At 51.0% G+C, this 48,495-nt stretch carries 37 protein-coding genes (1 of these 37 running past the window's edge); 12 read left to right on the top strand and 25 right to left on the bottom strand.

The genetic code is table 11. The features are described 5' to 3' along the window. Positions 1-2 precede the first annotated feature (2 nt). From ACO0LC_RS08105 to ACO0LC_RS08095, 3 genes are all read left to right on the top strand, one after another. A complete protein-coding gene (locus ACO0LC_RS08105; protein WP_423002131.1) occupies positions 3-662 on the top strand; it encodes a MotA/TolQ/ExbB proton channel family protein in 660 nt (219 codons plus the stop codon). A 192-nt stretch (positions 663-854) separates the two neighbouring features. Next, positions 855-1,289, top strand: coding sequence for an ExbD/TolR family protein (locus ACO0LC_RS08100; protein WP_423002130.1), 435 nt, complete (start codon positions 855-857; stop codon positions 1,287-1,289). Between the two features lie 236 nt (positions 1,290-1,525). Beyond that, positions 1,526-1,954, top strand: coding sequence for an ExbD/TolR family protein (locus ACO0LC_RS08095; RefSeq protein WP_423002129.1), 429 nt, complete (start codon positions 1,526-1,528; stop codon positions 1,952-1,954). Between the two features lie 95 nt (positions 1,955-2,049). Here the strand turns inward: ACO0LC_RS08095 and ACO0LC_RS08090 are convergent, their stop codons facing one another. The 4 genes from ACO0LC_RS08090 to ACO0LC_RS08075 form a co-directional block, all read right to left on the bottom strand. After that, complete coding sequence (locus tag ACO0LC_RS08090) at positions 2,050-2,439, bottom strand: VOC family protein (RefSeq protein WP_423002147.1); 390 nt, start codon at positions 2,437-2,439, stop codon at positions 2,050-2,052. 17 nt (positions 2,440-2,456) lie between these two features. After that, positions 2,457-3,293, bottom strand: a complete 837-nt coding sequence (locus ACO0LC_RS08085; RefSeq protein WP_423002128.1) for a branched-chain amino acid aminotransferase — start codon at positions 3,291-3,293, stop codon at positions 2,457-2,459. Positions 3,294-3,397: 104 nt separating this feature from the next. Continuing rightward, complete coding sequence (locus ACO0LC_RS08080) at positions 3,398-4,252, bottom strand: DUF6348 family protein (protein ID WP_423002127.1); 855 nt, start codon at positions 4,250-4,252, stop codon at positions 3,398-3,400. 85 nt (positions 4,253-4,337) lie between these two features. Further along, on the bottom strand, positions 4,338-5,231 hold the full coding sequence (locus ACO0LC_RS08075) for a LysR substrate-binding domain-containing protein (protein WP_423002126.1): 894 nt from the start codon (positions 5,229-5,231) through the stop codon (positions 4,338-4,340). Between the two features lie 110 nt (positions 5,232-5,341). Between ACO0LC_RS08075 and ACO0LC_RS08070 the strand changes: the two genes are divergently transcribed. The 4 genes from ACO0LC_RS08070 to ACO0LC_RS08055 all read left to right on the top strand — a co-directional run bounded on the left by ACO0LC_RS08070 (position 5,342) and on the right by ACO0LC_RS08055 (position 7,508). Continuing rightward, positions 5,342-6,118 (top strand): sulfite exporter TauE/SafE family protein, encoded by a 777-nt coding sequence (locus tag ACO0LC_RS08070; RefSeq protein ID WP_423002125.1) that lies wholly within the window; start codon positions 5,342-5,344, stop codon positions 6,116-6,118. Next, positions 6,115-6,393 carry a GNAT family N-acetyltransferase gene (locus ACO0LC_RS08065; protein ID WP_423002124.1) on the top strand — a complete coding sequence of 93 codons (279 nt, stop codon included), beginning with the start codon at positions 6,115-6,117 and terminating at the stop codon, positions 6,391-6,393. The genes ACO0LC_RS08070 and ACO0LC_RS08065 overlap by 4 nt, the downstream gene beginning before the upstream one ends. 91 nt (positions 6,394-6,484) lie before the next feature. Next, complete coding sequence (locus ACO0LC_RS08060) at positions 6,485-7,060, top strand: putative 2OG-Fe(II) oxygenase (RefSeq protein WP_423002123.1); 576 nt, start codon at positions 6,485-6,487, stop codon at positions 7,058-7,060. Between the two features lie 64 nt (positions 7,061-7,124). Further along, entirely contained in the window at positions 7,125-7,508 is a 384-nt protein-coding gene (locus tag ACO0LC_RS08055; RefSeq protein ID WP_423002122.1) for a hypothetical protein, read from the top strand. Between the two features lie 24 nt (positions 7,509-7,532). Here ACO0LC_RS08055 and ACO0LC_RS08050 read toward each other — a convergent pair whose 3' ends face one another. The 11 genes from ACO0LC_RS08050 to ACO0LC_RS08000 all read right to left on the bottom strand — a co-directional run bounded on the left by ACO0LC_RS08050 (position 7,533) and on the right by ACO0LC_RS08000 (position 25,368). Then, positions 7,533-8,597, bottom strand: a complete 1,065-nt coding sequence (locus ACO0LC_RS08050; protein WP_423002121.1) for an alpha/beta hydrolase family protein — start codon at positions 8,595-8,597, stop codon at positions 7,533-7,535. A gap of 116 nt (positions 8,598-8,713) precedes the next feature. Then, positions 8,714-9,820, bottom strand: a complete 1,107-nt coding sequence (locus ACO0LC_RS08045; protein ID WP_423002120.1) for a helix-turn-helix domain-containing protein — start codon at positions 9,818-9,820, stop codon at positions 8,714-8,716. A gap of 84 nt (positions 9,821-9,904) precedes the next feature. Then, positions 9,905-11,794 (bottom strand): glucokinase, encoded by a 1,890-nt coding sequence (locus ACO0LC_RS08040; RefSeq protein ID WP_423002119.1) that lies wholly within the window; start codon positions 11,792-11,794, stop codon positions 9,905-9,907. 114 nt (positions 11,795-11,908) lie between these two features. Beyond that, positions 11,909-14,317 carry a TIM-barrel domain-containing protein gene (locus ACO0LC_RS08035; protein WP_423002118.1) on the bottom strand — a complete coding sequence of 803 codons (2,409 nt, stop codon included), beginning with the start codon at positions 14,315-14,317 and terminating at the stop codon, positions 11,909-11,911. Between the two features lie 26 nt (positions 14,318-14,343). After that, positions 14,344-16,020, bottom strand: a complete 1,677-nt coding sequence (locus ACO0LC_RS08030; RefSeq protein ID WP_423002117.1) for an alpha-amylase family glycosyl hydrolase — start codon at positions 16,018-16,020, stop codon at positions 14,344-14,346. Positions 16,021-16,045: 25 nt separating this feature from the next. Beyond that, entirely contained in the window at positions 16,046-17,419 is a 1,374-nt protein-coding gene (locus tag ACO0LC_RS08025) for an MFS transporter (protein WP_423002116.1), read from the bottom strand. Positions 17,420-17,772: 353 nt separating this feature from the next. Further along, the gene (locus ACO0LC_RS08020; protein WP_423002115.1) at positions 17,773-18,984 is read right to left on the bottom strand and encodes a cation:proton antiporter; all 1,212 of its coding nucleotides are present in this window, start codon (positions 18,982-18,984) and stop codon (positions 17,773-17,775) included. Positions 18,985-19,068: 84 nt separating this feature from the next. Next, positions 19,069-20,577, bottom strand: coding sequence for a tryptophan halogenase family protein (locus ACO0LC_RS08015; protein ID WP_423002114.1), 1,509 nt, complete (start codon positions 20,575-20,577; stop codon positions 19,069-19,071). Between the two features lie 139 nt (positions 20,578-20,716). Beyond that, positions 20,717-23,515, bottom strand: a complete 2,799-nt coding sequence (locus tag ACO0LC_RS08010) for a TonB-dependent receptor (protein WP_423002113.1) — start codon at positions 23,513-23,515, stop codon at positions 20,717-20,719. 507 nt (positions 23,516-24,022) lie between these two features. Then, positions 24,023-24,889, bottom strand: coding sequence for a PhzF family phenazine biosynthesis protein (locus ACO0LC_RS08005; protein ID WP_423002112.1), 867 nt, complete (start codon positions 24,887-24,889; stop codon positions 24,023-24,025). An 86-nt stretch (positions 24,890-24,975) separates the two neighbouring features. After that, positions 24,976-25,368 (bottom strand): hypothetical protein, encoded by a 393-nt coding sequence (locus ACO0LC_RS08000; RefSeq protein ID WP_423002111.1) that lies wholly within the window; start codon positions 25,366-25,368, stop codon positions 24,976-24,978. A gap of 198 nt (positions 25,369-25,566) precedes the next feature. On the opposite strand from ACO0LC_RS08000, the gene ACO0LC_RS07995 reads away from it, so the two are divergent. The 3 genes from ACO0LC_RS07995 to ACO0LC_RS07985 all read left to right on the top strand — a co-directional run bounded on the left by ACO0LC_RS07995 (position 25,567) and on the right by ACO0LC_RS07985 (position 32,207). Then, positions 25,567-27,672: a TonB-dependent receptor plug domain-containing protein gene (locus tag ACO0LC_RS07995; protein ID WP_423002110.1), complete on the top strand. Its 2,106-nt coding sequence runs from the start codon at positions 25,567-25,569 to the stop codon at positions 27,670-27,672. A gap of 108 nt (positions 27,673-27,780) precedes the next feature. Continuing rightward, complete coding sequence (locus tag ACO0LC_RS07990; RefSeq protein WP_423002109.1) at positions 27,781-29,880, top strand: TonB-dependent receptor plug domain-containing protein; 2,100 nt, start codon at positions 27,781-27,783, stop codon at positions 29,878-29,880. A 227-nt stretch (positions 29,881-30,107) separates the two neighbouring features. After that, positions 30,108-32,207 (top strand): TonB-dependent receptor plug domain-containing protein, encoded by a 2,100-nt coding sequence (locus tag ACO0LC_RS07985; RefSeq protein WP_423002108.1) that lies wholly within the window; start codon positions 30,108-30,110, stop codon positions 32,205-32,207. 23 nt (positions 32,208-32,230) lie between these two features. On the opposite strand, the gene ACO0LC_RS07980 is transcribed toward ACO0LC_RS07985, so the two are convergent. Further along, the gene (locus ACO0LC_RS07980; RefSeq protein WP_423002107.1) at positions 32,231-32,851 is read right to left on the bottom strand and encodes a LysE family translocator; all 621 of its coding nucleotides are present in this window, start codon (positions 32,849-32,851) and stop codon (positions 32,231-32,233) included. 158 nt (positions 32,852-33,009) lie between these two features. On the opposite strand from ACO0LC_RS07980, the gene ACO0LC_RS07975 reads away from it, so the two are divergent. Together ACO0LC_RS07975 and ACO0LC_RS07970 are read left to right on the top strand one after the other, a co-directional pair. Further along, a complete protein-coding gene (locus ACO0LC_RS07975) occupies positions 33,010-33,867 on the top strand; it encodes a helix-turn-helix domain-containing protein (RefSeq protein ID WP_423002106.1) in 858 nt (285 codons plus the stop codon). Between the two features lie 92 nt (positions 33,868-33,959). Next, on the top strand, positions 33,960-34,817 hold the full coding sequence (locus tag ACO0LC_RS07970) for a metal-dependent hydrolase (protein WP_423002105.1): 858 nt from the start codon (positions 33,960-33,962) through the stop codon (positions 34,815-34,817). Positions 34,818-34,908: 91 nt separating this feature from the next. On the opposite strand, the gene ACO0LC_RS07965 is transcribed toward ACO0LC_RS07970, so the two are convergent. From ACO0LC_RS07965 to ACO0LC_RS07925, 9 genes are all read right to left on the bottom strand, one after another. Beyond that, complete coding sequence (locus ACO0LC_RS07965; RefSeq protein ID WP_423002104.1) at positions 34,909-36,234, bottom strand: TolC family outer membrane protein; 1,326 nt, start codon at positions 36,232-36,234, stop codon at positions 34,909-34,911. Between the two features lie 23 nt (positions 36,235-36,257). Further along, positions 36,258-36,581, bottom strand: a complete 324-nt coding sequence (locus ACO0LC_RS07960) for a rhodanese-like domain-containing protein (protein WP_423002103.1) — start codon at positions 36,579-36,581, stop codon at positions 36,258-36,260. 27 nt (positions 36,582-36,608) lie between these two features. Beyond that, positions 36,609-37,259 (bottom strand): protein-L-isoaspartate O-methyltransferase family protein, encoded by a 651-nt coding sequence (locus ACO0LC_RS07955; RefSeq protein WP_423002102.1) that lies wholly within the window; start codon positions 37,257-37,259, stop codon positions 36,609-36,611. Positions 37,260-37,299: 40 nt separating this feature from the next. After that, positions 37,300-40,500 (bottom strand): efflux RND transporter permease subunit, encoded by a 3,201-nt coding sequence (locus tag ACO0LC_RS07950; protein ID WP_423002101.1) that lies wholly within the window; start codon positions 40,498-40,500, stop codon positions 37,300-37,302. Positions 40,501-40,502: 2 nt separating this feature from the next. Beyond that, a complete protein-coding gene (locus ACO0LC_RS07945; RefSeq protein WP_423002100.1) occupies positions 40,503-41,684 on the bottom strand; it encodes an efflux RND transporter periplasmic adaptor subunit in 1,182 nt (393 codons plus the stop codon). A 142-nt stretch (positions 41,685-41,826) separates the two neighbouring features. Further along, positions 41,827-42,459: a TetR/AcrR family transcriptional regulator gene (locus ACO0LC_RS07940; RefSeq protein WP_423002099.1), complete on the bottom strand. Its 633-nt coding sequence runs from the start codon at positions 42,457-42,459 to the stop codon at positions 41,827-41,829. 473 nt (positions 42,460-42,932) lie between these two features. Continuing rightward, positions 42,933-44,387, bottom strand: coding sequence for an efflux transporter outer membrane subunit (locus ACO0LC_RS07935; protein WP_423002098.1), 1,455 nt, complete (start codon positions 44,385-44,387; stop codon positions 42,933-42,935). A gap of 8 nt (positions 44,388-44,395) precedes the next feature. Continuing rightward, the gene (locus ACO0LC_RS07930; protein WP_423002097.1) at positions 44,396-47,509 is read right to left on the bottom strand and encodes a multidrug efflux RND transporter permease subunit; all 3,114 of its coding nucleotides are present in this window, start codon (positions 47,507-47,509) and stop codon (positions 44,396-44,398) included. Positions 47,510-47,513: 4 nt separating this feature from the next. Next, positions 47,514-48,495 carry the end of an MdtB/MuxB family multidrug efflux RND transporter permease subunit gene (locus ACO0LC_RS07925; protein ID WP_423002146.1) on the bottom strand. It continues 2,123 nt past the right edge of the window, so only the last 982 of its 3,105 coding nucleotides appear in the window; its start codon lies off the right edge, out of view; the stop codon is at positions 47,514-47,516.

Below are 48,495 nucleotides of genomic sequence, written 5' to 3'. Positions count from 1 at the left end.
GTCTGGACGCCCTCTGGAAAACAGGTGACTTCGTTGCCAAAGGCACACTCATCATCATGGTCATCATGTCCATGGGTAGCTGGTACATCCTCATCACCAAAATTATCGACCAGGTCAAACTGTCTGGACAGGCTTCTGATGCACGCTCCAAATTCTGGAAAGCGGCTTCCGTACAAGCTGGTGCAGCTTCCCTGAAAGAAGGCAGCCCATTCCGCTTCATCGCTGACTCTGGCATCAAAGCCACAGAACACCATGAAGGCGCTCTGCTGGAACAAATCGACTTGAATACCTGGGTATCCATGTCCATCCAGCGTGCTGTTGACAAAGTACAAAGCCGCCTGCAAGACGGTCTGGCCTTCCTGGCCACTGTTGGTTCCACAGCACCGTTCGTTGGTTTGTTCGGTACAGTATGGGGTATCTACCATGCGCTGACAGCCATCGGTATGTCCGGTCAGGCATCGATCGACAAAGTAGCGGGCCCAGTGGGTGAAGCGCTGATCATGACTGCGATTGGTCTGGCTGTGGCTGTTCCTGCTGTTCTGGGTTACAACTTCCTGGTCCGCCGCAACAAGAGCGCCATGGAAGACGTACGTGCTTTCTCCGCTGACCTGCACTCTGTTGTCCTGTCCGGCAATATGGGCAAAACAGCTGCCAAGAAGTAATTAGCAATAACTGATTAAAACCCGAAGATCCTTAACCACCGAGGCACAGAGACACAGAGGAAAACACAGAGAAAATCTGGGATGACCTTGCAAGTAATTGCAAACAAGCTTTCTCCTGCCTTTCTCTGTGTCTCAGTGCCTCTGTGTTGAGTGGTCTAAAGGGTCTTCGTGAAATCTGAAAGAGAACACATTATGGCAATGGCAATTGGCAATGATGGTGATGGCGAAGACGAAGTCAATAGCACCATCAACACCACCCCGCTGGTAGACGTCATGCTGGTCTTGCTGATCATCTTCCTCATCACCACCCCGGTGATTACGGATACGGTCAAGCTCAAGCTGCCGGCAGAACACAATCAGATTTACAAAACCAAACCAGAAAACATCACCCTGTCGATCAACAAGGATGGTGATTTGTACTGGAACGGCAGCATGAAACCGCTGGGCGGTCAGGATGCCCTGTTTGACAAGCTTGCGTTAGAAGCAGTCAAGATCCCGCAACCGGAATTGCATATCCGTGGCGATCAGAATGCCCGTTACGAGTTTGTTGGCAAAACCATCCTGACGGCACAACGTGCCGGTATCGCCAAGGTTGGCTTCGTGATTGAACCGCCACCGCGGAACTAAGACTGTAGGGTGCGCTGTGCGCACCTCAAAGCAAGACCTCTCAACACAGAGGCACAGAGACATAGAGAAGGGCAAGAGGAAAAGTTGATCGCAGATCGTCTCACCTGATCCTCATCTGGCCATTACGCGCAGCATGTATTAAAAAGGTTTTCTCTGTGGTTTTCCTCTGTGACTCCGTGTCTCTGTGGTGAAGATTTTTGGTTTTGCAGGTAAATAATTCGTGAAGGAAGCAATTTATGGGTATGCAAATGGGTTCCGGCGGTGGTTCAGCCGATCCGGAAGTGATGATAGAAATGAACATGACGCCTTTGATTGACGTCATGCTGGTGTTGATCATCATGTTGATCATCACCATTCCAATTCAGAATCATGCTGTGAATCTGAACTTGCCAACAGGTCCATCGCCACCACCACCGACACCACCTGTGGTAGTCGATATTGATGTGGACTTTGATGGTACCGTGGCCTGGAATGGCACGACCGTCAACAGCGCTGAACTCGAAGCCAAGCTGACCGAAGCCGCTTCACAGAAAGATCAGCCTGAAGTGCATCTGCGTCCTGTCGCTGTTGTACCTTACAAATCTGTGGCAGCCGTCATGGCAGCGGCGCAGCGCCTTGGTGTCACCAAGATTGGCATGGTCGGTAATGAGCAGTTCTTGAAATAGAGCAGATCATTTCATCATGAATAAAAAAGCCGGGAAAGCATGCTTTCCCGGCTTTTTTATTACGTGATAGTTCTAAATCAGTGACATCGCATCAATCAAGTCATCGCCTCATACAATTCCAGTGGCAAACCATCAGGGTCAGCAAAAAAGACAAAGCGTCGCCGCGTCAATTCATCCATCCTGACATCTTCCACTGCCAGCCCCTGGGCTTCCAGCACCGCTTTGCAGGCTGACACGTCATCAACTTCAAATGCCAGATGGCGCAAGCCCTGGGCTTCGGGTCGAGATACCCGTGATGGCGCGTCAGGGAATGAAAACAATTCAATTTGCGAACCATCCGGCAGGGCCAGATCCAGCTTGTAGGAAGATCGTTCTGCCCTATAGGTTTCAGCAATGACGCGCAAACCCAAAAGCCGGATGTAGAAATCCTTGGACACCTGATAATCAGAGCAAATGATTGCTACATGAAGAATCCGCTTCAGCATCATCCTGGTATTCAGGCTCAGGTGTTTTGCATGAATTGCAAATACAAATCACGTGCACGCGTCGCTACTACGCCTATAGGCAATTCGCGGCTTTCATATCTGGTGCAAGGTGTGACCTTGGCAAAATTGCCTGTATTGAAAATTTCTTTGGCTGCCAGCAATTCTTCTGGTTTCACAGTGCGCTCAGACACTTGCTTGCCATCTTCCTTAAGCAAACCAATCACGCGTGCACGCGTAATGCCGGACAAGAAACTGCCATTTGCCACGGGTGTGACGATCTCATCATCTGCCGTCACAAAGAAGAGATTGGCAGTGGCGAATTCAGCCACATTGCCATGCACATCGCAGACCACACCATTGTCAAAACCACGTTCTTTAGCTTCACGCAAAGCCCTGGTAGAATTTGGATACAAACAGGATGCCTTGGCATCTGTCGGTGCCATGGAAGGGTCAGGACGACGCAGGCTGGACAGGCAGGCAGAGAAACCGATAAATGCTGGCATGGGCGCATCAAACAAAGTCAGCGCAAAGCCTGTCGTTGATGGTTCAGGGATCAGCAAACCGTCAGTACCAAACACCAGCGGGCGTATATACAGTTCAGCGTCAGCCGGGAACAGGGCTATGCCTTCGCGGCACAATGCTTCCAGTTCATCGACATTGTAAGGACATTGCAAACCCAGGCGCTGGGCCGACTGTATGACGCGGGCCAGATGCAGGCGCAGGTCCGGTGTCAGGCCACGTATGGAACGTGCACCATCGAATACCGAGGAACCCAGCCAGACTGCATTATCCATGGCGCCAAACAGTGGCGTATTACCTTCACTCCATTGTCCCTTGAAGTAGCTACGATACATAATATTCCTCACTCATTGATAGTACATTGATAGTAAATTGGCGATGCGTCGCGAATGATCATTTCTAATGTATCACATTCAACATTGCAGCAAGCAAAGCTGCATCAAAACTCAGTCGGTCTGGTCTGCGCCAGTTGCACCAGTTGCTCCTGGTTGACGCTGTGCTTGCTGGTCCGGACCACCACATATTGTTTACGAAATTCCAGTCCGCGCTGCGGCCATTTTTCTGCATATTGCTTCAGGTATTCAACTGCAGGGATAAAATCTTCGCCATTGACACGACAATCAGCGGCCAGCTTGTCTTCATTATCGCGCGATGCAAACAGGCGTATGCCTATGAAGTCACTGGTCTGCAACAGATCATGAAAAGCCGGCATGCTTTCTGTAAACAAACAGCAAGGGCAAAATGGATGATCTTCTTTTTTCCTGGGTGCAGGCTGACTGACCAGATGGGCGACTGGCCCAAGTATCACCTGACGAAAACTAGTGCTTTCCGCGGCTTCAGCACTGGTGTTCATTTCTATGACTGTGCAATTCAAAGGCTGCTCGCGGACAGCATCCTGCAAAACCAGTAAATCCATCTTCACCCAGGTACGCAAACCCTCGAGTACCGCTTCTGATTCAGTCGCGCCCATGGCATGCTGGTACTCACTCAAACCTTGCGGGAAGTACTCTGCATGGCTGACATAGATGCGCGTGCAGGTGCGAAATTTATCTTCAGCAAGCGTGACCGTTTCCACCCGTTCAACTGCCAGTAACAAACCATCTTCCAGGGCCAGGTAGTTGTCTTGCCATTTCAGTTTGATTGCTTCTGCCGTCAAGACCTCAAACAAGGCCAGCGTTAAAGCTGCATCTATATTCAGATTGGCAAACACTGGTGTCGCAAGTGTCGTGGGGCTGGATGCAAATTTAGCTTTGAGACTTTTAAAAGCATTGCCTAGTGAGGTAGTAACGGACATGGAAACTGAATGTGGAGATGAGAACAGACCTGCATTGTAACAAGAAGACCGGGAGAGCAAGCTATTTGTAGTGTGTGCAAAAGTTTCAAGCCTTGATGGCATTGATGAGTTCACGCGCATAAGTTGGTAATTCATCATATTGCCGTACACAGATCAGCAAATTTCTGACTGCCCAGGTATCTGTCAGATACAACCTGTGTATCTTCATCAATTGCTCATAACGCAAGGCCGCAGTTTCAGGAATGATGGCAATGCCAGCGCCGCTTTCCACCATGCGACAAATGCCATCAAAGCTGCGCAAACGCAGTCGGTAATGCAAGCGTTGCCCTAGTCTTAGCGCATGTTCATTCAGGTATTGCTGCAGGGCGCTGTCACCCGCCAGTCCGACGAAATCATAGGTCAGGGTATCGGCAAATGCCAGATTGCCATTGATGGCGACCATGGCCAGCAAAGGATGCTGGGTAGCGGTCACCAGCACCAGTTGATCCTGGCGAAAGGAAAAAGTTTGCAGGTCTGCACTGTCTACCGTATCAGCAATGATGCCGATATCAGCCTGCTCGGCGATGATGGCTTGCACGATATCATTACTCAGCCTTTCTTCCACTTCTATATTGATGTGCGGATGTTCCTGCATATAAATGGCCAAAGCCTGGGGCAGGAATTCAGTCAGGGCCGAGGTATTGCACAACATCCGTATATGACCCTTGAGACCTTTGGCATAGTCACCAAGGTCGCCGCGCATTCTTTCCATTTGCTGCATTAGCATGCGGGCATGATGCAGCAAGGTGCGGCCAGCATCTGTCACTTCCACACCGCGTCTTTGCCGCAACAGCAAGGGCACACCGAGTAAATCTTCCATGCCGCGCAGACGAGCACTGGCCGACGCCAGCGCCAGGTGAGAACGGTCAGCTCCGGCAGTGATACTGCCCGCCTCCACTACGTGGACAAACAACTGCAAATCGACCAGATCAAAGCGCATGAAAAGATTGTTTATTGGAATTAGTTCCAGATTTAGACTACGTAAAATACGAAGCCTGTCTGAGTATATTCCACATTTTCAGTTTTTGCTGGTAATGGCAAACTGTCTATATGGAAACGCTGACTACCCTATTTACTCCTCATGGCAACAGCACTCAGTGGCTAGCGATAACCTTCATCTTTCTACTCGCAGGAATGGTAAAAGGTATTATAGGTCTGGGCTTGCCTACCGTGGCTATCGCTTTACTGAGCCTGTCGATGACGACCATGCAAGCCGCAGCCCTGTTGTTTTTACCTTCGCTTTTAACGAATATCTGGCAACTCGCCAGCGGTACCAGACTGCTGCCCTTATTACGCCGACTGACTCCTATGCTACTGGGTATCTGCCTCGGCACTTTTGTCTCCGGGCTCTTATTCAGCAAGCTCGATCCGGTCTGGTCAGGTGCAGGCCTGGGCGTGGCCTTGCTGCTATATGGCGTCATGGGCTTGGCCTCGGTACATTGGCAAGTGTCGACTCAGGCCGAGCGCAGGCTCGCCCCTGTCATCGGGATTGCGACAGGCATAGTCACCGCCTCTACCGGCGTATTTGTCTTGCCCTCAGTTCCTTACCTGCAAGCCCTGAATCTCGACAAGGACAAACTGGTACAGGCCATGGGCTTGTCTTTCACGGCATCCACACTGGCCTTGGGCATCAATCTGTACGGCAGCGGTACTTTGCAAGGGAATATTGCCGGTGATTCCATACTGGCCCTGCTACCTGCCTTGGCTGGCATGCAATTGGGACAAGTCATACGCGACAAAATGCAGCCGGCGTTGTTCAGACGTTATTTTTTCATCAGCCTGCTGGCTTTGGGCGTTCACTATCTATGGGGAGCAATCAAGTCATGACTAATATCAATTCCTGCGACGCCGTGCAAGCCGCGCTACGCATCTGCAAACAAGATGAACAGACGAATTGCCAGCATGTCTTGCTCTCAGCCTTTCTCGACCAACAGCATGTAGGGGCACTGGATTGCAGCATCCTTGGTGGAAAAATCTGTATTGAAGTTTTATACGTCAAACCCAGCTATCGCGAGCTTGGCATAGCCAAGGCCATGCTTGCGCAATTACATGTCGAATATCCTGAGTTGGAAATAATTTGCAAGCAAGGCATGGTGCATTAAGTTTCTTTGGAAAATAAATGTTTCAAGCCCACGCCAACAAAGAAATCATCTAAGATCATGCACATCACTTTTTTTGTTGGCGGCGCACGTAATGAATATCGAAGTCCTCTTCCCCACCCTGGTTGGCATATCCAGGGCAAGCGACGACACTATTGATGTCATCAATGAAGAAGTCTTGCGCCGCAAGGAAGACTTGAATCGCCTGCTCAGCCGCTCATGGGGTGACAATGTACTGAGTTCTTTCGACCAAGAAAAAAACATCTTCGCCCGCGCTGAATTACATCATTTAAGAAAATTCATAGAAGACAGCGTGCTGCAGTTTGTCCATATGACCAGGCGCGACCAGGATTGGAAAATCAATCACCAGTACACACAAAGCTGGATCAATATCACCAAGAAATTTGGTTACCAGGAAAGGCATAATCACGAAAGAAATGTAGAAGGTGTATCCATCAGCGGCGCCTATTACTTTAACACCAATCAACATGATGGTGAACTTGCCATCTTCCCTTGTGATATGCAATACAAACAGTTTGAAAACTATGTCATCGCACCTGAAGTTGGCAAGTTGGTCTTGTTCAGATCAGATGTATTCCATAGAGTGGGGCCTAACTTGACAGATACTGACAGGGTATCTTTTAGTTTCAATTATTTACTCAATAAATAAGTATTCACTACGAACACAAATTCTCATGCTCTCACGAATAATTTTCATCTTAACTTCAGCAATCATGATCAATCTCTCAAACGCGGCCAATGCCCCTGAGCATAATTCAGCTGCACAGGCAAAGGTAGTCTCACGTCTGTATGAGCTGACTGTCATCTATCAAGACAGATGCGCCCGCGCTGCCCCTGCCGCCGCCCAGGAATACAAGACTGAACTTCAGCGTTTCAAATCCGCTTATCCCAAATTGCAGTTGCTGCTGACTGCGTCCCCGCATTATGCGACGGCAGTCAGCAATTATAAAAATGAAGTCGCATCTGAAAGCAATGACGAAAAACAAGCTTCAACTTCAGATGAATGCCGGTATATGAGCCTGCTGCTGCGATCCATGACAGATACACCGGAGGGTGTGCAAGCAGTGAAAGAATATGTGGATACATTGTCGAAATAAGCCTGCCATCCAGAATGCTAAACGTCAATGCAATAAATGCTTTTCAAAGAAAGCCGTAATTTTCTTGTCCACTCCTGCCATCTGGGAACGATCAAAATTGACAGGGTCATTCAGCATATCGCCCTCCAGGCCGCTGAGGTTCGGTGGCAAGGGTGACAATAAGGCTCCATGACCAGCTTCAGGCAGATGTGCGACCAGCTCGCAAGTACGGCAGGCTGCCAGTACTTTATCACTATGAAAACGCGGTATCAGCCAATGATCTTGCCCTGCCGTCACCAGGCCCAGTGGCATAGGTGGATTTTGCAGGGATGCCATATCAAAATCAGCAGCAGTGGGTACGCCAGCCACCACGGCGGCCACGCGAGGATCATGATGCTCGCGCATGGTGGTATCGCTGAAGCGATGGCGGATGACCATTAAAGCCAGCCATTTTTTCAAGCCATCAAACATGTTTCCCTTCAAGCGGGTAATCAAGCCCACACAGGATTGAAAATCATCCACCAGGTCTTCTTCACAATGCTGCTTGTACGTAGCCGGTGACCAGCGTCCACCCGCCATGCTGAGTGCGGTATGGCCACCCGCCGACATGCCATATATGCCTACCTTATCCAATGTCAGCAAAGGAGAAAAACGTGGATCACGGCCAACTGCATCTATCGCCCGTGATACTTCGGCAGGACGCAAAGTCCAGCTATCTGGCCCAGGATCGCTATCATCCTTGTAGTTGTCGGCATGGTGTTCAGGTATGGCAACGATAAACCCGGCTTCCACCATGCTACGTGCCAGGTCAGCATGTACCCAGGGCGAACCGCCAGAACCGTGAGAAATGATGATCAGATGAGCATTGCCACGTACCGGCTCAGCCTGAACTGCCAGCTTGAAATGGAAGGGACCGCGGTGCATGGCTTGCTCCGGTGCATTACTGGGGTAATACAGGGTAATCGTGCCATCATTTGCAGTCGGTGCAATTTCTTCAAAACCAACGGATGCTCTTGCCATACCGCTTGTAAAAAATAGCAGGCCCAGCAGCAAATAGCCGGACCAGTTCAGTAATTGTTTAATACGATGCGTATACATGGCTTTCATCATTCAGGCTCCTGTCAGTGTAGTGCCGGAGCTGCTACCCCGGCTGAAACTGACTATGCTAAAAAAATCGAATGATGTCTTGCCACAAGCTGCAAATTGCAGATTTCGGCTAGCCGATTTCAGGAATCGGCCATATTTTGTTTACGGTACTCGGTGGGCGTGAGCCCTGTCGCGGCCTTGAAGGCGCGATTGAAGGGGCCTATGGACTGAAAACCGGAAGTCAGCGCAATGCTAAGGACAGGCGAATCCCTTTGGGCAGGATCAGACAAGGCAGCGCGCGCTTCATCCAGACGGAAGGCATTGATATAGGCATTGAAGTTGCGATAGCCAAGTTGCTGGTTGATCAGCTTGCGCAGACGGTATTCAGGAATTTGCATTTTGTGAGCCAGGCTGGCCAGCGTCAGGTCTTCGCTGCGGTATAAATGCTCACCCTGCATGAGTTTTTGCAATGCCGTTACCAGTTTATCTTCCACAAGCTCTGCCCCAGTGGCCACAACAGGTACGGGATTAGTTGGTGAAATGGCGTGCTTTTGCAGCGTCGCTACAGGAAGCGGAAATAAATCCAGGTGTCCCAGCTTTAACATCCGGAAAGTCACGATGGCGATAATCAATAACAAAACAAGCACATCGGCCATGGCAGTACCGCCTATGAGCCTACCCTGCGGTGAACTCAGGCGGGCAATCAGCAACAAGACGGTATAGATGCTCCCGGCAATCACGATGAAAGCACGCAGGCGCCGGCGTTGTTCAACCAGGTCAGTACGCCAGTTTCTGGCGGCTGCCAGTGCGGCCAGAATAGCAAATATAAGCGGTATGGCACGCTGCACGCCCATCGTCAGCGGCGCAATGATGGAGGCACTACCCGCTATCACTGCACAATTCAGCGCACTCAAGGCAGCAACAGCAAACCAGGCCAGCACCTGCCAGGGCTGCAACAGATAATCATCATCAAACAAGGCCTGCACAAACACTAAAAACAATACGGCATTTGCCACAGAAATGGCAACCAGGGGTGCTTGCCATAAACGTGGCACCATGGCTTCTATCCAGGGGGTGGCACTGAGCACCTGCACCGCCAGTCCCAGGCAAAGCGCGATACCAGCACGCACCACCAGTAATTGTGAGCGGTCACGAGCCAAGATGGCAGACAACAGCAAAAGCAGGGCCAGTAGCGTGCCACGCAAGCCCGCATCGAGCAAGACCAAGGGATCAAAAAAAGCTGACATGCCTGTCCATCCAAAGATGAAAGGCAAAACAATAACAGCAGGCAGACTGCTCAGGCAAGCTGCATTGACTAGATTAAGACGTAATCAACTATCCAGATGCGAAATCAGTAAATTGCTGAAACGCGATAATTCCTTGCGCTTGATGTCATCGCCCTGCCCCTCGGTTTCAGGTGCATCGACAGACAAGCCTACCGCAATGATATCGATGAGCAATAATTGCAGGATACGAGAAATCATGGAAAGGAAGGTCGCATTGTCTTCGGTATGATTGACTGCCAGGCAAACCGTGGCCTTCTTCGCCAGTGGAGATTGATTGGGTGTAATTGCGATCACATCTGCCCCGGCCAGGCGGGCAGCATCCACCGCCTTCAGCAATTCTGGCAATTTACCGGAATTGGAGACGACGATGACTACATCACCAGGGTTCAGCAATTCTGCTGCCATGGAGAATAAATGCGCATCGCCATACGAGGCAGTAGGAATACGGAAGCGGAAGAATTTATGCTGACCATCCAGTGCCACTGCACGTGAATTACCCATGGCATAAAATTCGACCTTGTTCGCCTTGCGCAACAGGGCGATTGCCTGATCGAGCGAGCGTACATCCAGCTGGTCACGGAAATTCAAAATCGCCGAGACAGTGTTATCAATCACCTTGGCACTCAGGTCATGCGTGCTGTCACTCATGCGTACCTGACTATGCCGCACGGGGATAGTGCCGGTCAGGCTGCTGGCAAACTTGAGTTTGAAATCAGCCAGGCCCAGGAAGCCCAACGAACGGCAAAAGCGGATGACGGTAGGCTGGCTGACATCGGCCAGGCGGGCTATCTCTGCAATGGCCTCATTCAATACCGTGCGCGGGTTTTCCAGTACCAGGGCAGCGACCCGGCGCTCTGCCGGTGTCAGCTCAGCCTGGATTTGCTGTATGCGGTCCATGAGTGAACTGTCACCACTGCGACCACGCAAGTGCTCAGACAAAATCGCGGACACACCATAAAACGCCGGATTGGGCGTGGTAATCACAAAGGTAGGGATTTGTGCCAGATAACTGCTGAAGCGTCCCTTGGCTTCAAAGCGTGTGCGGAAGGCTGAAGTGGCGAAATAATCGCCCATCAACGGCACGATGCCACCGCCAATATAGATACCACCAAAAGCACCCAGGGTCACCGCCAGGTTGGCACTGAAACTGCCCAGCATGCCGCAAAAGCATTCCAGGGTTTCCAGGCAAAGCGCATCGACCTCAGTATCATTATCAGCGAGGGCACCACGCATGATGTCTTGCGCTGGCAAGGCTGGGACTTTTTTATTATTCCTGTCTGCCAGGGCGCGATAAATCAATTCCATGCCGGGGCCGGAAATCAGGCGCTCGGTAGAAACATGCGGCCATTCTTTCCAGGCGAATTGCAGGATGGCGTATTCACGTTCATCCACTGGCGCAAAATTGACGTGACCGCCTTCACTGCCCAGGGTAACGAAACCATCAGAGGTCGGGATCAGACCGGACACACCCAAACCGGTGCCAGGTCCCAGCACACCAATCACAGACTTTGCCACAGGCGTGCCGCCACCAACCTGCATCAGGTCCTTGGCTTGCAGACCCGGCAGTGACATGGCCAGGGCGGTAAAGTCATTGACGATCAGCAGCGTGTACAAACCAAATTCACGACGCACATCTTCTATGGAAAATGCCCAGTCACGATTGGTCATCCTGACCTGATCACCGTCGATAGGGTTGGCAAGTGCAAACGCAGCATGATGGACTTTACTGCCAGGTACTGAAGACAAATAGGCGCGCAACAAGGCGATGATGTCGGTGTATTCATCACACTTCAATACCTTGACGGATTCAAACACACCTGGCGAAGACTCAAGTGTAAAGCGCGCATGGGTTGCGCCTATATCTGCCAACAAACGCGGACCGCCAGAAAAACCGGCCGCGTTACCATGTTCTACAAGTGCGTGTTCTGTCGTCATGCTGTTTTCATATATACGGTTTGCTGCCTATTTTCTTACAGAGAATACAATCTTGCAATTTACCACAAACATCTGCAATTTCATGGTCAATATCCCTGTACGGGCATGACAATATCATTTACCCAACTTTATTGATAGCTCTGCCCTACTGTTTTTCAGCCATTGAATATTGATATTCAGCTGCTTATTGGCTTCATCCCAGTTGAATGGTGTCGCTTTGCCTTGCAAGCTTACTGATACTGGTTTGCTGGCGATATTGTGTATATGCAGGGCAATGTCCCTGTCCACAGCCTTCGCAAGTGAGCCAAGCTCAGCCTGCAGACTGATTTTCAATTGCGCAGCATGCGCATGGCTATTGAAATGCATGAGGGTATAAGCCCCCTTCTCATAGGCATTTGCAGCCTCGCCATCATCGTCATACAGCTTGCCAGCCGACTTGTTGACCGCAGCATCATGGTAGTAATGCAGTTCCAGTTTTTTTGCTGAATAGTCGTGGGTATTCTGCACCAGCGGGCTCATGGGAATAAAGGCACCGGCACGCACAAATACCGGAATATGATCTTGCTCCACGCTTATCGTGTCAGTCGCACCACCTTGATGCTGCTGACCAGTATAAAAATCAAACCAGGTGCTGCCAGCAGGGAAATACACGCTGGCTTCTCTTTCCCCTGCTTTCATGACAGGATGCACCAGGAAATTATCACCCCATAGATAAGTGTCAGCCACAGTTTGCAGCTTCTGGTTCTGTGGTTCAGCATAAAACAGTGGGCGCATGAAAGGCAGGCCGTGCTGGTTATTCTCAAATGCCAACGTGTAGTTATAAGGCAGCATGCGGTAACGCAATTCTATCGCTGTCTTGGCCAGGGCTTTGGTCTTAACCTCGCGCAAGACCGGTTCAGATGCTACCTCTTCCTGCGCATGCGGACGAAATACGGGCTGGAACACACCATACTGCAACCATCGCGTGTACAACTCATCATCCAGATTGGCACCGGCAAAACCGCCAAGGTCAGAATGCATATAGGCCATGCCCTGCATGCCCATCTGCAAAGCTATCTCAGGCTGGGCACGCAAGCCCCCCCAGGTGCGATTGACATCACCTGACCACGGTATCATACCCAGTCTTTGCGAACCTGAATAACCAGAGCGCATGAGGATGAAAGGTCGCTGATTGGGGTAGTCTTTCTTGTAGCCATCAGCAATCAGTCTGGCCCATTGATGACCATAGATGTTATGCAATTCATCAGCACTGCCAGTCTTGTGCTGCAAGGCAGGTGGATGGACTTCCGGCTCACCGAGATCACCCCACCAACCAGCCACACCCATATTTTTCAAGTCTTTATAGATACTCCAGAACCAGTCTTGCGCTGGGGGATTGAAGATATCGATGAGGCCGGTATTTCCAAAATAAAAATCATAGGTAAAAGGCTTGCCCTGCTTGTCAGTTGCCAGAATATTTTTATCAACAGCCTCTTGCCATTTTTTTGAAGTCGTTAGAATGAAAGGCTCGGTAATCAAGATAGTCTTGATACCTTGCTGGGCAAAGTCGGTAATCATGCCCTTGGGATTGGGAAAGCTGTCTTGATCAAATTCCAGATTACCCATGGTGCCCTTGATGTCTTTGCCAAACCAGTAAAGATCAAAGATGATGGCATCGACGGGGATTTTTTCTGCGCGGAATTTATCCAGTATGCTGCGCGCTTCTGCTTCATTATGATAACCAAAGCGGCTGGCGAAATTACCAAAAGTCCAGCGCGGTGGCAAAGGCTGGCGTCCGGTCAGGCTGGTGTAGTTACTGACGATGTCTGCCCAACTGTCACCAGCGATGACCTGGTAAGTTTTGCGTCCGCTGATGGTTTCATACGCGAGCACATTGTTTCTCTTGCTGTCCAGATCAAGCTGGCCTATCGCAGCATTATCAAAATGCAGACCATACATCTTTGATGAAAATACCAGCGGCATGGAAAAATTCATTTGTTCTGAACGTTCTTCATAGCCATAGTGTGCTTTGTTATACAAAGGCAGGCGATTGCCACGGCGGTTCATACCCAGCGCGCGGGCGCCGCCACCATACAAGGCTTCATCTGCATCCAGATTAAAGTCCAGCACTTCTGCATCTTTGGTTTTGCTAAAGCCATTTTTTTCTGACAACAAGGGCTTGCCCTTGTAGGCATAGGCAATTTGCAGCGGTGATTTGCTGATACTGACACTGATGTCGCCTGCAACATACTGTATGTTGTTTGCCGTTTCTCTGAAGCTGGTCTTGACGCGGGCAGGCGACAAGACGACTGCATGCGAAGCTGGATTGAATTTCTCAGCAGCAGGAATAAAACTGGTTTCCATGATCTTGTCGCTATACGGCTTCAGGATATAGTAACCATCATTGACCTTGATTTCCAGATGATCGACCTGTTTGCTGACCGACACGATAGTGCGTGCAGAATTTTGTGCATGTACGGTAGTCGCCAGTGACAAGACTGCAACAGCAAAGATATTCAGTTTGACTATGGATGTTTTTTTCATGTGTCTCTAATTATTTTTTGTGCTTACTAAGGCGCAATCAATATCGTGCTCAAGCCACTATTGAATTGCACCTTGCCATCGACGACTGTGGCAGTCTTGCCAGAGTAATAGTCGCGCAGTTTTTGTCCATCGGCAAACACGCCTGCGACGCTAATGGCAGGATTGCTGTTAGCGGGAATATCCAGTGCAATCACCAGCTTATCGCTGATACCGTTCTTGTCATAAGTGCGCTTGAAGGTATAAGGTTGGTCCGCCAGTTTTTCATGCTCGCCAGCGCCTACGGCAGGATGGGCGCGCCGGAACAAACCCAGGCGACTCCAGTGCTGGCGCACATCAGCAATGCGGTAGCCATCACGGCTGACATTCTTTGCCAGCTCATCCCAGTTCATGAAGGAGCGCAGGGTCGCATCGCCTTGTGCACCTGCTACATTCAGTGAGCGCGCGGTTTCATCGCCATAATAAATTTGTGCAGCACCGGGGCTCAGCAAGAGTTTATTGGCCGATTCAAATGGTTTTTGGCGTAAGAGATCAAAGGGCCCACCATCATCGTGCGAACTGATGTAATTGAGCACAGAGTATCCGGCCAAAGGCCCATGCAAACGCGCGGCATAATCACTGAACAAGGCTTCATAAGTCTTGTTGGCATCTGACTTGAAACCAAAATTGATGAGGCTGTCAAAACCATTCTGGTAAAAATTGACCGTCTGACCGTCACCCATGTCAAAGTCCTGGCCGTGGGCAAGGGCATAGTTATACACTTCACCAGTCATGAAGAAAGCCTGCTTGCCCAGTTTCTTTTGAGGGTTAGCCTGCTTCCAGTCTTCATAAGCTGCACTGGCGAGGCCATGCAATTCTTTCCAGATTTCTGGTTCTGTATGTTTGGCGGTATCAGCGCGGAAGCCATCAACACCGTATTTTTTTACCCAGTCCACATGCCATTTCATGAGGTAGTAGCGTGGTGCACGTGGCAGGCCTGTGCACTGGAAAAAATCATCCAGCTCTTTGACTTCTCTCTCGTAACGCCCCTCCGCTTTCCACTTTTCTACCAGCACTGGCGGCAAGCTGACTGTGATTTTGCTGTCTGTCCGTATATCCGGCAGGTTTTTGACCAGGGTGCAACTGACGGTGGTTTCAGTATCTTTATAAGTACAGGTGGGCGATGTCCTGACCCATTCTTCTGGCCAGACCGGGTCTTGCTCAGTCACTGGGCCCAGGTGGTTCATGACCACATCGAGCAAGACACGCATGCCGTGCGCATGGGCGGTATCAACGAACTCGCGCATGTCCGCTTCAGTGCCTAGGTTGGCATCGACACGGGTGAAGTCCTTGGCCCAGTAGCCGTGAAAGCCATAGGACTTGCCCGTTCCCTCATCCGTACCTGCATGAATTTGCTCAACCGGCGGCGTCAGCCAGATGACATCGACACCCAGGTCTTTGAAATAACCAGACTTGATCCTCGCAGTAATGCCAGCCAGGTCGCCACCAGCATAACCTCGTTGGGGCGCGGCATCATTTTTACGACCATAAGCGAGATCATTTTTATGGTTGGCGTTATGAAAGCGGTCTGTCAGTAAAAAATAGACAGTGGCGTTTTCCCATAAAAATGGCTGGGCTGTTTTTAACTTCGGTGCAGCCAGCGACATGGAACTACAGGACGCAGCCAGCAATGCTGCCAGCCCCAGTCTGATTGCTTTTGCTTGCATGAGAGGGTTCCGTCGAATGCAAAGATTAAACTGCTGCAGCATTAGCTGCGGTCTTATCCACGCTTGATGCGACCGACGCTCCCTCTGCGGCTTCATCCTTGACGAGCAAGGTCAGTAGGCCAGCCAGTATCATGCAAGCCCCACCCAGCATCAGCACCTTGACGGACTGGTTATCAAAGAAGTGCTTCAAGATCGCACCGAGCACGACACCGGCAATGATCTGCGGTATCACCACGAAGAAGTTGAACAGGCCCATGTAATAACCCATGCGGTTCGCTGGCAAAGCCCCTGCCAGGATTGCGTAAGGCATGGTCAGTACACTGGCCCATGCTATGCCCACGCCCACCATGGGCAAGAGCAGGATTTGCTTGGATGAGATCAGGAAGATACTCATCAGGCTGACACCACCTATGACCAGACAGAGCATGTGAACAAATTTGCGACTGGTCATCTTTGCCAGCACAGGCAATAAGAAAGCAGCGAGTGCAGATACGCCACCATACACCGCGAACATGATGCCCACCCAGTTACCGCCTTCCTGGAAAGCTGCTGATTGCGCATCGCTGCTATGGAAGACAGTTTGTGCTATCGAAGGCGTGGTGTAGACCCACATGGCAAATAAGGCGACCCACGTAAAAAATTGCACCAACGCCAGTTGCACCATGGTCTTGGGCATCCTGACAAAGCCACCGAGGATCTCGCTGACTGCCTTGCCTATGCCCTGGTTGTTTTTACGCTCCTGTTTGAATTTTTCCAGATCTGCCGGAGGGATTTCCTTGCTGGCGAAAACTGTCCACATGACGGACAAGGCAAATATGGCACCGCCAAAATAAAAGGAGTAACGCACGGTATCAGGTATCGCGCCATTCACTGGCACATTGCTGACGCCCAGGTAATCCGTGAATATCGTCGGCAACAGAGAGGCAATCACACCACCGCAACCGATGAAGAAAGTCTGCATGGCAAAGCCCGCAGTTTGTTGCGAGACATCAAGCTTGTCACCGACAAAGGCGCGGAAAGGTTCCATGGAAATATTGATGGCACTGTCCATCATCCACAACACCGCTATCGCCATCCACAAGGCGCTGGAATTTGGCATGAGGAACATGGCGATGGATGCCAGTATCGCACCGATAAAAAAGAAAGGACGACGACGGCCCCAAAATGGGTGCCAGGTATTGTCGCTCAAATAGCCAATGACAGGTTGCACCAGCAAGCCAGTAATGGGTGCAGCCAGCCAGAACAGAGCCAGATCATCCGGGTTCGCCCCCAGGGTAGAAAAAATGCGGCTGGTATTGGTATTTTGCAGTGCAAAACCAAACTGTATGCCAAAGAAACCGAAACTCATATTCCACAACTGCCAGAACGACAGACGCGGTTTGTATGCAGATACTTGCATGGTGTTTTGTCCCCAAATTTTATTATGAACTACTGTTGCAGTACGGCTTGCTGGCTGAAAACGACTTCCCAACAAAGTCACCATATTAAGCACATCTGCATTTTGAAATACTACCACAGCAAAATGTAACCAAACTACATAAATTTTTAAGGATAACTACAAACAATGGTCACGCATGGTGAAAATGAAAAATTCGCACAAAACCTTAAGCTGAAAATAGCAATCTGTAGCAATACTACCCATCATTTTCTATTTTTTTCAAACTTATTCTGACACACACCATCAAAAGAAAATGCCCGCCACTTTCACAAAAGCAACGGGCATTTCGCCTGAAAAACCAAAATTCAAAAAGCCTATTTACTCCTGAAAATCAGCTCCTTCATTTTTTGCAATTTCGGATACACCACAGGCACGGTCAGCATGGTGCTGGCAATCGCCATCAGCAACAAGGCAGTAAAGGTTTCACTGGTGATGATGCTTTTATCGAGCAAAATATTGACGAAGATAATCATGATCAAAGCCTTGGTTTGCAATAACCAGCCTATGATGGATGCCTCGCCTTTTTCCCATTTCAATATTTTTCCTGCGACCTGTATGCCTATCAACTTACCCGACACAGAGGCCACCAGCAGCACGGCTGCTGCAATGAATACCGCAGTACCGCCCACGGCCCAGTTGGTGCGCAAACCCGTGCTCAGGAAAAACACTGGCATGATGGCCAGCAAGACATGGTGACGCATGAGATCCATTTTTTCCTGATTAAACCAGTGGGCATCCATGACAGCACCTGCCAGGAAAGCACCTACCATATAGTGCAGGCCCGCCCAGTCCGCAGCAAAACTGCAAGCCGCCAGCCAGATCAGGCCTACATACCAGCGGTCACGCTCTTCCAGCCAGACCATGAGTTTGCGGAACAAGACAGTGGCAATGGCAAACACCACTAAAAAACCAACTTGCCGCCCCATGCGCGTCCAGTCCAGCAAGATCACCGCCAGCACGCCCCAGATGGCAATATCATCAAGACTGGCATAACGCAGTATGCGCTGGCCTATGGGTTGGCGCAGGATATCAAGTTTTTCCATCAACAGGATAAGAATAGGCAAGGCGGTGACTGCGCAGGACATGCCCACACCGAGTACGAATTGCCAGCTCATGGCCTTAGGCCCCATCCAGCCATCCATACTCAGCAAACCCAGACCAGCTACGCAACCAAACAGTAATGGCATGCCCAATGCCAGGCCCGCTGTGATGGTACTTTCGCGCCTATATTCCCAGGCCTTCTTCAAGTCCAGTTCTATTCCGGCAATCATGACAAAAATCATGACGGCCCACCAGGCGATGCCATTCAATGACTGTATCACCTGGGGATTAAAGACAAATTTGTAGTAGTCAGGATAAATCGCGCCCAACACACCAGGCCCCAGCAAAATACCAGTGATAATCTGGACTACTACCAGTGGCGCGTAATAGTCGGTTTTCCCTACCCGCCAAATCAGATAAGGCAGAGTAAAAATCACGAACATCGCGATCAGGAAAATCTCGGTAGTGCTCATACCAGTATGCATAATTTATATTTTTTGAGTTTATTTTTCTATGCGCCACTACTAGTGGAACGTAACAGTGGCACCTCCCCCCCAAACAGTACTGACTCAGCTTCTGGCCTTGCAATGCTGGGCTATATAGGCAGCATGTCCTGGCATGATGGCCACGCATTTCTGCACTACCTCACGCACACTATCGAGATATTCCATAGTGTCCGCTTCGGTCTGCAAATTTACCAGAGGATGGCGGTTTTCAGGAATTAAATTTTGCCCTTCAAAAACCTGTAGCCAGCCAACCTCGGCAAACAATTCATTATCAACGCGCAGCAGGCGCCCGCTGGCGCAGAACAGGTCAATCTTGTGCTGCAAACTGTCCGGCACGGGCATGGCTGCGCAGGCTTTCCAGAAAGCTGAATCATCGCGCTGATTGAGTTTGTAATGCAGGATCACAAAGTCACGGATACGCTCATATTCAAAGCGCGACTGGCGATTGTATTCAGCGATATCAACAGCATTAAAACTCTGGTCAGGGAAGAAGTCGATCAGGCGTGCAATGGCTGATTGTATGAGGTGGATACTGGTGGATTCCAATGGCTCGAGAAAGCCGCTGGACAAGCCTATCGCTACCACATTCTTGTTCCAGGTTTTATTGCGCATGCCAGTCTTGAATTTGATTATGCGTGGATCAGCCAGTGGCTTGCCATCAAGATTGGACAACAACACGGAAGCCGCTTCGTCATCGCTGACATACTGGCTGCAATACACATGGCCATTGCCTATGCGATGCTGCAGCGGGATGCGCCACTGCCAGCCAGCGCGGTGTGCGGTGGCGCGGGTATAGGGCAAGAGCTCCGGCGCAGATTCACAAGGCACGGCCTGCGCCCTGTCGCAGGGCAACCAGTGCGACCAGTCTTCATAACCGGTGTGCAAGGTCTGCTCTATCAGCAAGCCACGGAAGCCGGAACAGTCGATGAATAAATCACCTTCTATACGTTCACCATTTTCCAGAATGATGGCATCGACAAAGCCGTCAGCCTCACGTTGACTGACTGAGACTATCTTACCTTCGGTACGCTCTACACCGCGGGTTTCAGCAATCTTGCGCAGGTAACGCGCATACAGGCTGGCATCAAAATGATAGGCATGGCCAATCTGGTTCAGCGGTGAATTTGGTACATCGTGGCGAGCCGGCATGAATTTATTTGCCTTACCCATCATGCGGGTGATTGAATAGGCAGCCAGCTCATCAGCCTTGCCCAGCTTGCGCATTTTTTGCCAGTACTGGTCAAAGCGCACGCTGCCAAGGTCCTGGCCTATGCTGCCAAAGCCATGCATGTAACGATCGCCCTGCTTGCCCCAGTTGACAAATTCTATCGCTAGCTTGAACGTACCCTGGGTCTCGCGCAGGAATTCATTTTCATCGATGCCGACAACCTGGTTGAATCTTTGTATCATCGGTATGGTCGCTTCGCCGACACCGACAATACCAATTTCATCCGACTCGACTACCCGTATTTGATATTGCCCCTGCAAGACAGTCGCCAGCGCAGTTGCCGTCATCCAGCCTGCCGTACCACCACCAACAATCACCACGTTTTTTATAGTTGTATTCTGCATTTTGTCTCCACCAAAAAAACAACCCCCCGTGAGCTCGCGCTGACAGGGGTTGCCTACAATCCAGCTCAAAACCTGTTTACGATCTGTAGCGAGTAAGCATAATCAGGACTCGCACGCGCTTAAGATCGCAAATAGGTTCTTAGAACTTGTAGTTCAGGCCGAACAGATAAGTCCTGCCATACACGGTCTTGTCAGTAATCTTGCTTGGATCAGTATCATATTGCTGGAAAGGTGCATTATTCCAGTTATTTGCTTGCGCCAGCAACGATAAACCTTTCAGGTAGCCAGTCTGGAATTCATACGATACCTGGAAATCAACGATAGTTTCACCTTTAATGAAAGTCAATTGCTGATTATCCTGGAAATCACTGATTTGACCCAGGAAGTCAGAGCGCTTGCGTCCTGCTATCGCTATCTGGAAGCCATTCTTTTCATAGTACAAACGCAGATTGCTGACACGCTTGGACAAACCTGGCAAGGGGATGTTTTCGGCGCTGATATTTGACGTACCAAAACCAAAAGCTGGCAGGGTAATCTGGCTTGATGTATCAGAGTGATTCACCATGACACCGAAGCCATCCAGCACAGGAGTAATCATGGAGAATGGAATATTCAGGGCAACTTCAAAGCCATGGATATTACCGCCCTGACCGTTTTGTGGCGTCGTCAGCAAACCGACCGTAGAACCTTGATATGGACCAGTCAGAGGCAAAGGTGTGGTTGCACTGACAAAAGGTTTAAAGTCAAAAGTACGTGGTGCACGGTAAATATAAGTATCGAGCTGCTTATAGAAACCGGCAACACTGAAATAACCCTTCTTGCCGAAATATTTTTCATAGGACAAATCGAAAGCCTTGGCACTGAAAGGCTTGAGCTCGGCATTGCCGCCGCTGCCAGTGAGAATAGGGAAGGCGCCGCCGGTCTTGACGCCAAATTCCTGGCTGGCACGCAGATCATCCATATTGGCACGTGACAAAACTTTTGCCAGACCCACACGTAAGAACTGCTCTTTACCCAGATCAAAAGAGACATTCAGGCTAGGCAAGAAATCAGAATATGACTTGCCACCAGAGGTAGTCTTGAATGGGCAAGTGTCAACTGTAATGCCCGTGCACTTGGCCAGATCAACCTGGTTACCGGTCGAGCGCTGGCTGGTGTGAATGAACTGTCCACCAAAATTTCCACGATAGTTCAAGCCCATTACCTGACCATCCAGGTCGCCCATGGCATAGGCAGTGGTGACTTTTTCACTTACAGACCAATCTTTTGCCAATACAGATGCGTCAACCCAGCGCGCCAGGTCATAAATCGTACCCAAAGAACCATCGGGATCAAACGATACAACTGGCAAACCGACCGTACCTGCCGTTGCGACAGCACTGCCAGGCACAGCTGCAGATGCATATCCGCTGGTACCCTTGACAACCAGGCGTCCCTCCTGGCCCGTGCGGTCCTTGTCGCGGTCAGTATAATTAAGGCCAAACTGCGCCGCGACAACAGGACCAAAACTCAGGTCACGTTTAGCACTCAGACGTATGCTGTTGACCTTGTCATTAATATCTGGCAGAGCCACATATCCCGCTTGCGGCGTATTCGGACCGCCACCCCAGCCATCCACGTCAGTCAGCCTGGCGACATTGCGGTCGGAATAGTTCAGGCTGGTAGAGTACTTCACATCAGAAAAATTGCCGCCATTAAAACCGGTATAAGAAATCGAACCCAGTGCCGACGCATCACCTGGCTGACCTGCGGTGGTTTCATAGCGCTTGCTATGTTTGTCAGCTTTCGAATAAGACAGATCAGCTACCGCCGTCCACTCATCGAGTTTCATTTCACTGTTCCAGCCTATCGACGTCAGCTTGTCGTCAGCGCTTTCTTTATGATTACGGACCACGCCTTTATAGTTACTGAAAGTACCAGCTGTAGCAACACCATTGACGATGGTTGCATTGCTGAGTACGCCGTCAGGATCATAACCACCGGCTGAACCGGCAATGGCGCCTTCCAGACCTGTTTTCTTCAGACTAGTGGAACCCGCAGAATAAAATACGTCTACAGAAGATTTGAAGTTTTTATTTGGCTTGTATTGCAGCGTCAGAGAAGCGCCGTCGCGGTTACTCTTGCTGACTTCAGTGTCAGACTTAAATCCACCCGGTGCCACGACTTTGGCGCCGTTATAATCGACTGTTGGCGCAAAGCCGCCCCAGGAATCAAACTTTTGCTGGCCACCGCCATCTTCCTTGAACTTGGTCAAGCCCAGCGAGACACCAATAGTGCGATTAGCAAACTGGTCTACATAAGAGAAAGATGCACGATCGCCTGTCCCCTCTTCGGAGCCTGATTGTACGCCAGTGCGTTGTTTGCGGTAGCTGGCAGCCAGTACACGCTTGCCAAAGTCCAGTGGCTTGAGGGTATTCAAATCAATAGTCGCTGCCAGGCCCTGACCAACCAGTGCGGCGTCGGGTGTTTTATAGATCAACACCGAACCCATGAGTTCAGCCGGGAACAAATCAAATTCCGGGCTACGGGCATTACCTGTGGAAGCCTGCTCACGGCCATTCAGCAAGGAGCCATTAAAACTTGGTGACAAACCACGCACGCTGACATCTGCCGCCTTGCCGGAGGAACGGCTGCGTTGCGCAGTCACGCCAGGCAAACGGGCAATCGACTCTGCCACGCTGGCATCAGGCAATTTGCCTATGTCTTCTGCTGAAATCGCTTCGACAATGGAATTGGAATTTTTCTTGATCGAGATGGCTTCTTCTATACCCTTGCGTATGCCTGTCACGACCACGGTATTGTTTGCTGCTTCTTGCGCCGTCGCAATGTCGGTCATGCCAAAAATCAGCACTGCACATCCAGCCGCAACCGGGCTTAATTTAAAAGAAAAGCGATGCAGAGCCTGGCTCTGATGACGCTTTTGCGTAGCTTGTTTCATGTAATGTCCCCTCACACTTTTATTTGACCTGCACTCTTCGAGCTGCCAGACCACACACCCCAAACACCAGCCTGACAATCAGAACCCAACGTTCCGAAATGAATTTTGTACTAAAACTAGATTACGTGTCAAACGAAGACTACAAAAAACTACAAAGAAAATACATGCACCACATAAGACCACTATAGGCACCTGGCGCTAGTGCACCAAAATGTGTTGCACACGCCCCACAAGAGAACAAGGAAATAATGTAGTTAGACTACTTTGTGTAATTGAACTACTTACAAAAGAAGTAAGTATCGACAAAAATCAAGACGCTGCAAGGCCGTCAAAGCGCGTTGACATCACCAGGAGACTGCGTGAGTGAGAGGTTGCCATCTCGGCATGGCAATAACAGATAGGCATGGTTTGAACACACCTTATGCAAAGGGCAAATTTTTCTTTGCAGCAATGCCTATACAGGAGAGAAGGATGCAAGCACGATGCTGGCAATCAAATTTTGGTGCTTTATACGTAAAGTTCGCCTTGCGCTACCATGCAGACTTGCCCCCGTACCAGGACTGTCTCATCTACAGCGTTGCAAGTGACATGCAACTCACTGGACCTGTGCACATAAGCGCCTTGCACAAAAATCTGGGTATCACCTGCCTGCGCACGTTGATGCCTGACCAGATAAGCAGCGGCGGGCCCGACTGCGCTGCCTGTAGCAATATCCTCGACTTTGCCTTCATTATCCCAGGTACGACCTTCGCGACGCTGCACATCAAGCACATAGACAAACTTGGCGCCCACGCCTGCCAGCAAGGCCTCAAATTTTTCATGGCAAATGCGTGCCTTGTCGAGATGCTGCTGTATCGGCACAATCAGATAGGGCAAGCCAGTTGAGACTACCTGCAATGGCAGGTCCGTCACCTTGTCATGCACATGCAGATTCAGGGCCTTAAAGAAAGTCTCGCAGGCGGACGCAGTCAAGGGCTCGCCAAAGCTGGCCTTGCCCTGATTCATTTCAGCAAAAAAATGGCCTTGCTCTTGTCTGCTACTGGCAAAAACACTGCGCTCATTGAGAACGAATTCAAATTCCGCACTGGCATCCTCAGGATGGAAGCGCTGATGCAGGCTGGCGGCAGCGCCGATGATGGGATGACCGGCAAAACCGAGCTCCTCTTCCATGGTGAAGATATGCGCACGCCATTTGTTCTGGCCTTCGAGTTTTTGCAAAAAGATAGTTTCAAACTGTCGCATTTCCCTCGTCATTGCCTGCATCATGTAGGTGGACAAGGTTTGTTCCAGCACAAAGATACTCAGGCCATTGCCCGCCAGCGTTTGCCTGGCAAAGACATCCACCATGGAAAACGGAAAAATTTGTTTTTTCAATTTATGCTCCCCAGCATACGTCTGCACAAACTCAGCAATACTGTGCCCTTAGTATAGGTAAGAAATTTTAAGGACAAAGTGAAATATCATGTCGGCTTTTTCTGTTGTCTATGCCAATACCTGCCATAGACATGCAAGCTTGCCATGGGCAATAAAAACCAGAACGCAGCATTGGCAATCACGCTCGCTTGCGTAAAATTGAAGTGATAGTGGTAACCGCTTGCATCAATATAGACAGCCATATAAGGGAAACCGGCAAACCAGCCTTCGCCAGCAATATTTGGATAGGGTAGCAGCATCCAGAACATGCCCAGCCATGACGCCAGGCCCAGCAACAATCCAGCCAGCAAGCTGTAAAAAAAGAGCTTTTTCCAGTTTTTGGGGTAATTGCCAGATCGAGACCAGTACAAACTGGCAAAAAGGCTATACGCCCCAGCCAGCATCAGCAAACTGGCAGCCACAACGATGATCATCAACATAATTTATCAAACCATGAGAAAAAGACAAATATGAATGCTGATTATGATAGCACCTGCACTTTGTTTTCCTGTAATTTCATGCAGGCGTTGTAAAACAGTTTTCTTTCCGCAATTAAGTGGCACTTAGCTTGATAGTCGTGTGCGACTGGATTAAGCTGAACCAGTTAGTTTGTGTCAGTCTGCGTCTCCATAAAAATTATGCCCATCCTGCCACGTCTCTTGCTAAGCCTGACTACCCTGCTACCGCTGCTGAGCGGCGTCGCCCTTGCCGACAACGCCGAAGAAGATGAAGATCTGGCACTGGTATATGGTGACAAATCCATGGTCAGCATCGCTACTGGCAAGGCGCAGAGCCTGCGCCGGGCACCCGCCGTAGCATCCGTCATTACTGCCGAAGATATTCGCTCGCAAGGCTTTACCGACATTGATCAAGTACTGGAAACCATACCGGGCATGCATGTCAGCCGTGCCGCGATACTTTACTTCCCTGCCTATATCATGCGTGGCATAGGTGGTGGAGGTGTGACCAACCCGCATATGCTGGTATTGCAAAATGGCATACCCATGACCACCGCATATACCGGCGACAAGGGGCAGGCGCTTTGGCATGCAATTTCAGTTGAAAATATCTCTAGGATAGAGGTCATACGCGGCCCAGGTTCTGCGCTTTATGGTGCAGATGCATTTTCCGGCGTTATCAATATCATCACCAAGACTGCAGATGAAATACCTGGTACTTTTGTGGGTGCCGGGTTGGGTTCTTTCCGCACTCGTGATGCATGGGTATTACATGGCGGACTATGGGGTCCATTCAAGGTCGCAGCATATTTGCGTGCCGGGGCCACGGATGGGCAAAAAGAACTCTTGACTGCTGATGCTCAAACCAGGAATGATAAATTATTTGGCACCCATGCAAGCCTGGCACCTGGCAGCGTACATACAGGAGTCAATCCGGTCGACGCCAATCTGGATGTCAGCCTGGATAACTGGCGCTGGCGTTCCAGTCTATTGCGCCGAACTGATCTGCAAACTGGTGCAGGTGTATCTTCTGCACTGGATTTTGGAGGTGGTAGCACGACAGAAAGATTAACCTCCGACCTGTCCTGGGTAGATACTGCTTTCGCAAAAGACTGGACATTGGGCAGCACCCTGGGTTTCATGTACTACACAGAGAAAAGCAGTCTGCAACTCTTGCCGCCGGGCCTTAAATTACCTACCGGTGTTTTCCCGGATGGCATGATAGGCGGCCCTTCACGCTGGGAAAGACAATTCCGGTTATCCGCCTTTGCTGGCTATTCAGGCTGGTCCGATCATCAATTGCGCATAGGGCTGGGACATGATGATGTCTATCTGTACCGCAGTCAGACCATCAAGAATTTCTTGCTCAGCCCGGCTGGCATCCCCATACCAACCGGGCCCGTCATGGATTATAGCCAGATACAACCACATATCCTGCCTACCCGCAGACAGAATGATTACCTGTATCTGCAAGATGAATGGAATTTTGCCAAAGACTGGACCATGACAGCCGGTGTGCGTCATGACAGGTATTCAGATTTAGGTGGCACCACCAACCCGCGTCTGGCGCTGGTGTGGGATGCACGCCATGATTTGACAGCCAAGTTCTTGTATGGCCGCGCCTTCCGCGCCCCAGCCTTCAATGAGTCCAATGGTCTCAATCCCGTCGCCAATGGCAATCCCAATCTCAAGCCTGAGCGTATCGCCACCACGGAGTTGGCGCTGTCCTGGCAAGCCAATCAGGATATCTTGCTGAACCTGAATGTTTTTCGCTATAACATGCAGGACATCATCCGTGCTGTTGCCAATCCCACACCAGGCACGGGAGCCACTTTCTTCAATACCGGCAATCAAAATGGCCGTGGACTGGAAGCAGAATTGCAATGGACTTTAAATAAAGATCTCAAGTTCCTTGCCAATTATTCTTATCAGCGCTCTGTCGATGAAGCTACACAAACTGATGCGGGTTACGCACCACATCATCATGTGTATGCAAGGGCAGACTGGCAGTTCCAATCCGGCTGGGCCTTTAGCCCGCAAGTCAATTGGGTGGCAGACCGCCGCCGCGCTGCTGGCGACACTCGCCCACCGATCGCTGATTACACCAGCGTTGATATCAGCCTGCGTTCACAGCGTGAACGTGGCAAGTGGGAGTGGAGTGCAAGTATCAGAAACCTCTTCAATGCCGATATACGCGAACCCAGTATTGCGCCAGGACTGGCCATACCCAATGATTTACCCATGGCACCAAGGAGCATCTACCTGCAAGTCGTCTATAAAATGTAAGCATACAAAAAGGATAAGCGCGCAACAATATGACAGAAACCTGTGACAGTCTTTCCTGAGCGACTTATGATGAGTGCATTCAAGCAATGACTGATCCCTGGAGTAGCAATGCACTTGTCACCACACACAGCCATGCTGACTGCCCTACTATTGGCATTTTCATTAGCAGCAAATGCCCGCACGCAAAACAATGAAGAAGACGATGACCTGAAAGCCATCTATGGCGACAAACTGACAGTCAGCATCGCTACCGGTAGCCAGAAATCCCTGCGGCTGGCACCTGCAGTCACCAGTGTCATCACTGCCGCCGATATCCGTGCCATGGGTGCCACTGACCTTGATCAGGTCCTGGAAAGTGTGGCAGGCATGCATGCAGAAAAAATTGGTGCCAATGATTTTTCTGCCTATGTCATGCGCGGCATCATCAATGAGTTGAATTCACAAATCCTGGTATTGCAAAACGGTGTACCTATGACGGTACTTTTAACAGGGAACAGGTCAAGGCTATGGGCTGGCTATCCCTTGCAGCATATCTCTCGCATAGAAATCATACGCGGTCCAGGCTCAGCTTTATATGGTGCCGATGCGTATAGTGGGGTGATCAATATCATCACGAAAACTTCTGCTGAAATAAGAGGGACAGAATTCGGCATCATCACAGGTTCGCTCTCTACTCGCGATGCCTGGATACAGCATGGCGGTAAGATCGCTAGCGTGGACCTGGCCGCCTATTTGCGAATTGGTGAAACCGCAGGCAATACCGACACTATCAGTGTCGATGCGCAAAGTGGTCTGGATAGACTGTTTGGCACCCATGCCAGCCTGGCCCCTGGTCCTTTGAATAACGGTCATCATGCGATCGATGCCAACCTTGATCTGAGCTATGAGAAATGGCGTTGGCGCAATAGTTTTATCTTGCGCGATAATATAGGTACAGGCACGGGCACTTCTTCTGCTCTTGACCCCAGCGGTAAATTGAAAAGCCAGCGCCTGACATCGGACGCATCCTGGAGCGACAGCCATTTTGGCCAGGACTGGGGCCTGGGTTTCAATCTCAGCTATATGCAATACTTGCAACGCTTGCCCTCGCCCCTGGTTTTATATCCTGCCGGTGTCACTTTCCCCACCGGCAATTTCCCTGATGGCATCATAGGCTCCCCCAATACCTCAGAGCGACAAATACGTACTTCAGCCTATGCCATGTATTCTGGCTGGCATGAGCATCAATTCCGCCTGGGCCTGGGGCATGATGATCTGAATATGTACGACACTTATGAATTCAAGAATTTCCTGGTGACACCAGCTGGTCTGCCCCAACCGGCCGGTGCAGTGCAAACCTATACAGGTGCACTGGCCTTTCTGGAACCGCGTAGACGCAAGATAGACTATGTGTATATTCAGGATGAATGGCAGTTTGCACCCGACTGGAACCTGACGGCTGGCCTTAGGCATGATCGCTATTCAGATGTAGGCAGCACCACCAATCCACGTCTGGCACTGGTCTGGGATGCGGCCTATGATCTCACTGCAAAACTCATGTACGGAGAAGCGTTTAGAGCTCCCTCCTTCGCAGAGTTATACAGCATCAATAACCCGGCCCAGCGCGGCAACCCATCCATACAGCCTGAGACCATCAAAACCCTGGAAGCAGCCGTGATCTGGCAAGCTCGCAATGACTTGCAGGCAAAAATCAATATTTTCCAGTTCAGGATGAAAAACCTGATACGCACCGTTTCCAATGCCATTAAAGGTACGGGTAGTTCGTATGCCAATACCAATAGCCAGGAAGGGCATGGCATGGAAACAGAGCTAAACTGGCAAGCCAGCCGACAACTGCGTTTGAATGGTAATTATAGCTATCAGCGCAATACCGACCAGACCACCAATCTGGATGCAGGATATGCGCCGCACCATCATCTGTTTGCCCGCGTCGACTGGCAATTTGTACAGAACTGGCTGCTGAGTCCGCAATTCAATTGGGTGGCGGGACGCGAACGTACAATTGGTGACACGCGCCCACCTGTCGCCGATTACAAGACAATGGATATCAGTCTGCGCACCAATGCAGGTTCATGGGAGGTTTCTGGCAGCATACGCAACCTGATGAATGTCGATGCGCGTGAACCAAGTTTCGCCCCGGGTAGCATAGTGAACGACATCCCCTTGCCAGGCCGCAGTTTTTATTTGCAACTGGTTTACAAGATGTGAAACAGCCTCGTATGCGGAATCGATATAAAGAATTTTCATTCCACTCTTTCATTGCGTGGGATAAATGCGACATTTCCACCACACTCCTCCGCTTACAGCAAGCAAGTAAAAAAATAGCCGCGCTCAAGCCAGCATAAAGCCATGACAGTCTGTCATATCAGATTTATGATAAACCTATTGAACAGTCTGCAAACTCTCTGAACCGGCGATTTACCTGCGGAGGAAAGATGTGCTTACGGCGACGCACCAGCTGGCTAACCAGCATCTTGCTGGCATTTTCATTGTCCGCCCATGCGCAGACACCAAGCAATGAAGAGGATGAAGATCTAAAAGCAGTCTATGGCGACAAACTGACAGTCAGTATTGCCACAGGTAGCCAAAAATCGCTGCGTCTGGCACCCGCCGTCACCAGTGTGATCACTGCTGCGGATATCCGTGCCACTGGCGCCACTGATCTTGATCAGGTCTTGGAGGCAGTCGCTGGCATCCATGTGGAGAGATTTGGCTCAGCTTATTTTCCGGCCTATGTCGTGCGTGGCATCGTCAGCGACCTCAATCCGCAGATCCTGGTATTGCAAAATGGCGTACCTCTGACCGTCTTATTTCAAGGTAATAAGTCTCAGCTCTGGGGTGGTTACCCCCTGCAACATATTGCTCGCATAGAAATCATCCGTGGCCCGGGTTCGGCGCTATACGGGGCCGATGCGTATAGCGGGGTCATCAACATCATCACCAAGAATGCGGCAGAAACACCGGGTACTGAGTTCGGTGTAAGCACCGGCTCTTATGCCACACGTGATGCCTGGATACAGCATGGTGGGAAATGGGGTAATTTCGATGTGGCGGCTTATCTGCGTGTCGGCAAGACGTCAGGCAATAATGAAATCATCACCGCAGATGCGCAAACCGGGTTTGACCAAGTGTTTGGCACCCATGCCAGCCTGGCTCCCGGTCCTATTAATAGCGGCTATGATGCGATTGATGCCAATCTGGAACTGGGCTATGAAAAATGGCGCTGGCGCACGAATCTCATCGTGCGTGACAATCTCGGAGTAGGCTCGGGTATCGCTTCGGCTCTGGACCCGCTGGGCAAGATGAAGAGTCAACGCCTGACTTCGGACCTGTCCTGGAGTGATGCGCATCTGGGCGAAGATTGGGGCGCAGGCTTTAATTTCAGTGCCATGCAATATTTGCAGCGCATACCGGTTCCTTTAAGACTTTTTCCGGCGGGCGTCACCTTCCCCGCAGGCAGCTTCCCCATAGGCATGATAGGTGCACCAGATACCTCCGAGCGGCAATTCCGCATGTCGGCCTATCTCTTGTATTCAGGCTGGCGCGAACATCACGTACGCATAGGTGTAGGGCACGATGATTTGAATTTGTATGACACTCTGGAGTATAAAAACTTTTTGATTACCAGCAGCGGCTTGCCGCAACCTGCAGGAGATGTCAAGGCTTACACCGGTCCTCTGGCTTTTCTGGAGCCCCATCGGCGCAAAATTGATTATCTGATCTTGCAGGATGAATGGCAGCTAGCACCAGACTGGAGTCTGACTGCGGGCATACGCCATGATCGCTATTCCGATGTTGGCAGCACCACCAATCCACGTCTGGCGCTGGTATGGGAAGCAGCCTATAACCTGACTGCCAAACTCTTGTATGGTGAAGCTTTCCGCGCCCCCTCATTTGTGGAATTGTATAGCATCAACAATCCCACCCAGCGCGGTAACCCCAGTATCCAGCCTGAAACCATCAAAACCCTGGAAGCAGCCCTGATCTGGCAAATTCGCCCTGAAGCCCAGGCCAAGTTCAATCTGTTTGCTTTCAGGATGAAAAACCTGATACGCACTGTTCCTGATGCCATATCTGGCTCAGGGAGTGCCTACGCCAATACCAGTGGCCAGGATGGCCGCGGCATAGAAACCGAGCTGAACTGGCAAGCCAGCCGCCAGCTCAAATTGAGTAGTAATTACAGCTATCAGCACAACATCGACAAAGCCACCAATGAAGATGCCGGATATGCGCCACATCATCATCTATTTGCCCGTGCTGACTGGCAATTTAACCAGAACTGGCTGGCCAGCTCGCAATTCAACTGGGTAGCCGGGCGCAAACGCACTGTCGGCGACCTGCGGCCTGCCATTGCCGATTACAAAACCCTGGACATCAGCCTGCGCACTAGCGCCGGACGCTGGGAAATTGCAGGCAGCATACGTAACTTGATGAATGTCGATGCACGCGAACCCAGTTTCGCACCGGGTGCTATTCCTGATGACATACCAATGCCACGCCGAAACTTCTATCTGCAGGTCATTTACAAGATGTAAGCCAAACAGCTACATAAGCCCGCTTAGCTGCGGCGTGAAACCAGCAAGCCCAGGCCCGCAGCTGCCAGCAAACCTGAGCAACTACGGTTGAACAGGCGCTTGCCGCGTGGCTGGGCAAACAAGCGGCGCATATGCACACCCATATAGGCGTACAAGACGATGGCTATCCATTCCAGCAGCAAGAACGCAAGGCCCAGAATAGTGAATTGCCCGGCAGTTGGCTCAGCTGGATCGATAAACTGCGGCAGGAAAGCCGTGAATATCAGTATCGCCTTGGGATTGCCGATCGCGACCAGGAACTCCTGCCTGGCCAGCGCCAGCAAGTTCAAAGCGGGTGTCGTCACTTCTGTGGTTTGTGTAGTATCGCTGCGCCACAATTGCCAGGCCAGGTAAAACAGATATGCCGCACCACCTAGCTTGATGACTGTGAACAGCAACTCTGAAGTATGCAAGACCACCGCCAAACCTGCCGACGCCAGCATCAGCATGAGAGCAAATGCCAACAGGCGGCCAGCACCTGCCAGACATGAAATACGTAAGCCGTAACGGGTGGCATTACTTAACGAAAGAAGGTTATTCGGGCCTGGTGCCATATTCAGGGCAAAACAGGCAGGGACAAAGAGTAACAGTGTAGTGAAATTCATGGCTAGGTAACGGCGAAAAGTGATGAAAAATTCTATATCAACACGAGGAATTCCAAAATTGGAAATCCAGGGGCCATACATTACAGGAAATCGCAAGCACCGGCTGAATTCTGGTTAAAATAGCTCCTCAGTTCAGAACCTAGTCGTCCCAAAACCAATTGCATACTCCTATTAATTATCAGGTATTTCCGTCTCACCCCAAATTATCTCCATTGCTCATGCACATCATGACCGTGGAACTGGATGATTGCGAAGTGTTTTTGCCAGCGACTTTGTGCCCTGCCATCATGCTGTTTGCGCACGGTGGTGGCAAGGTCATACAAGATGATCAAAGCGAACTGCAGGCAGAGCGCTTCTTTTTGCGCGGCCCCATGATGGAACCCGTGCATGTACGCTATCAGCCCAAGACTTTGTCACTGGCGGTGTGCTTTCGACCAGGTATGCTGCAACAGGCTATGGGTATCAATGTTGCTGAAATTGCTGGCAATGCACTAGCTTTCCATGAACTGGTCAATGCGGAACGTGTCCAGACATTCTTGCGGGAACTGGATGGACTCAATGACAAGGCGACCATCGTGGCTTTGTTTCAGGATTTTTTACTTGAGGTACTCGATCATCGACCACGGAGCACTATAGGGGCAGCATTCCTGGCAGCACACAAAAAAATCTTCTTCCCGCTGCTGGAACTGTCTGACTTTTTTGGCATAGGACAGAGGCAACTAGAAAGACGTGTCAGGGAAAATTTTGGGGTGACCTTACGTGATGTCAGGCGCATAGTAAGATTTGGCTTTTCCCTGCCTCATATCATTAAACCAAATGTCACCTGGGGTGACCTGACGCAAATCGCCCACGATACTGGCTACTACGATCAAGCCCACATGCACCGCGAATACGTGGAACTGGCAGGCATCCCGCCCGCCCAGCTCAGGCAAAAAATCAGTGCCCGTGATCCTGCTTACTGGATTTATCTGATCCCTGATGAAGACTTTAATAAACTCTTTTTATTGGTCGATTGACGAGTCGGTACAAATTTGACGGCTTGATACAATTATAGCTAAGGCTAATTATTTAGACTGTTTTTCATTGCCTAATGAGAGACCTGATGAATATGAGCCAGCAAAAAAACAGCCCAGACAGTCCACGAAAGCCACTGCAAGTACGTCAGTTAAAGATAGATTTATCCCGGGGGTTTTCACGCCACTGGCTGGGTGGCGATGCCTTCCGCACACATTTGTTCAATGCGCAGTCCTTCAGTTTTCCGCTCGGAGAACAATATTTCATAGATAGCGTCAAGGCTGCTCTGCCCTTGATCAAGGATGAACAATTGAAAGAAGAAATCAGGGGATTTATCGGTCAGGAAGCAAGTCATCGTCATATTCATGCTCAATATAATCAGCAACTGCATGCCCAGGGCCTGAGTTACCTCCTGGAGGGCTATATGGCCTGGCGCATACGCACCACAGCCAGGTTCAGCGTTGAGAGCAATCTCGCCATCACCATAGCCTATGAGCATTTCACCGCCATTTTTGCCGACGCTACTTTGAGTGAACCAAGCTGGATAGGGGATGCAGAAGAACCACTGAAAACCTTGTGGACCTGGCACTCGATAGAAGAAACTGAACACAAATCCGTGGCCTATGACACTTATCATGCGATAGGTGGTGGCTATATACGGCGTATAGCCTGGTTTCTGTATGTGACCATGCTGTTTAGCTTTGATACTGCGGTGCAGACCATGCATTGCCTGTACAAGGATGGTCAGTTATTCAAACCAAGAACCTGGTGGCAGGCACTCAAATATTGTCTGCGCCCGCGTGGTTTGCTATGGTTTTCGCTACCGCATTACCTCGCCTATTTCAAGCCTGGTTTCCAGCCCTGGGACCGTGAAAACCTTCACCTGACAGATCAGTGGCTGGCTGAGCAAGAGACTATGTACCGCGAAATCGGTAAACCAGCCAAAACCTGAAAAGCATGTGTCCAAAGAAAAAGCTCGCTTTTCTATAGCGAGCTTTTTCTTTGGTGATGAAACACAAAAAAATGCAGCCCTTAACAACAGCTTAGTGCTGCAGCAAGGTATTTACTTCTCCCAGATCGTCTTCTTTCAAAGTGCCAGCAGCTGATTTCAAACGCAAGCCATTCAGGATGGTGTCATAGCGCGCTTTCGCCAGAGTCTGGCGTGTGGTGTACAACTGTTGCTGCGCATTCAGCACGTCTATATTGATACGCACACCAACCTGGTAGCCTAACTTATTGGAATCAAGTGCTGACTGGCTGGAAATTTCTGCTGCTTCATAGGCTTTCACTTGTGCCAGACCCGAACTTACGCCAACAAATGCCTGACGCGCGCCTTGGGCTGCGGTACGGCGGGCATTTTCATAATCACTGCGTGACTTATCTTCCAGTGCGATTGCTTCCTTGACATGGCTGTCAACGGAAAAACCGGAGAAGATAGGAATGGACCATTGCACGCCTATGGTGGTTGGCTTGAGGACACCCGCACCATTAGGATTAGTAGCACCAGCATTGGAAGTACGACCAGTGCTGGCAACCAGATCGACGGTTGGATAATGTCCGGCACGATTTCTTTGTATTTCACGCTTGGCGATTTCAACAGCGACTTGCGAAGCCACCACACTAAAGTTTTGCTTTTCAGCTGAAGACACCCAATCGTCAATCACCGCTGGCTGTGGTTCATTGAGTTTGACACCGACTTTCAGGGTAGCCAGTTCACCCGCATCCTTGGCAATAATTTGCTGCAAGGCTGCACGCTTGACTTGCAAATCACTCTGACCGGCAAATTCCTGCGCTGTCACCAGATCATAACGTGCCTGTGCTTCGTGAGTGTCAGTGATGGTCGATGTACCTACTTCAAAATTGCGCTTGGCAGAAGCCAGTTGCTCAGAAATGGCACTTTTTTGCGCACGCAAGGTTTCCAGCGTATCTTGTGCAGCCAGCACATCAAAATAAGCCTGGGCAACGCGCAGGATCAGATCCTGCCTGGCTTGCTCAAACTGCGCTTCACTGACCAGCAAAGATAATTTGCTCTGTTCATATTGCTGCCAGTTACCCCAGTTGAACAAAGGTTGGGATAAAGCCAGCGTCCAGGTATTGGTCACGCCTTTCAAAGTACGGGTACCAGATACCGCATCGACTTCGGCATCGGTACTCGACTTGGTGTCACTGCCTTTCAGAGCGATACCGGGCAACAGACCTGCGCGGCCTTGCACAGGTTTTTCCTGACCTGCAGTCAGGCTGGCACGGGCACTTGCATACTGCGCATCATTTGCCAGAGCATCCTTGTATATTTGCAGCAAATCAGTCGCATTTGCATTCAAAGTCAAGAAAGCAGAGGCCAGCAGTGTGGCAAGAATAGGATTACGCATGTAAGGCTCCGAAAAAAAGTAAATTAATAAGTGGGCATACCCGTATCGACTTGTTGTGCCCATGCATGCACACCACCAGTCAGATTAATTGTGTGGGTAAAACCCTGACGCTCTAAAAAATTTGCTACCTGCATACTGCGCCCGCCGTGATGGCAGATACAAACAATCACATCATCCGGTTCCAGCTCTTGAAAACGGGCTGGCACTGTCTGCATGGGCATCAATTGCACACCCGGGATATGACAAGTTTCATGCTCCCAAGGTTCCCGTACATCGAGTAAAACCGGAGCTTTTCTACTACTATCGTTGAGCCATTGTGCCAGTTCTGTTGCGGTAATATTTTCCATGCCATGTCCTCCGTTTTCTACTCAGGATTACAGGCTGAAATGCGAAACAGGCTTGGCACCTGCGGCAGCTTCCACCACAGTTTCAAACAGGTTTTGCTTACTCACTGCAGTTGCAGAAGTGCGCGTGAATAATTGCGCTGTCAATGCTGGCAGTTGCCCGACGAAGGCTAGCAGACGGCCACCGACATTCAATTGCTGTTGCAGATGCTCAGGCAATTCTTCCAGGCCACCGGCGATGATGATGGCATCATAAGTACCTGTGTTTTTATCACTGAAGGCATCCGCCAGCACCACGTCAACATTGCTGACATGATTGTGGTGCAAATTATTGGTCGCCAATTCATGCAAGACCTTGGACGATTCCAGCACGGTCACATGACGGGCAGAGTAAGCCAGCAAGGCCGCCAGATAACCTGTACCTGCGCCAACCAGCAAGACATTTTCCTGTTTCTTCAAAACCAGTTCTTGCAGGATACGCGCTTCCAGCTTGGGCGTCATGGCCTTGCTGCCATCCGGCAAGGGTAATTCTGTATCAAAAAACGCCAGGCTTTTTTGTTCCGCCGGGAAATAGTCTTCGCGTTTAACCACAATCAGCATATCCAGTACTTCCTGGTTCAACACATTCCAGGGGCGGATTTGTTGCTCTATCATGTTGAAGCGTGCTTTTTCGATATTCATTTCTATACTCGATTGCGAAATTGATGGAAACGGCATTTTATCAAAGCGCTTGGACAGTTTGACGATTACCGCGCCATTTTTGCGTAATCCATAGACCCAAATCATCCAGATAGGTATAAATCACTGGCACCACCACCAAAGTCAGCAATGATGAAGTGATAATCCCCCCTATTACAGCCTGCCCCATGGGCGCACGCTGCTCGGAACCTTCAGACAGGGCAAATGCCAGTGGTACCATGCCAAACACCATCGCCAGCGTGGTCATCAGGATGGGACGCAGGCGTACATGGGCCGCTTCCAGCAAGGCTTCCATACGGTCCATACCTTCTTTTCTTGCCTGATTAGCAAAATCTACCAGCAAAATCGCATTTTTGGTCACTAATCCCATCAACATGATGAAACCGATGATGGAAAACATATTCAGCGTAGAGCGGAAGAACATCAAGGCCAGGAAAACACCGATCAAGGTCATGGGCAAAGCCGACATGATGGCGATGGGCTGCAAGAAGCTGGCGAATTGCGACGCCAGGATCATGTAGATGAAAATCACCGCCAAAGCCAGCGCCGACAGAGCGTAGCCAAAAGATTCTGTCATGTTCTTGGTGGCACCACCCATTTTGTAGCGGTAGCCGGGTTGCCATTGCATGCCATCCAGCACTTTTTTGACTTCAGCACTGACTTCACCGGCAGAGCGGCCCACCACATTGGCAGACAATTCCACTTCGCGGTTCAGGTCACGGCGATTGATCTGGTTGGCACCTGTCGATGGCTTGATGTCTGCCACCTGGCGCAAAGGCACCATTTTTGGTGAACCGTCTGCATTGGTCTGGGTACTGCTCAACATCAGGCGCGACAGGTCTTCAGGATTATTCCTGTCGTTCGGTGACAGGCGCACGGTAACATCATAGTTTTCATCGTCAGGTGCGCGCCAGGTGGTGGCAATTTCACCTGCGAGCAAAGGCCGCAAGGCGCCACCTATCTGAGCCACACCTACTCCCAGGTCGGCCCCGATATCACGGCGCGGTTGCACCGAGATCGTTGGTTTTTGTGCCTTGAGGCTGGAATCCAAATCAACCAGACCAGGAATGGCGCGTAATTTTGCCTGCACCTGCTCAGATAATTTGCCCAATTCATTCAGGTCACTGCCCTGCAAACTGAAACGCAGATTCTTGTTATCGCCACCCACGCCATCAAGCGCACCGATATGCGTGACGGTGATACCGGCAATCTGGCTCAGGCGATTACGCAAAGGCACTGACATCTGGCTGGTTGTCCTGGCCCTGTCCTTGCGTGGTACCAGGCGGACAAAAGTACTGACATAATTCTTGCCCTGTGCCGAACCGGTATTGACCGTGCTATAGGTATCGAGCACTTCTGGAAATTCCTTGATCACGGCCTCCACCTGGTGCACCTTGGTCTCTGTCAGTTCCAGTGATGAACCTACCGGCGTGTAAAAGGTCACGCCCGTTTCAGAATAGTCGGCCTGCGGTACAAATTCTGAACCGATCAGTCCTGTGCCTGGTATTGCAAGGCCAAGGAAAAAAGTCAGTGCTGCAATCAGCAAAGTCTTGATGCGGTGCTTGAGGGACCAGCGCAACATCACCTGATAGCCACGCGAAAACCATTGCACGCCACGTTCAAATTGTTCCAGTACGCGGCCTATGCTATTCGCATACCAGCCCTTGCGTCGTGGCTTGCCATGCTCATCCAGCGCAGCATGGCCATGTGCATCCGGGTCTGGCCAGATGGATGACAGCATAGGATCGAGCGTGAAGGATACAAACATGGAAATCAAGACAGCGGCAGTGACGGTAATACCAAACTGATGGAAGAAGCGACCGATAATGCCGCCCATGAAACCCACAGGCAAGAACACGGCCACGATAGAGAATGTTGTCGCCAGTACCGCGAGACCTATCTCTGCCGTACCTTCGAGCGCTGCTGTATGATGATCCTTGAACTTGCCATGGATCTTCATACCAGCATGACGCACGATGTTTTCACGCACCACGATGGCATCATCAATCAGCAAACCCACGCACAGCGACAAGGCCATCAGGGTGATCATATTGATGGTGAAGCCAAACATGTCCATGAACAGGAAAGTACCTATCAATGCCACAGGCAAGGTCAGGCCAGTGATGACCGTAGAACGCCAGGAGTTCAGGAACAGGAAGACGATCAATATGGTCAGTGCTGCGCCTTCTATCAGGGTGCGGCGAACATTTTCTACACCCACGCGTATCTGACGTGAGCCATCCTTGATGACTTGCACTTTGACACCGGGATATTGCGCCTGCAATTGTGGCTCCAGCGCTTTTAGAGCCTCGGTCAGGCCATCTGCCACTTCTATGGTGTTTTGCCCTTGCGCCTTCAAAATATCGAGAGCGACAGTACGCTGGCCGTTATACAGGGCCAGACTCTCCTGCTCTTCCTGACCATCGACTACGCTGGCGACCTGTGACAGCAATACCGGCTGGCCACCACGGCGGGCGACGATGATGCGACCAAAATCTTGCGGGTTCTGGATGCGTCCCTGTATCTGCACAACCTTTTCACTATCGAGGGCACGGATGGCACCAGTAGGCAATTCCTGGTTTTCATTGCGCAAGGCATTGATGACTTGATCCACGCCCAGGCCCAAGGCTTCCATTTCACCCGGCTTGAGGTAAATCTTGATCTCGCGTTTGACGCCACCGACCAGGGTCACAGAACCGACACCGCGTACATTTTCCAGGCGCTTCTTGACCAGTTGGTCACCTATAGTGGTCAACTCACGGAAATCACGTTTCTTGATCTTCTCGTCATTCGTTACCGAGACCGAGAAGATAGGTTTGTCAGACGGGTCATAACGCGTCACCCGCGGCTCTTTGACTTCCTTGCGGAAGCCAGCCTTGATGAGCGCCACTTTTTCGCGTACATCCTGCGCTGCCTGTGCGGGATCAACCGTCAAATCAAATTCCAGGATAACGACAGAGGTGCCTTCGTAAGAACGAGAAGTCAGGGCGCTGATGCCGTTGATGGTGTTGACGGTTTCTTCAACCTTGCGGGTAATATCTGACTCTATGGTCTCAGGTGCGGCACCGGGATAGTCAGTCTGAATCACCACGACCGGGAAAGTAATATCGGGGAACTGGTCTACCCGCAAACGCTTGTAAGAGAACAAACCCAAGACCACAAAAGCCACCATCATCATGGTTGCCAGCACCGGGTTGCCTATGCTGATACGTGTGAACCACATGATTACACCTTGCCTGTCGTGGTTGTCGTGGTTGTCGTCGTTGTCGTGATAATCAGCTTCACAGCCACACCTGCACGCAGACGGCCCAGATTGGCTTTGACTATCTTTGCTTGCGGTGCCAGGCCAGACAATACCTCTACCACGGGCCTGCCCTGGCTTTCACCACGCAGACCCAGTTTCACCGGCTTTTGTTGCAAGACATTGTTTTCTATCGCATACACGAAAGCCTGTTCAGCTTCATACTGTATCGCTGTTTCTGGCACGGTCAGGACTTCTGATTTTTTATCGACGACCAGTTGCGCCTCGCCAAACATGCCTGCACGCAAAACGGTATCGGGATTGGCGACTTGCACATAGGCCATGATGGAGCGTGAGCCAGCAGTCGTGGCCGGGTTGATGCGCACTACCTTGCCATCGACAGCCGATGACACACCTTCTATTTTTAGTTGCACGGCCTGGCCAATTTTGATGCTGGCAATATCTTGCGTTGGTACCGGTGCTTCCATTTCCAGCAGGCGTAAATCAACGACATCCAGCAGGCGGTTATCTGGGGAAATTTTTTCCCCAGGCTGCACCATGCGATTGCTGATCATGCCTGAGATAGGCGCACGTATGACGGTGTCCGCCAATGCCTTTTGGGCCACGGCCAGCGCGCCTTTGGCGCTGTCTACATTAGCCAGCGCGATGGCATATTGATTGTTGGTATTGTCAAAGGCATTTTTTGAGATAAAACTTTTATCCAATAAAGCCCGGTTATTGTCGCGCGCCAGGCGGGCAATTTCCAGCTGCCCTTGTGCTGCTGCCAAAGCACCCCTGGCTTGTTCTTGCCTGGCCAGGTAATCACTAGTATCCATCTTTATCAAGACCTGGCCAGCTTGCACGGCTTCGCCTTCACGCACCAGAACTTCTGTAATATCCCCGGCCACCCTGGCTTTGACGGCAGCCTGGTTGATGGCGCGCAATGCTCCAGACAAGGCCAGTAATTTCCTGACTTCGGAATTGCTGACTTCGATGATGTCCGCAGGTAAAAACTCCAGTACTGCTGGCGCCGTCTGCATGCCCGCAGCGCTGGCAGTTGCCGGTGTTTGCACTACATTACCTTGTGATTTTTTCCTCACCAGGATCATGCCTGCGGCTAATAGCAGCACCACAGCGATGATCCAGAAAGTCTTGCGTTTTAACATGCTTGTTTTCCAAAAGTAATTGTTTCAGGACCTGAGAGAAGACGGTCGATAAACTGTCCAGGTCATAAGAAACCCTGACTTTAAAGCCTGACACTATGTCAGGGTCAAGCAAGACATGCTATTTCGCATTCAAACCACTGAACTACTTTTTCAACAACAAACTATGCAAGGCCAACTCTATATAATGCTCCAGGTAGGTATCGAGCTTATCCGGGTCGACATTGCAAACGCCTTGAGAATGCTTCCATATCATCATCATGATCATGGGGGCAATCAGTATCCTGGCATCAATTTCTACATCCACGCTGCGTATTTCACCACGTGCCATACCGCGCTTGAGCATGGTCATGACCAGGTTTTCACCACGGTTAATGACCTCTTCCTGATAGAACCTGGCCAGTTCAGGGAAATTACCTGCTTCTGCCATCATCAGCTTGGGCAAGCCTGACAACTTGGTATTGCCTATGCTGTTCCACCAGGTCCCCATGACCAGGCGAAATAATTCTTCACTATTGCCTTCAAACTGTTCTATTACCCCCTCTGCTTCGCCTAACAGGGGCACTATGCTTTCCCTGACCACCGCCTTGAACAATTCTTCCTTGCTGCAGAAATACAGGTATAAAGTCCCCTTGGAAACACCAGCCGCACGCGCCACATCGTCCAGGCGTGTCGCAGCAAAGCCGCGCTCTACAAATAAATCGAGGGCTGCAGCAAGTAATTCTTGCGGACGAGCATCCTTGCGGCGCTCCCACTTGGGCTTGAAAGGGCATGACATAATAATAACAACTCAATTAACTTACTTTTGAGTCAGTAATATAGTCCGCGCTCAGATCAGCGTCAAGACAAACTAGGCGAGCAGCACTAAAGCATGTATCAAGTTGACATTACTTGAAGAATAAATTGCCTTTTATATCAGCTTTCATGAAAAAACCATCTACCAAAATTACTCTGCAAGCAACAAATCAATTCAGCACGCAAACCTGATTCGCTACCCGCTCTGTGAACTTGCGCAAATTTTGCCAAGCAGCAGCATCTGTCACAATCACAATGCGACAGAATGCAAAATTGAGGCGTCCAAACAAGGTAATTCTGGAACAGGCTGTGTTTGACTTGCGCGCATACGGAATGCGGCAGTTATCCGGGAAATGGGATTTTCACAGTGAGAGTGCCTTAGCTCAGGCCAGGAAGTAGAAAGCAATGCAAGCGCAGACAATTACAACTCATGCGCCTGACATTTGCTGTTTCATTTCAAGCTGGCTGTTTTTGCCAGCGTCCGCCGATATTTTTCAACAAGATATTTGTTGCTGCAAGCTGACGGTTGCGTATCGACAGCAAATTGGATTCACTGGACAAGGCAGCGTTCTGTGATGTGACTACATTCAGGTAACTGACGGTACCAGCCTTGTATTGTTCTTGCGTGATTTCAAGATTGCGCTGGGCTGCCTGCAAGGCTTCTGTCTGCAATTGCAGTTCTGCATCCAGTTGTTCCAGCACGACCAGATTGTCTTCCACTTCCTGCAATGAGGTCAGTACCGTCTGGCGATAAGCAGAGGCGGCGATATCTGCCGCTGCACGTGCCTGGTCACTGGCTAACTGACGTGCCCCCCCATCAAAAATAGAGAGCAACAGGGATGGCCCCAGCGACCAGACCAGGTTAGGCGCATCGATTAACTTACTCAGGGAAGAACTGCGGTAACCCGCATTGGCCGACAAGCTGATGTCAGGGAAGAAGGCGGCATCCTTGACGCCTATCTGGGCATAAGCGGCTACCAGCTTGCGTTCAGCCGCTGCAATATCAGGCCGACGTTCCAGCAAGGTCGCCGGGATCAGCACTGGCACGGCTGGCGCTGCTGGCAAGGTGGCGGTATTGCTGATATTGAGTGCTGCTGGTGTTACGCCCAGCAGCACGGCAATCGCATGTTCGAGTTGCGCCCTTTGTGCCACAGCGTCTTTCAATTGCACCTGACCGGTTGTTACTTGTATTTTGGCTTGCAAGACATCGCTCTGACCTGCGACACCAGCCTTGTACCTGGCCTCGGTCAATTCCAGGCTGCGCTGATTGGAGGTGGTGGTCCTTTGCAATATGGCTTGCTGGGCCTCGGCCACGCGCATGGCGAAATAGCTTTGTGCCAGCGTTGCATGGGCAGACAGGCGCGCCGCGTCATAGTCATCACGGCTGGCTTGCAAGCTGGCGTTGGCTACATCGGTGGCTTTTGACAACCTGCCCCATAAATCAATTTCCCAAGAAGTATCGACAGCGAGCGAATAACTATTGCTGGTAGTACGGCCATTCTGGCCTGAACCAGGGTTACCGCTGCGCGTGCCGCCCGCATTCAGTGACACTGTGGGCCACAATGCAGACTGGCTGGCTTTGAGCACAGCCTTGGCATTGGCGATCTGGGCGGCGGCTGATTTCAGGTTTTCATTACCCAGCAATAGCTTTTGTTGCAGTTCATTGAGCACAGGGTCATTGAACATTTCCCACCAGGATTCTGACACTGCAGCTTCAGCAGCGGCGCGTGTAGCATGCGCTGATTTCCAATAACTGGCTTCCTTGAATTCTGCGGTCAGCGGGGCTGTAGCCGGCGGAGGTGTCTTGGTCTGTGCGCAGGCTGATAGCAGCAAGACCAAAGTCAATGCAGATAGGCGCGGAAAAGAGGAACTTGTTACAAATGCGGGGCGCAAGTCAATATTTTTTTTCATAATCACTCTCATGCAATATCCAAAGCGCCTGCGCTCGCTATTGCTTTTACTGGTTTTTTCTTGCGACGTAATCTGTCCATGCAGACAAAGACGACAGGCGTGGTATACAGAGTCAGCAACTGGCTCAACAACAGGCCGCCGACGATGGCTATGCCCAGTGGCTGGCGCAATTCTGCACCATCACCCGTACCGAGTGCCAGTGGCACGGCACCAAATATCGCCGCCAGGGTAGTCATCAGGATAGGACGCAGGCGCAGCAGGCTGGCGCGGTAAATTGCCGCGCCAGCAGTCACGCTGCTGCCCCGGCTGTTGGCTGCATGTTGCGCAGAAATCGCAAAATCGATCATCATGATGGCGTTCTTCTTGACGATGCCTATCAGCAGCACCACACCGATCAGGGCAATGATGGAAAAATCAGTGTTGAACAACATCAGCGCCAGCAAGGCACCGATGCCTGCCGAGGGAAGAGTTGAGAGTATGGTCAGTGGATGAATCAGGCTTTCATACAGCATGCCCAGCACCAGGTAGATGGTGATAATGGCGGCCAACACCAGCAGCGGCTGGCTGCTCAGGGACGACTGGAAAGCCTGTGCCGTACCCTGGAAGCTGCCATGCACGGATATCGGTACACCCAGTTTGCTGATGGTGTCGTTAATCGCATCCACCGCCTGTGACAAGGCGACATCCGGTGCCAGGTTGAAGCTGATGGTGCTGGCTGGCGAGCCGCTCTGGTGATTGACAGCCAGAGGCGTATTGGTGGTCTCGACCTTTGCCACGCTGGCCAGGGGTATGCGCACACCCTTGGAGGTGGTGACATACAGGCTCTTCAAACTCTCGGGGCTTTGCAGATAGGCAGGTGCCAGTTCCATTACGACACGATATTGATTCAGCGGGTTATAGATGACACCGATCTGGCGCTGTCCAAAGGCATCATTGAGTGTGCTGTCGATGGCGCTGACGGTCAAACCCAGTCTGGCCACGGCATCGCGGTCTATCACCAGCGAAGTCTGTATGCCCTTGTCTTGCTGGTCACTGTTCAGATCAGCCAGTTCAGGCAATTGCGCCAAGGCCTTGCGTATGCGTGGTTCCCAGGTGCGCAAATCTACCAGATCATCGGCCTGCAAGGCGTATTGCCAGGCGGCGTTACTTTGACGACCACCGATGCGGATATCCTGTACCGGTGACAAAAAAAGATTGGCCCCCGGCAGATGTGCGAGCTTGCCGCGCAGGCGGTTGATAACCTGATCTACACTCTCTTCACGCTCAGTCCTGGGTTTGAGTGAGATGAACATGTTGGCGCTATTGCGCTGGCCACCGCCGGTAAAGCCTGTTGCATTGGCCACCGCAGGGTCGGCCAGCACTATCTTGCTGAAGGCATTCAGTTTTTCCTGCATGGAGGTGAAAGAACTGGCCTGGTCGGCCTGTACGCCACCCATCATCAAGCCGGTATCCTGCTGCGGGAAAAATCCTTTGGAGATCGTGATGTACAGCGATACATTCAGCGCAATCACGCCAGCCAGCACCAGTAACGTCAATGGCTGATGACGTAAGGTCCAGCGCAGGCTGCGGCGATAACCACGCATCATGCCACGCTGGAAGCGTGAAAGCGCACGTGAGAATTTACCCGGTGCCTTGGCTTTTTCCACGGGCCGCAACAGGGCTGCTGCCATCATGGGCGTGGTGGTCAGCGATACCAGCATGGATACCAGGATAGACACCGACAGCACCACCGCAAACTCACGGAACAAGCGCCCGACTATGCCACCCATCGCCAGGATGGGGATAAAGGCGGCAATCAATGACAGGCTGATAGAAACGACTGTAAAACCAATTTCTCGCGCCCCCTGCAATGCAGCTTCCATCGGTGTCTTGCCGCGCTCTATATGCCGCGAAATATTTTCCAGCACGACGATCGCATCATCTACCACAAAGCCGGTAGCCACTGTCATCGCCATGAGCGAGAGATTATCTATGCTGTAGCCTAGCAAATACATGACGCCGAAAGTGCCAGCCAGTGAAACCGGTACTGCCACTGCGGGCAACAAGGCAGCGCGGAAATTGCGCAAGAAAGCGAAGACCACCACGATCACCAGACCAAAGGCTATGGCCAGTGTACGCTGCACTTCCTTAATGGAGGCACGTATGGTTGGTGTCCTGTCCATGACCACATTCACATCGATGGCCGGTGCAATCGAAGCGCGCAATTGTGGTAACAGGGCGCGGATAGTGTCTACCGTCTTGATGATGTTGGCACCAGGTGCCTTGTTCAGTATCAGCAGGATTGCAGGCGTGCCATTTGCCATACCGTAATTGCGCACGTCCTGTACGCTATCGACCACTTCAGCCACGTCGCGCAGGCGCAGTGCGGCACCATTGGCATAGCTGATGATCAGCGGCGCATATTGCTCAGCTTTATAAGACTGGTCATTGGCGCTGAGTTGCCAGTAATGCTGCTGGTCTTCGACCGAACCCTTGGGACGGTTGGCATTGCTGGCAACGACCGTGGCGCGTACATTTTCCAGAGAAATACCATTCGCTGCCAGCTTGTTGGGATCCACCTCTATGCGCACCGCAGGTAATGCACCACCACCTATGGTGACCTGGCCTATGCCATCGACCTGGGACAGGCGTTGTGCCAGCACGGTGGAGGCAGCGTCATACATCTGGCCGCGTGTCAGCGTCTTGGATGTCAGCGCGATAATCATCACCGGCGCATCAGCAGGATTGACTTTGCGATAAGTCGGGTTACTGGGCATGCCGGACGGCAGCATGGCGCGCGCGGCATTGATGCCAGCCTGCACATCCCGTGCTGCGCCATCAATATCCCGGCTCATATCAAATTGCAGGGTAATGCGCGAACTTCCCAGTGACGAAGATGATGTGATTTCATTGACACCGGCAATGCTGCCCAGTGCACGTTCCAGCGGTGTAGCAACGGTGGCTGCCATAGTATCCGGGCTGGCACCCGGCAATGAGGCGTTGACGGAGATGGTAGGAAACTCAACCTGCGGCAATGGCGCAATCGGCAGCAAGAAATAGGCGATGATGCCCGCCAGCGCCACACCCAGGGTAATGAGTGCAGTGCCAACCGGGCGTTCTATGAAGGGGCGGGAAAGATTCATCTGCTCACGCCGCAGTTTCTCTTGCAGTTTCTGAACCTGGCTTGCGGGCAAACCTGCTGGCCAGCGCCGTGAAGCCAAGATAAATCACTGGCGTCGTGAACAGGGTTAGCAACTGGCTGACAATCAGGCCACCGACCATGACCACGCCCAGAGGGTGACGCAATTCACTGCCCACGCCCGAACCCAGCATCAGTGGCAGCGCACCGAGCAAGGCCGCCATGGTGGTCATCAGGATGGGGCGGAAGCGCAACAGGCACGCCTTGTGGATAGCTTCACGCGGGTTCAAGCCTTCTTCACGCTGCGCATACAGGGCAAAATCGATCATCATGATGGCGTTCTTCTTGACGATACCGATCAGCAGCACAATACCGATGATGGCGATGATACCCAGGTCCAGCCTGAATGCCAGCAAGGCCATCAAGGCTCCCAGGCCAGCTGAGGGCAAGGTAGAAAGTATCGTCAACGGATGTATATAGCTTTCATACAAAACACCCAACACGATATACATGGTGACTATCGCAGCCAGTATCAGCAACAGGGTGCTGGACAGGGACGCCTGGAATGCCAGTGCAGCCCCCTGGAAGCTGGTTTCCACGCTGACGGGTAAATGCAGGGCTGCTTCTTCTGCCTTTATCGCATTGACTGCATCGCCCAGTGCCGCACCCTGGGCGAGGTTGAAGGAAATCGTCGCAGCAGGGAATTGCGCTGCATGGTTGACTGCCAGTGGCGCTATCCTTTCCACTACTCTGGCGACGGAAGACAGCGGCACCTGTACGCCATTTGTGCCCGGTACATACAGGTTATTCAGCGCATCCATCCCCACTTTGTATTGCGGTGCCACTTCCAGCACCACACGGTACTGGTTACTTTGGGTAAAAATCGTCGATATCAGGCGCTGGCCAAAGGCGTTGTACAGCGAGTTGTCTATCGCTGCGACACTGACGCCAAAGCGGCCTGCGGCATCCCTGTCTATATCCACATAGGCT

It is taken from the genome of Undibacterium sp. JH2W (assembly GCF_049340425.1).
In the GTDB taxonomy this organism is placed as follows: Bacteria; Pseudomonadota; Gammaproteobacteria; order Burkholderiales; family Burkholderiaceae_D; genus Undibacterium.
The sequence above is the reverse complement of the archived record's forward strand: the minus strand, read 5'-3'. Positions and strand labels throughout refer to the sequence as shown.

What these genes read in the sequence shown, in the direction of transcription:
- ACO0LC_RS08100 (WP_423002130.1), top strand. Translation starts at nt 855, where the DNA reads ATGGCAATGGCAATTGGCAATGATGGTGATGGCGAAGACGAAGTCAAT.
- ACO0LC_RS08095 (WP_423002129.1), top strand. Translation starts at nt 1,526, where the DNA reads ATGGGTATGCAAATGGGTTCCGGCGGTGGTTCAGCCGATCCGGAAGTG.
- ACO0LC_RS08090 (WP_423002147.1), bottom strand. Translation starts at nt 2,439, where the DNA reads ATGCTGAAGCGGATTCTTCATGTAGCAATCATTTGCTCTGATTATCAG.
- ACO0LC_RS08085 (WP_423002128.1), bottom strand. Translation starts at nt 3,293, where the DNA reads ATGTATCGTAGCTACTTCAAGGGACAATGGAGTGAAGGTAATACGCCA.
- ACO0LC_RS08080 (WP_423002127.1), bottom strand. Translation starts at nt 4,252, where the DNA reads ATGTCCGTTACTACCTCACTAGGCAATGCTTTTAAAAGTCTCAAAGCT.
- ACO0LC_RS08075 (WP_423002126.1), bottom strand. Translation starts at nt 5,231, where the DNA reads ATGCGCTTTGATCTGGTCGATTTGCAGTTGTTTGTCCACGTAGTGGAG.
- ACO0LC_RS08070 (WP_423002125.1), top strand. Translation starts at nt 5,342, where the DNA reads ATGGAAACGCTGACTACCCTATTTACTCCTCATGGCAACAGCACTCAG.
- ACO0LC_RS08065 (WP_423002124.1), top strand. Translation starts at nt 6,115, where the DNA reads ATGACTAATATCAATTCCTGCGACGCCGTGCAAGCCGCGCTACGCATC.
- ACO0LC_RS08060 (WP_423002123.1), top strand. Translation starts at nt 6,485, where the DNA reads ATGAATATCGAAGTCCTCTTCCCCACCCTGGTTGGCATATCCAGGGCA.
- ACO0LC_RS08055 (WP_423002122.1), top strand. Translation starts at nt 7,125, where the DNA reads ATGATCAATCTCTCAAACGCGGCCAATGCCCCTGAGCATAATTCAGCT.
- ACO0LC_RS08050 (WP_423002121.1), bottom strand. Translation starts at nt 8,597, where the DNA reads ATGATGAAAGCCATGTATACGCATCGTATTAAACAATTACTGAACTGG.
- ACO0LC_RS08045 (WP_423002120.1), bottom strand. Translation starts at nt 9,820, where the DNA reads ATGTCAGCTTTTTTTGATCCCTTGGTCTTGCTCGATGCGGGCTTGCGT.
- ACO0LC_RS08040 (WP_423002119.1), bottom strand. Translation starts at nt 11,794, where the DNA reads ATGACGACAGAACACGCACTTGTAGAACATGGTAACGCGGCCGGTTTT.
- ACO0LC_RS08035 (WP_423002118.1), bottom strand. Translation starts at nt 14,317, where the DNA reads ATGAAAAAAACATCCATAGTCAAACTGAATATCTTTGCTGTTGCAGTC.
- ACO0LC_RS08030 (WP_423002117.1), bottom strand. Translation starts at nt 16,020, where the DNA reads ATGCAAGCAAAAGCAATCAGACTGGGGCTGGCAGCATTGCTGGCTGCG.
- ACO0LC_RS08025 (WP_423002116.1), bottom strand. Translation starts at nt 17,419, where the DNA reads ATGCAAGTATCTGCATACAAACCGCGTCTGTCGTTCTGGCAGTTGTGG.
- ACO0LC_RS08020 (WP_423002115.1), bottom strand. Translation starts at nt 18,984, where the DNA reads ATGCATACTGGTATGAGCACTACCGAGATTTTCCTGATCGCGATGTTC.
- ACO0LC_RS08015 (WP_423002114.1), bottom strand. Translation starts at nt 20,577, where the DNA reads ATGCAGAATACAACTATAAAAAACGTGGTGATTGTTGGTGGTGGTACG.
- ACO0LC_RS08010 (WP_423002113.1), bottom strand. Translation starts at nt 23,515, where the DNA reads ATGAAACAAGCTACGCAAAAGCGTCATCAGAGCCAGGCTCTGCATCGC.
- ACO0LC_RS08000 (WP_423002111.1), bottom strand. Translation starts at nt 25,368, where the DNA reads ATGTTGATGATCATCGTTGTGGCTGCCAGTTTGCTGATGCTGGCTGGG.
- ACO0LC_RS07995 (WP_423002110.1), top strand. Translation starts at nt 25,567, where the DNA reads ATGCCCATCCTGCCACGTCTCTTGCTAAGCCTGACTACCCTGCTACCG.
- ACO0LC_RS07990 (WP_423002109.1), top strand. Translation starts at nt 27,781, where the DNA reads ATGCACTTGTCACCACACACAGCCATGCTGACTGCCCTACTATTGGCA.
- ACO0LC_RS07985 (WP_423002108.1), top strand. Translation starts at nt 30,108, where the DNA reads ATGTGCTTACGGCGACGCACCAGCTGGCTAACCAGCATCTTGCTGGCA.
- ACO0LC_RS07980 (WP_423002107.1), bottom strand. Translation starts at nt 32,851, where the DNA reads ATGAATTTCACTACACTGTTACTCTTTGTCCCTGCCTGTTTTGCCCTG.
- ACO0LC_RS07970 (WP_423002105.1), top strand. Translation starts at nt 33,960, where the DNA reads ATGAGCCAGCAAAAAAACAGCCCAGACAGTCCACGAAAGCCACTGCAA.
- ACO0LC_RS07965 (WP_423002104.1), bottom strand. Translation starts at nt 36,234, where the DNA reads ATGCGTAATCCTATTCTTGCCACACTGCTGGCCTCTGCTTTCTTGACT.
- ACO0LC_RS07960 (WP_423002103.1), bottom strand. Translation starts at nt 36,581, where the DNA reads ATGGAAAATATTACCGCAACAGAACTGGCACAATGGCTCAACGATAGT.
- ACO0LC_RS07955 (WP_423002102.1), bottom strand. Translation starts at nt 37,259, where the DNA reads ATGAATATCGAAAAAGCACGCTTCAACATGATAGAGCAACAAATCCGC.
- ACO0LC_RS07950 (WP_423002101.1), bottom strand. Translation starts at nt 40,500, where the DNA reads ATGTGGTTCACACGTATCAGCATAGGCAACCCGGTGCTGGCAACCATG.
- ACO0LC_RS07945 (WP_423002100.1), bottom strand. Translation starts at nt 41,684, where the DNA reads ATGTTAAAACGCAAGACTTTCTGGATCATCGCTGTGGTGCTGCTATTA.
- ACO0LC_RS07940 (WP_423002099.1), bottom strand. Translation starts at nt 42,459, where the DNA reads ATGTCATGCCCTTTCAAGCCCAAGTGGGAGCGCCGCAAGGATGCTCGT.
- ACO0LC_RS07935 (WP_423002098.1), bottom strand. Translation starts at nt 44,387, where the DNA reads ATGAAAAAAAATATTGACTTGCGCCCCGCATTTGTAACAAGTTCCTCT.
- ACO0LC_RS07930 (WP_423002097.1), bottom strand. Translation starts at nt 47,509, where the DNA reads ATGAATCTTTCCCGCCCCTTCATAGAACGCCCGGTTGGCACTGCACTC.